General features: G+C 58.8%; 48 protein-coding genes and 1 pseudogene. 36 read left to right on the plus strand and 13 right to left on the minus strand.

Translation table 11 applies throughout. The annotated features are described in order from the left end of the window. From rplX to Q7T64_RS09290, 22 genes and pseudogenes are all read left to right on the plus strand, one after another. A pseudogene (gene rplX, locus Q7T64_RS09185) lies at window positions 1-187 on the plus strand (50S ribosomal protein L24); the annotation flags it as partial. A gap of 6 nt (window positions 188-193) precedes the next feature. Continuing rightward, window positions 194-733 (plus strand): 50S ribosomal protein L5, encoded by a 540-nt coding sequence (rplE, locus tag Q7T64_RS09190; protein WP_151449232.1) that lies wholly within the window; start codon window positions 194-196, stop codon window positions 731-733. 7 nt (window positions 734-740) lie between these two features. Beyond that, window positions 741-1046 (plus strand): 30S ribosomal protein S14, encoded by a 306-nt coding sequence (gene rpsN / locus Q7T64_RS09195; protein WP_151449231.1) that lies wholly within the window; start codon window positions 741-743, stop codon window positions 1044-1046. A gap of 13 nt (window positions 1047-1059) precedes the next feature. Beyond that, window positions 1060-1455 carry a 30S ribosomal protein S8 gene (gene rpsH, locus Q7T64_RS09200; RefSeq protein WP_304794743.1) on the plus strand — a complete coding sequence of 132 codons (396 nt, stop codon included), beginning with the start codon at window positions 1060-1062 and terminating at the stop codon, window positions 1453-1455. Between the two features lie 10 nt (window positions 1456-1465). After that, window positions 1466-1999, plus strand: a complete 534-nt coding sequence (gene rplF / locus Q7T64_RS09205; protein WP_304794746.1) for a 50S ribosomal protein L6 — start codon at window positions 1466-1468, stop codon at window positions 1997-1999. A 12-nt stretch (window positions 2000-2011) separates the two neighbouring features. Continuing rightward, window positions 2012-2374, plus strand: a complete 363-nt coding sequence (rplR, locus tag Q7T64_RS09210; RefSeq protein WP_304794749.1) for a 50S ribosomal protein L18 — start codon at window positions 2012-2014, stop codon at window positions 2372-2374. A 12-nt stretch (window positions 2375-2386) separates the two neighbouring features. Beyond that, the gene (gene rpsE, locus Q7T64_RS09215) at window positions 2387-2905 is read left to right on the plus strand and encodes a 30S ribosomal protein S5 (RefSeq protein WP_304794752.1); all 519 of its coding nucleotides are present in this window, start codon (window positions 2387-2389) and stop codon (window positions 2903-2905) included. 11 nt (window positions 2906-2916) lie between these two features. Further along, window positions 2917-3093 (plus strand): 50S ribosomal protein L30, encoded by a 177-nt coding sequence (gene rpmD, locus Q7T64_RS09220; protein WP_304794755.1) that lies wholly within the window; start codon window positions 2917-2919, stop codon window positions 3091-3093. A gap of 26 nt (window positions 3094-3119) precedes the next feature. After that, window positions 3120-3551, plus strand: coding sequence for a 50S ribosomal protein L15 (gene rplO, locus Q7T64_RS09225; RefSeq protein WP_304794758.1), 432 nt, complete (start codon window positions 3120-3122; stop codon window positions 3549-3551). A gap of 24 nt (window positions 3552-3575) precedes the next feature. Beyond that, window positions 3576-4904 carry a preprotein translocase subunit SecY gene (gene secY, locus Q7T64_RS09230; RefSeq protein ID WP_304794761.1) on the plus strand — a complete coding sequence of 443 codons (1329 nt, stop codon included), beginning with the start codon at window positions 3576-3578 and terminating at the stop codon, window positions 4902-4904. 26 nt (window positions 4905-4930) lie between these two features. Further along, window positions 4931-5149 carry a translation initiation factor IF-1 gene (gene infA, locus Q7T64_RS09235; RefSeq protein ID WP_304794765.1) on the plus strand — a complete coding sequence of 73 codons (219 nt, stop codon included), beginning with the start codon at window positions 4931-4933 and terminating at the stop codon, window positions 5147-5149. A gap of 44 nt (window positions 5150-5193) precedes the next feature. Continuing rightward, window positions 5194-5307, plus strand: a complete 114-nt coding sequence (rpmJ, locus tag Q7T64_RS09240) for a 50S ribosomal protein L36 (protein ID WP_014004415.1) — start codon at window positions 5194-5196, stop codon at window positions 5305-5307. Between the two features lie 29 nt (window positions 5308-5336). Further along, window positions 5337-5702, plus strand: a complete 366-nt coding sequence (rpsM, locus tag Q7T64_RS09245) for a 30S ribosomal protein S13 (protein ID WP_304794769.1) — start codon at window positions 5337-5339, stop codon at window positions 5700-5702. 33 nt (window positions 5703-5735) lie between these two features. Next, window positions 5736-6140: a 30S ribosomal protein S11 gene (rpsK, locus tag Q7T64_RS09250; protein WP_304794772.1), complete on the plus strand. Its 405-nt coding sequence runs from the start codon at window positions 5736-5738 to the stop codon at window positions 6138-6140. 137 nt (window positions 6141-6277) lie between these two features. After that, entirely contained in the window at window positions 6278-6901 is a 624-nt protein-coding gene (rpsD, locus tag Q7T64_RS09255; protein ID WP_304794775.1) for a 30S ribosomal protein S4, read from the plus strand. A gap of 96 nt (window positions 6902-6997) precedes the next feature. After that, window positions 6998-7975: a DNA-directed RNA polymerase subunit alpha gene (rpoA, locus tag Q7T64_RS09260; protein WP_304794778.1), complete on the plus strand. Its 978-nt coding sequence runs from the start codon at window positions 6998-7000 to the stop codon at window positions 7973-7975. Window positions 7976-8090: 115 nt separating this feature from the next. Beyond that, window positions 8091-8486 (plus strand): 50S ribosomal protein L17, encoded by a 396-nt coding sequence (gene rplQ / locus Q7T64_RS09265; RefSeq protein WP_304794782.1) that lies wholly within the window; start codon window positions 8091-8093, stop codon window positions 8484-8486. 120 nt (window positions 8487-8606) lie between these two features. Then, window positions 8607-9539, plus strand: coding sequence for an ATP-binding cassette domain-containing protein (locus Q7T64_RS09270; protein ID WP_304794785.1), 933 nt, complete (start codon window positions 8607-8609; stop codon window positions 9537-9539). Window positions 9540-9553: 14 nt separating this feature from the next. Beyond that, window positions 9554-10336 carry an ABC transporter permease gene (locus Q7T64_RS09275; protein ID WP_304794789.1) on the plus strand — a complete coding sequence of 261 codons (783 nt, stop codon included), beginning with the start codon at window positions 9554-9556 and terminating at the stop codon, window positions 10334-10336. 24 nt (window positions 10337-10360) lie between these two features. After that, on the plus strand, window positions 10361-10693 hold the full coding sequence (gene cutA / locus Q7T64_RS09280) for a divalent-cation tolerance protein CutA (protein WP_304794793.1): 333 nt from the start codon (window positions 10361-10363) through the stop codon (window positions 10691-10693). Further along, the gene (gene dsbD, locus Q7T64_RS09285; RefSeq protein WP_304794796.1) at window positions 10686-12491 is read left to right on the plus strand and encodes a protein-disulfide reductase DsbD; all 1806 of its coding nucleotides are present in this window, start codon (window positions 10686-10688) and stop codon (window positions 12489-12491) included. The genes cutA and dsbD overlap by 8 nt, the downstream gene beginning before the upstream one ends. A gap of 104 nt (window positions 12492-12595) precedes the next feature. Beyond that, window positions 12596-13234, plus strand: coding sequence for a peroxiredoxin (locus Q7T64_RS09290; RefSeq protein WP_304794845.1), 639 nt, complete (start codon window positions 12596-12598; stop codon window positions 13232-13234). A gap of 76 nt (window positions 13235-13310) precedes the next feature. Here the strand turns inward: Q7T64_RS09290 and hemB are convergent, their stop codons facing one another. Both hemB and yihA read right to left on the minus strand, forming a co-directional pair. Beyond that, the gene (hemB, locus tag Q7T64_RS09295) at window positions 13311-14327 is read right to left on the minus strand and encodes a porphobilinogen synthase (protein ID WP_304794799.1); all 1017 of its coding nucleotides are present in this window, start codon (window positions 14325-14327) and stop codon (window positions 13311-13313) included. 138 nt (window positions 14328-14465) lie between these two features. After that, a complete protein-coding gene (gene yihA, locus Q7T64_RS09300) occupies window positions 14466-15236 on the minus strand; it encodes a ribosome biogenesis GTP-binding protein YihA/YsxC (RefSeq protein WP_304794847.1) in 771 nt (256 codons plus the stop codon). Between the two features lie 189 nt (window positions 15237-15425). Here yihA and Q7T64_RS09305 point away from each other — a divergent pair, with 189 nt between their 5' ends. The 5 genes from Q7T64_RS09305 (at window position 15426) to Q7T64_RS09325 (ending at window position 21326) form a co-directional block, all read left to right on the plus strand. After that, window positions 15426-16088, plus strand: a complete 663-nt coding sequence (locus Q7T64_RS09305; RefSeq protein WP_304794801.1) for a cytochrome c — start codon at window positions 15426-15428, stop codon at window positions 16086-16088. A gap of 139 nt (window positions 16089-16227) precedes the next feature. Beyond that, window positions 16228-18345 (plus strand): cytochrome c biogenesis protein ResB, encoded by a 2118-nt coding sequence (locus Q7T64_RS09310; protein WP_304794803.1) that lies wholly within the window; start codon window positions 16228-16230, stop codon window positions 18343-18345. Window positions 18346-18456: 111 nt separating this feature from the next. Beyond that, complete coding sequence (ccsB, locus tag Q7T64_RS09315; RefSeq protein ID WP_304794805.1) at window positions 18457-19614, plus strand: c-type cytochrome biogenesis protein CcsB; 1158 nt, start codon at window positions 18457-18459, stop codon at window positions 19612-19614. Between the two features lie 91 nt (window positions 19615-19705). Further along, window positions 19706-20677, plus strand: coding sequence for a protein-methionine-sulfoxide reductase catalytic subunit MsrP (gene msrP, locus Q7T64_RS09320; protein ID WP_304794807.1), 972 nt, complete (start codon window positions 19706-19708; stop codon window positions 20675-20677). A 10-nt stretch (window positions 20678-20687) separates the two neighbouring features. Then, complete coding sequence (locus tag Q7T64_RS09325; protein WP_304794809.1) at window positions 20688-21326, plus strand: sulfite oxidase heme-binding subunit YedZ; 639 nt, start codon at window positions 20688-20690, stop codon at window positions 21324-21326. Between the two features lie 47 nt (window positions 21327-21373). Here Q7T64_RS09325 and lysA read toward each other — a convergent pair whose 3' ends face one another. Further along, a complete protein-coding gene (gene lysA / locus Q7T64_RS09330) occupies window positions 21374-22642 on the minus strand; it encodes a diaminopimelate decarboxylase (protein WP_304794811.1) in 1269 nt (422 codons plus the stop codon). Window positions 22643-22653: 11 nt separating this feature from the next. Next, window positions 22654-22899 (minus strand): lipoprotein, encoded by a 246-nt coding sequence (locus tag Q7T64_RS18115; RefSeq protein ID WP_370653292.1) that lies wholly within the window; start codon window positions 22897-22899, stop codon window positions 22654-22656. Between the two features lie 48 nt (window positions 22900-22947). On the opposite strand from Q7T64_RS18115, the gene cyaY reads away from it, so the two are divergent. Beyond that, entirely contained in the window at window positions 22948-23283 is a 336-nt protein-coding gene (gene cyaY / locus Q7T64_RS09335; protein WP_304794813.1) for an iron donor protein CyaY, read from the plus strand. A 4-nt stretch (window positions 23284-23287) separates the two neighbouring features. On the opposite strand, the gene Q7T64_RS09340 is transcribed toward cyaY, so the two are convergent. Further along, complete coding sequence (locus Q7T64_RS09340; RefSeq protein ID WP_370653293.1) at window positions 23288-25639, minus strand: penicillin-binding protein 1A; 2352 nt, start codon at window positions 25637-25639, stop codon at window positions 23288-23290. A gap of 321 nt (window positions 25640-25960) precedes the next feature. On the opposite strand from Q7T64_RS09340, the gene Q7T64_RS09345 reads away from it, so the two are divergent. The 7 genes from Q7T64_RS09345 to Q7T64_RS09375 are packed head-to-tail and all read left to right on the plus strand — an operon-like array spanning window position 25961 to window position 33906. Next, window positions 25961-27043, plus strand: a complete 1083-nt coding sequence (locus Q7T64_RS09345; RefSeq protein ID WP_304794815.1) for a pilus assembly protein PilM — start codon at window positions 25961-25963, stop codon at window positions 27041-27043. Beyond that, complete coding sequence (locus tag Q7T64_RS09350) at window positions 27040-27711, plus strand: PilN domain-containing protein (RefSeq protein WP_304794817.1); 672 nt, start codon at window positions 27040-27042, stop codon at window positions 27709-27711. The genes Q7T64_RS09345 and Q7T64_RS09350 overlap by 4 nt, the downstream gene beginning before the upstream one ends. A 15-nt stretch (window positions 27712-27726) precedes the next feature. Then, window positions 27727-28380: a type 4a pilus biogenesis protein PilO gene (locus Q7T64_RS09355; RefSeq protein ID WP_304794819.1), complete on the plus strand. Its 654-nt coding sequence runs from the start codon at window positions 27727-27729 to the stop codon at window positions 28378-28380. Further along, window positions 28377-28919 carry a pilus assembly protein PilP gene (locus Q7T64_RS09360; protein WP_304794821.1) on the plus strand — a complete coding sequence of 181 codons (543 nt, stop codon included), beginning with the start codon at window positions 28377-28379 and terminating at the stop codon, window positions 28917-28919. Before Q7T64_RS09355 ends, Q7T64_RS09360 begins: the two co-directional genes overlap by 4 nt. Continuing rightward, window positions 28916-31027 (plus strand): type IV pilus secretin PilQ, encoded by a 2112-nt coding sequence (pilQ, locus tag Q7T64_RS09365; protein WP_370653294.1) that lies wholly within the window; start codon window positions 28916-28918, stop codon window positions 31025-31027. The genes Q7T64_RS09360 and pilQ overlap by 4 nt, the downstream gene beginning before the upstream one ends. Before the next feature lie 51 nt (window positions 31028-31078). Beyond that, window positions 31079-32764 (plus strand): bifunctional shikimate kinase/3-dehydroquinate synthase AroKB, encoded by a 1686-nt coding sequence (gene aroKB, locus Q7T64_RS09370; RefSeq protein ID WP_304794823.1) that lies wholly within the window; start codon window positions 31079-31081, stop codon window positions 32762-32764. A 5-nt stretch (window positions 32765-32769) separates the two neighbouring features. Beyond that, the gene (locus tag Q7T64_RS09375; RefSeq protein WP_304794825.1) at window positions 32770-33906 is read left to right on the plus strand and encodes a deoxyguanosinetriphosphate triphosphohydrolase; all 1137 of its coding nucleotides are present in this window, start codon (window positions 32770-32772) and stop codon (window positions 33904-33906) included. A gap of 30 nt (window positions 33907-33936) precedes the next feature. On the opposite strand, the gene Q7T64_RS09380 is transcribed toward Q7T64_RS09375, so the two are convergent. The 8 genes from Q7T64_RS09380 to Q7T64_RS09415 form a co-directional block, all read right to left on the minus strand. After that, window positions 33937-35025 (minus strand): enoyl-CoA hydratase/isomerase family protein, encoded by a 1089-nt coding sequence (locus Q7T64_RS09380; protein WP_304794827.1) that lies wholly within the window; start codon window positions 35023-35025, stop codon window positions 33937-33939. A gap of 140 nt (window positions 35026-35165) precedes the next feature. Continuing rightward, window positions 35166-35528, minus strand: coding sequence for a ribosome hibernation-promoting factor, HPF/YfiA family (hpf, locus tag Q7T64_RS09385; RefSeq protein WP_304794829.1), 363 nt, complete (start codon window positions 35526-35528; stop codon window positions 35166-35168). A 102-nt stretch (window positions 35529-35630) separates the two neighbouring features. After that, window positions 35631-37103, minus strand: coding sequence for an RNA polymerase factor sigma-54 (locus Q7T64_RS09390; RefSeq protein ID WP_304794831.1), 1473 nt, complete (start codon window positions 37101-37103; stop codon window positions 35631-35633). A 13-nt stretch (window positions 37104-37116) separates the two neighbouring features. Then, window positions 37117-37857 (minus strand): LPS export ABC transporter ATP-binding protein, encoded by a 741-nt coding sequence (gene lptB, locus Q7T64_RS09395; RefSeq protein ID WP_304794833.1) that lies wholly within the window; start codon window positions 37855-37857, stop codon window positions 37117-37119. Between the two features lies 1 nt (window position 37858). After that, a complete protein-coding gene (gene lptA / locus Q7T64_RS09400; protein ID WP_304794835.1) occupies window positions 37859-38410 on the minus strand; it encodes a lipopolysaccharide transport periplasmic protein LptA in 552 nt (183 codons plus the stop codon). A 26-nt stretch (window positions 38411-38436) separates the two neighbouring features. After that, a complete protein-coding gene (gene lptC, locus Q7T64_RS09405; protein WP_304794837.1) occupies window positions 38437-39036 on the minus strand; it encodes an LPS export ABC transporter periplasmic protein LptC in 600 nt (199 codons plus the stop codon). Next, window positions 39033-39578: an HAD family hydrolase gene (locus tag Q7T64_RS09410; RefSeq protein WP_304794839.1), complete on the minus strand. Its 546-nt coding sequence runs from the start codon at window positions 39576-39578 to the stop codon at window positions 39033-39035. The genes lptC and Q7T64_RS09410 overlap by 4 nt, the downstream gene beginning before the upstream one ends. Beyond that, the gene (locus Q7T64_RS09415; protein ID WP_304794841.1) at window positions 39578-40606 is read right to left on the minus strand and encodes an SIS domain-containing protein; all 1029 of its coding nucleotides are present in this window, start codon (window positions 40604-40606) and stop codon (window positions 39578-39580) included. The genes Q7T64_RS09410 and Q7T64_RS09415 overlap by 1 nt, the downstream gene beginning before the upstream one ends. Window positions 40607-40717: 111 nt before the next feature. On the opposite strand from Q7T64_RS09415, the gene Q7T64_RS09420 reads away from it, so the two are divergent. Continuing rightward, the coding region (locus Q7T64_RS09420) for a cation:proton antiporter (protein ID WP_304794843.1) at window positions 40718-41424 on the plus strand (707 nt) is incomplete at its 3' end.

Raw genomic sequence — 41424 nt, forward strand, 5'->3', positions numbered from 1 at the left:
GGCGGTCCGCCCGAACCCGATGACGGGTACGACTGGTGGCATCGTCGACAAGCTGATGCCCATACATGTATCGAACGTAGCGCTGTTCAATGGCGCGACCGGCAAGGCAGATCGGGTTGGATTCAAGACCGTTGACGGCAAGAAAGTCCGCGTCTACAAATCCAACGGCGAAGCCGTGAAGGGGTAAGGAAAAATGACCCGTTTCCAGGATTTCTACGAAAAAGACGTCGTTGCCAATTTGACGACGAAGTTCGGCTACAAGTCGCGCATGCAAGTGCCGCGGCTTACCAAGATCACACTCAACATGGGTGTGGGCGAGGCGATTGCTGACAAGAAGGTCATCGAGCACGCTGTAGGCGACATGACGAAGATCGCAGGCCAGAAGCCTGTCGTGACCAAGGCTCGGAAGGCAATCGCGGGATTCAAGATTCGCGAAGGCTACCCGATCGGTTGCATGGTGACGTTGCGCGGCAAGGCGATGTACGAGTTTCTCGATCGCCTGGTTACCGTTGCGTTGCCCCGCGTTCGCGATTTCCGTGGCGTGTCCGGTCGTGCATTTGACGGTCGTGGCAACTACAACATCGGTGTGAAAGAGCAGATCATTTTCCCCGAGATCGAGTACGACAAGATTGATGCGCTGCGTGGGCTGAACATCAGCATCACGACTACCGCAAAAACTGACGAAGAGGCCAAGGCTCTCCTCGCCGAATTTAAATTCCCGTTCAGAAACTGAGGATGCCATGGCAAAACTGGCACTGATTAACCGTGAACAAAAGCGCGCCGACCTGGTAAAGAAGTATGCCGGCAAGCGCGCCGAGTTGAAGGCAATCATCGACGACCAATCGAAGTCCGAGGAAGAGCGTTACGAGGCGCGGCTGAAGTTGCAGGCGCTGCCCCGTAATTCGAGTCCGACGCGTCAGCGCAATCGTTGCGCCTTGACTGGTCGTCCCCGTGGCACTTTCCGCAAGTTCGGTCTGGCCCGTACCAAGATCCGTGAAATCGCCATGCGCGGCGAGATCCCGGGTATGACTAAAGCCAGCTGGTAATAGGAGAACAAGCATGAGTATGAGCGATCCTATCGCCGATATGCTGACCCGCATACGCAACGCCCAAGGCGTGGAGAAAGCATCGGTATCGATGCCCTCGTCCAAGGTAAAAGTTGCGATTGCCGCAGTGTTGAAGGATGAAGGTTATATCGACAGCTACGTCGTCACCGAAGAGGGTGGCAAGGCGCAGTTGGCGATCACGTTGAAGTATTACGCCGGTCGCCCGGTCATCGAGCATCTGAAGCGCATATCGCGTCCTGGCCTGCGGATCTACCGCGGCAAGGACCAGATCCCGACCGTCCTGAATGGATTGGGTGTTGCCATCATGTCGACGCCCAAGGGCGTGATGACCGACCGCAAAGCACGCGCAGCCGGTCTCGGCGGCGAGTTGATTTGCACCGTCGCTTAAGGAGTGCAAGATGTCTCGTGTAGGTAAAAGCCCCATTGCACTGCCGGCCGGCGTGGAAGTCACGCTAGCTGCAGAGCAGATCAAGGTCAAGGGCCCATTGGGCGCCCTGACTCTGCCTTTGACCGGTCAGGTCAAGGTAGTAAATGAGAACAACACGCTCACGTTCGAGCCAGTTGGCGACAGTCGTGAAGCGAATGCGATGTTTGGCACCGTTCGCGCACTCGTCAACAACATGGTGACTGGTGTCTCCAAGGGGTTCGAGAAGAAGCTGAACCTGGTTGGCGTTGGTTTTCGTGCGGCAGTACAGGGCGACAAGCTGAATCTGTCCCTCGGCTATTCGCATCCGGTGGTCTACCAGCTTCCGGCTGGTACGAAGGCCGTGACCCCGACGCCCACCGAAATCCTGATTTCGGGTGTTGATCGTCAGGTGGTCGGCCAGGTGGCGGCTGAAGTTCGTGCTTATCGTCCTCCCGAGCCTTACAAGGGCAAGGGTGTCCGGTACTCCGACGAAGTCGTCGTGATCAAAGAAACCAAGAAGAAGTAATAGGGGCTGCGCATGGACAAGAAACAATCACGCCTGCGTCGCGGACGGCAAACCCGCGCGAAGATTGCGGAGCTCAAGGTCAATCGACTTTCAGTTCACCGCACCAATTTGCATATCTACGCAACGATCTTCGGACCGGATGCGAAGGTTTTGGCCTCCGCGTCGACAGCAGAGGCTGAAGTGCGCCTGGAGCTGGCAGGCCAATCGGGCAAAGGCGGCAACGTTGCAGCTGCGACGCTTGTTGGCAAACGGGTCGCTGAGAAAGCGTTGAAAGCCGGGATATCTGAGGTGGCTTTTGACCGCTCCGGTTTCCGTTACCACGGACGTGTCAAGGCCGTCGCCGAGGCCGCTCGCGAAGCTGGTCTGAAAATCTAAGGAATAGTCATCATGGCAAAGATGCAGTCGAAGATGCAAAGCGAGAAGCCGGATGACGGCATGCGCGAGAAGATGATCGCCGTGAACCGCGTGACCAAAGTGGTCAAAGGCGGCCGGATCATGGGTTTCGCAGCGCTGGCAGTGGTTGGTGATGGCGATGGTCGTATCGGCATGGGCAAGGGCAAGTCGAAAGAAGTGCCGGTTGCTGTCCAGAAGGCAATGGAAGAAGCCCGCCGCAAGATGATCAAGGTGACGTTGAAGAATGGCACCCTGCAGCACACGGTGACGGGCAAGCATGGCGCCTCTTCTGTGTTGATGGCGCCGGCAAAAGACGGTACCGGTGTTATCGCTGGTGGTCCGATGCGCGCAATTTTCGAAGTGATGGGCGTGACCAATGTGGTTGCCAAGTCGCTCGGCTCGACCAATCCTTACAACATGGTTCGCGCCACGTTGAACGGCCTGGCGAAGATGAATACTCCTTCCGAAATCGCTGCCAAACGTGGCAAGTCGGTTGAAGAAATCCTCGGCTAAGGGTGGTGCAGATGGAAAAAATCAAAGTCAAGCTGGTTAAGGGACTGATCGGTACGCGCGAAGATCACCGCGCGACGGTCCGCGGACTCGGTCTGCGACGCATCAACTCAGTTTCCGAACTGGAAGATACCCCATCGGTACGCGGCATGATCAATAAGGTCGCTTACCTCGTGAAAGTGGTTTCGTAAGCCTCGGGCTTGCGAACGGAGCAAACATGGAATTGAATAACATACAGCCCGCCGATGGCGCCAAGCATGCAAAACGCCGAGTAGGGCGAGGCATCGGGTCAGGCCTTGGCAAGACCGCTGGTCGTGGTCACAAAGGTCAGAAATCGCGTTCCGGCGGCTTTCATAAAGTCGGCTTCGAGGGCGGTCAGATGCCTTTGCAGCGTCGCCTTCCGAAGCGCGGCTTCAAGTCGCTTGCGACGCCGTACAAGGCTGAAGTGCGTCTTTCCGACCTGGAGAAGTTGCCAGTCACGGAAGTCGACATCCTGGCGCTAAAACAAGCTGGCGTTGTATCTGAGCTGGCGCGCGTCATTCGCGTGATCGATTCGGGTACGCTGACCAAAAAGGTCACGCTCAAGGGCTTGATCGCAACTAAAGGCGCAAAAGCCGCAATCGAAGCCGCTGGCGGCTCGGTAGCGTAAGCCGCGACCGACTTGGAGTAATGTTTGGCGACTAGTCCGCAATTGGCGAAAAGTGCAGCAAGCGGTTTCCCATGGAACCGAGTGTGGTTCTTGTTGGGCGCGCTTGTCGTGTACCGGATCGGCGCACACATCCCGGTGCCGGGCATCGACCCGGCGCAACTGGCTCAGCTTTTCAAGCAGAACCAGGGCGGGATATTGGGCATGTTTAACATGTTCTCTGGTGGCGCGCTTTCACGGTTCACGATTTTTGCGCTCGGGATCATGCCGTATATTTCGGCGTCGATCATCATGCAGCTTCTGACGGTCGTGTCGCCGCAACTGGAAGCGATCAAGAAAGAGGGCGAGTCTGGCCGGCGCAAGATTACGCAGTACACCCGATATGGCACTTTGGTGCTGGCGACGTTTCAGGCGCTCGGGATTGCGGTTGCACTAGAGTCGCAAGCGGGATTGGTCATTGATCCAGGCATGGCATTCCGTTTTACCAGTGTCGTGACCTTGGTTACAGGCACGATGTTCCTGATGTGGCTTGGCGAGCAGATCACTGAACGCGGATTGGGTAACGGGATTTCGATCATTATTTTTGCCGGTATTGCAGCCGGTCTGCCGAGTGCAATTGGCGGGTTGTTTGAGTTGGTGCGAACGGGATCGATGAGTGCGCTTGCCGCGATCGTGATTTGCATCATCGTAGCGGTGGTGACTTTCCTGGTCGTGTTCATTGAGCGTGGGCAGCGGAAAATCCTGGTGAACTACGCCAAGCGACAGGTTGGAAACAAGATTTATGGTGGGCAAAGCAGTCATTTGCCGTTGAAGTTGAATATGGCAGGTGTGATCCCGCCGATCTTCGCGTCGTCGATCATCTTGTTCCCGGCGACGATTACGAGTTGGTTCACGACGGGTGATTCGACTAATGTCGTGACACGGTTCCTGAAGGATTTGGCAGCTTCGTTGGCGCCGGGAGAACCGATTCATGCATTGCTTTACGCTGCCGCGATTATATTTTTCTGCTTTTTCTATACCGCGTTGGTATTCAACAGCAGGGAGACGGCGGACAACCTGAAGAAGAGTGGCGCGTTCGTTCCTGGCATTCGTCCTGGTGATCAGACTGCCCGTTATATAGACAAGATATTGATGCGCCTGACCCTGGCCGGCGCACTCTATATAACGTTGGTCTGCTTGTTGCCCGAGTTTCTGATTGCCCGATGGAAGGTGCCGTTCTACTTCGGTGGAACATCATTGTTGATCATTGTGGTTGTCACGATGGACTTCATGTCGCAAGTGCAGAATTATGTAATGTCGCAGCAGTATGAGTCGTTGTTGCGCAAGGCGAACTTCAAGGGCGGCATGTCGCGATAGGCAGGCCCCCGGAACGAGCGTAGCGAATGGCAAAAGATGATGTCATCCAGATGCAGGGAGAGATTCTCGAAAATCTTCCAAACGCGACATTCAGGGTGAAGTTGGAAAATGGACACGTTGTCCTGGGCCATATCTCCGGCAAGATGCGTATGCATTACATTCGCATCCTTCCGGGAGACAAGGTGACAGTTGAGTTGACGCCGTATGACCTAAGTCGGGCGCGGATTGTTTTCCGTACCAAGTAAATCAGAGTAACTGAATAACCAGAACTGGAAGAAAGAGGGCCACCATGAAAGTGCTCGCATCAGTCAAGCGGATCTGCCGCAACTGCAAAATTATCAAGCGCAAAGGCGTTGTCCGTGTGATATGCACGGAGCCTCGTCACAAGCAGCGCCAAGGTTAACTTTAACGTTATTGATCAAGGAATAACGAATGGCACGTATTGCAGGGGTCAACATCCCCAACCACCAGCACGCCGTAATCGGCTTGACTGCCATCTTTGGTATTGGCCGCCCGCGCGCAGAAAAGATTTGCGAAGTCACCGGCGTTCCGACCACCAAAAAGGTCAAGGATCTCGATGATAACGAGCTCGAAAAACTGCGTGACGCCATCGCAAAATTCATCGTAGAAGGCGACTTGCGTCGCGAAGTCTCGATGAACATCAAGCGGCTCATGGATCTCGGTTCGTATCGTGGTTTGCGGCATCGCAAAGGGCTGCCTTGCCGCGGTCAGCGTACCCGCACCAACGCCCGTACCCGCAAGGGTCCTCGCAAGGCCGCGCAAGCGCTGAAGAAATAATTCCGAGCCTCGTCCGGATTCAAGGAAAAGATCATGGCAAAAGCACCAAATAACGCCGCAGCAGCACGCGTGCGCAAGAAAGTTAAAAAGAACGTTTCGGACGGGGTTGCTCATATACACGCCTCGTTCAACAACACCATCATTACGATCACCGATCGTCAGGGCAATGCGTTGTCCTGGGCAACGTCGGGTGGTGCTGGCTTCAAGGGTTCGCGCAAGTCGACTCCATTTGCTGCCCAAGTCGCTGCAGAAGCTGCAGGCCGGGTCGCAATCGAATACGGCCTCAAGAATCTGGAGGTTCGGATCAAGGGACCAGGTCCAGGACGCGAATCCGCAGTGCGGGCGCTCAATGGTTTGGGCTTGAAGATCACCCTGATCCAGGACGTGACGCCGGTTCCGCATAACGGCTGCCGCCCACCGAAGCGTCGTCGTATTTAAATTTTCGGCAGTACCTGCAAGCTGCCCGCCAATGTCCTTGGCGGGCTTTGTTCTTAAGACCACCGTCCACCCGAATCAAGGGAAGGACTAGCGCCTGATGGACTTTCCATCGGGGCGTCATCGTAAAAGGAAAAACCGTGGCTCGTTACATTGGACCCAAAGCAAAACTGTCGCGCCGTGAAGGCACCGACCTGTTCCTGAAAAGTGCACGCCGTTCGCTCGATTCGAAGTGCAAACTTGATTCGAAGCCTGGCCAGCATGGCCGCACATCCGGCCAGCGTACCTCCGACTATGGCAACCAACTGCGCGAAAAGCAGAAGGTCAAGCGCATGTACGGATTGCTGGAACGTCAGTTCCGTCGCTACTTTGCTGAAGCGGATCGTCGCAAGGGCAACACTGGCGAGACGCTGCTGAAGTTGCTGGAGTCACGTCTGGACAACGTCATTTATCGCATGGGCTTTGGTTCGACCCGTGCTGAAGCGCGGCAACTGGTGTCGCACAAGGCATTCACGGTCAACGGCAATGTGGTGAACATTGCGTCGTTCCAGGTCAAGCCGGGCGACGTCGTGACGGTCCGTGACAAGGCAAAGAAGCAAGTCCGCATCATGGAAGCGCTGTCGCTGGCAGAGCAGAGTGGCATGCCGTCCTGGGTTGCCGTTGATGCCAAGAAGATGGAAGGTACATTCAAGTCCGTACCGGACCGCAGCGAGATCGCTGCCGACGTCAACGAGTCGTTGATCGTCGAATTGTATTCGCGTTAATCGCCACGTATACCGCCGCCTCGTCAGAGGGGGTTTTTTTGTAATGCCATCAGCCTTATCGGTGTAACGAGCCGAGGGTATTGACGAGGACATTTCATGCAAAACAGTTTGTTGAAGCCGCGAATCATCGAAGTCGAGACACTTGGCGCCAGCCATGCGAAGGTCGTCATGGAGCCGTTCGAGCGTGGCTATGGCCATACGCTTGGCAACGCATTGCGTCGCGTCCTGCTGTCATCAATGGTCGGCTATGCGCCTACCGAAGTGACGATCGCCGGTGTTGTACACGAGTACTCTTCGCTGGATGGCGTTCAGGAAGACGTGGTCGACCTGCTACTGAACCTGAAGGGTGTCGTGTTCAAGCTGCACAATCGCGACGATGTCACGCTGACCCTGAAGAAGGAAGGCGAGGGCGCAGTACTTGCTTCCGATATCGACCTTCCTCATGACGTCGAGCTGATCAATCCGGAACACGTGATCGCCCACCTGACCGCGGGTGGCAAGCTGGACATGCAGATCAAGGTCGAAAAGGGCCGTGGTTATGTTCCAGGTAACGTGCGCCGCCTGTCTGAAGACACGAACAAGACGATCGGCCGGATCATCCTGGACGCCTCGTTTTCGCCGGTTCGCCGCGTTTCTTATTTCGTCGAGTCCGCTCGCGTGGAACAGCGCACCGATCTCGACAAGCTCGTCATCAATATCGAGACCAATGGTGTGATTTCGCCGGAAGAGGCGATTCGCCAGTCGGCACGGGTGTTGGTGGACCAGCTCAATGTGTTCGCTGCGCTTGAAGGTACTGAAGCGGCTGCCGAAGCGCCATCGCGCGCGCCGTCGGTCGATCCGATCCTGTTGCGTCCGGTCGACGACCTGGAATTGACGGTTCGTTCGGCAAACTGCCTGAAGGCGGAAAACATCTACTACATCGGCGACCTGATCCAGCGCAGCGAAAACGAGCTGCTGAAGACGCCGAACCTGGGCCGCAAATCGCTCAACGAGATCAAGGAAGTACTTGCATCCCGTGGTTTGACCCTGGGCATGAAGCTCGAGAATTGGCCACCTGCCGGTCTCGAGAAATAATTTGGTCGGGGCGGATAAAACCGTCCTGGCTGATTGCAACATTACATTACCGGCCCGCGCTTGCTTTGTCTTGCGATAGAAGAGCTGGATGCAAACTTACTATTAAGGAATCATCATGCGTCACCGTCACGGCCTTCGTAAGCTCAATCGCACATCGTCCCATCGTCTGGCGATGCTGCGCAACATGACAGTATCCCTGCTTCGTCACGAAGCAATCAAAACCACGCTGCCAAAGGCGAAAGAGTTGCGCCGCGTCATCGAGCCGATCATCACGATCGGCAAGACCAATTCGCTCGCGAACAAGCGCCTGGCTTTCAACCGCCTGCGTGACCGCGAAATGGTATTGAAGCTTTTCGCTGAAATCGGCCCGCGCTATGCAAGTCGCAACGGTGGCTACACCCGCATCCTGAAAATGGGTTTCCGTCAGGGCGACAACGCACCGATGGCCTTCGTCGAACTGGTTGACCGGCCAGAGACCACAGAGGCAGTCGAGGACACGAGCGGCGAATAAGCGCGCACGCTCCAGCAAAAAGCCAGGCTCGCCTGGCTTTTGTTTTTTGGGATAATGCTGCTGTTCACATCGGGCTGCACCCACGCCCGGCTTCCAATTGTCGTCCTACCGGTTAGCACGATGTCCGATCCGATCATCCTTTCTGCTTCTGATTTGCACAAGTCCTATGGCAAGGGCGCTGATCGTGTCGCTGTCATCAACGGGCTTTCCTTCTCGCTGCGCAAGGGCGAATGTTATGGGCTGCTGGGCCCTAACGGCGCAGGAAAGACCACGACACTGCGCCTATGCCTTGGCCTGACCATCGCTGACAAAGGCACGATTCGTCTGGCAGGCTACGACGTCCCTCAGCACGCCCGGGAGGCGCGCGTACGGATCGGCGTGGTTCCGCAGGGGGATAATCTTGACCCCGACTTTACCGTTTTCGAAAATTTGCTGGTGTTTGGTCGCTACTTCGGCCTGCCTGACGCCCTTATCCTGGAGCGGATTCCCCTACTGCTGGAATTCTCGAACCTCACTGCCAAGAAGCATGCGCGTATTGGCGAGCTGTCCGGCGGAATGAAGCGTCGTCTGACGCTGGCACGTTCACTGGTCAACGATCCCGACCTGATTTTCATGGATGAGCCGACTACGGGACTCGATCCCCAGGCGCGGCACATGATCTGGGAGCGGCTAAAGCGTCTCCTCGCCGACGGGAAAACGATCTTCCTCACGACGCACTTCATGGATGAGGCGGAACGCTTGTGCGATCGTCTGGCGGTAATCGATCACGGTAGCATGATTGCAGAGGGGGAGCCACGCGCCCTGATCGCAAGCCACATCGAGGCGGACGTGGTGGAGGTCTATGGCGAGAACGCCTTGCAATGGGGCGAGTCGACCGGGCGCCATATGTCCGGCCGGTTCGAGGTCAGTGGAGAAACCATTTTTTGCTATACCAACGATGCCAAGCCCTTGCTTGACAGCCTGGCTGGTGTCTCCGGCGTGCGTTACATCCATCGGCCGGCCAACCTTGAAGACCTGTTCCTGAAACTCACCGGTCGCGAAATGCGCGATTGAAAGCGGAAGACTGCATGCTATCGATTTATGCCCTCCCGTCATTTTCCCTGCGCTTTGTTCCGATCTGGCGGCGCAATTTCCTGGTATGGCGCAAGCTGGCCGGGTCGAGCATATTGGGCAACGTCGCAGAGCCCTTGATCACGCTGATTGCATTCGGCTATGGCCTGGGTAGCCTGCTCCAAAATATCGACGGTGTGCCCTACATCGCCTTCCTTGCGTCCGGTGCGATTTGCATGTCCATCATGATGGCCTCTTCATTCGAGGCTTTGTATTCGGCATTTTCGAGGATGCATGTACAGAAGACCTGGGATGCGCTGCTCAATGCACCGATCGACCTGGACGATGTGGTGCTGGCTGAAATGTTATGGGCCGCCACCAAGGCGATGATTTCCGGTTTGGCGATATTGCTGGTGATGTTCATGCTGGGCATCGGCCTCCATCCGCACACGCTGTTGGTATTGCCCCTGCTGTTCCTGACCGGCATGACCTTTGCGTCGCTTGGCCTGGTGGTGAACGCAGTCGCAAAAGGCTACGATTTTTTTACCTACTATTTCACCTTGTTCAACACGCCGATGATCTTCCTGTCCGGGATTTATTACCCGACTACCAAGATGCCGGAGTGGCTGCAAACATTCGCCAGTATCTTGCCGCTGAGCGCGGCTGTGAATTTAGTGCGACCATTACTGCTGGGGCGCTGGCCTGATTCGTGGATATTCAATCTGGCGGTATTGCTCGTCTACTGTGTCGCCGGTTTTTATGCTGCCACGGTGTTGACGCGTCGCCGGCTTCTTCGGTAGCGAGCCCAGGCATGGAGACGCAGCATGGAATCCGTCAGTGTGGTCTTATGTAACGTGCCCGACCAGGAGACTGGCCGGTCGCTGGCGCGCTTGCTGCTGGAAAAACGTCTCGCCGCCTGTGTCAACCTGCTACCCGGTGTGCGGTCGATGTACCGCTGGCAGGGGGCGATTGAAGAGGCGCAGGAAGTGACCATGCTGATAAAAACGGTGTCGTCCCGTTATCACGAGGTGGAGCAGGCGATCCGCTCAGTCCACCCTTACGACCTACCGGAAATCATTTGCCTGCCGATCCATGCAGGGCTGCCGGGATTCATCGATTGGATAAACGTGGAAACGAGGAAAGACCAGGATGTTTAGGGAAAGTCTGTTGGCGTTGATCAAGGCGCTTCTGCTGGCAGTATTACTGCCGCTGATGGCTGTTGCAGCGGAGGATTATCTCGATCCGGAAACGGCGTTCAAATTTTCTGCCCGCATGGTGGATGAGCGGACCATCGAAGTGCGCTACGTGATTGCCGACGGCTATTACATGTACCGTGAGCGCTTCGCTTTCAAAGCGGACGGCGCGCAGCTGGGTGCGCCCTCCATCCCACCTGGGAAAATCAAGTTTGACGAGACCTTCGGCAAGGATGTCGAAACGCACCGGAACTCGGTGACGATCCAGATACCGGTTACGGCCGATGGGCCATTCAATTTCACGGTATCCAGTCAAGGTTGTGCGGACAAGGGGCTTTGCTACACACCGATGGATTCAACAGCGCGTCTGTCACCCACAGCCGGCAGCGGCCTGTTGTCAGCGCTGCGCGGTGGCGCGCAGTCCAGCGCAAGCAGCCCGGCACAATCCGGACCGGTCTTGTCTCCGGTGCAGGGCGGTGCGGCCAGCGGTCGCGAGATGGGGCGGATAGAAGCATCCCTGCAAAGCGGCCAGTTGGCGTTGATCGTGCCGCTTTTCATCCTGCTCGGACTCGGATTGGCATTTACGCCTTGTGTGCTCCCAATGGTACCCATCCTGTCTTCTATCATTGTCGGCGAGGGAAAGCATGTGAAGCGCGCCCGCGGTTTTGCGCTTGCCCTGTCGTATTCGCTTGGCATGGCCGTGGTCTATACGGCATTAGGTGTGGCTGCAGGACTGATTGGCGAGGGCCTGTCGGCCAGCCTTCAGAATCCATGGGTGCTGGCGTCGTTTGCGCTGCTGATGGTGTTGCTGTCACTTTCCATGTTCGGCTTTTATCAGCTCCAGGTTCCCGCCGCGCTCCAGACCCGCCTGATGCAAGTATCCGGCAAGCAGGGCGGCGGCAAGCTGCTCGGTGTCGGGCTGATGGGAGGCATCTCAGCGCTGATCGTTGGCCCCTGTGTGGCGGCGCCCTTGGCCGGCGCGCTGGTGTACATCAGCCAGACCCGTGATGTGGTCACCGGTGGCAGCGCCTTGTTCGCCATGGCGATTGGCATGAGCATCCCCTTGTTGCTGGTTGGTCTTTCCGCTGGTGCCCTGCTGCCGCGCGCCGGACCCTGGATGGACGTCGTCAAGCGTTTCTTCGGTGTGCTGATGCTGGCTACTGCCGTCTGGATGGTTACCCCGGTCATCCCAGGCTGGGTGGCGATGCTGGCCTGGAGCGTCTTGGGCACTGTTGCCGGGGTCTGGTTCCTGCGCCGCAATGCCTGGGCATTCAAGATTGCTGGCTTGCTTGTTTTCATCGGCGGTCTCGTGCAATTCGTGGGGCTGGCCACTGGCGGGCGCGACCCGCTGGCGCCGGTTGCACATCTGACAGGACAGGCACACCATTTGAATTTCCAGACCGTGCGCAACAGCGCCGAACTGGACAAGGCCCTGAAGCAGGCCGGCGGCAAAATAACGATGCTCGATTTCTACGCCGACTGGTGCATCTCCTGCAAAGAAATGGAAAAGCTGACATTCACGGACGAGAGGGTGAGTGCCGAACTCGGCAAGATGCAATTGCTGCGCATCGATGTGACCGCCAATAACGCCGACGACAAGGCGATGTTGAAACGCTTTGGCCTGTTCGGGCCGCCCGGCATGCTGTTTTTCGATGCTCGCGGACAAGAGATGCGGCAGGCGCGCGTGGTCGGTTACGAGTCGCCCAAGGACTTCTTGCGGTCACTGTCCTTGACGGCAGGGCCGCCGCGCGGCGCCTTATAGCCACTGGTCAGTAACAAACTATTTTTCGGTCTTTTGCCGGGGTGGCCACGGCCGCTATATTCAAGGATTCTTCATTCTTGATTATCGATCGACAGGAGGACGCAATGACTTTGCAACTAGGTGATACGGCGCCGGACTTCGAGCAGGACTCTTCGACCGGGCGCCTTAAGTTTCATGAATGGGCGGGTGATTCGTGGGTTGTGCTATTTTCACACCCCGCTGATTTCACGCCGGTTTGCACGACAGAATTGGGCCTGACTGCCAAGCTCAAGGATGAATTTGAGAAGCGCAATGTGAAGGCGCTAGCACTCTCCGTCGATCCGGTCGACAAGCACAAATCATGGATCCGGGATATTGAGGAGACGCAGAATACGGTGGTCGGATTCCCGATCGTGGCCGATGCCGACAAAACAGTCGCCGGGCTGTACGACATGATCCATCCGAACCAGTCCGAAACTACCACCGTCAGGTCCCTGTTCGTCATCGACCCCAAGAAAAAGGTTCGGCTGATGATTACCTATCCAATGAGCACCGGCCGCAATTTTGATGAAGTCCTGCGGGTAATCGATGCATTGCAGCTGACTGACAAATACACTGTCGCAACGCCGGGCAACTGGCGCCGCGGCGACGATGTGATCATCCCTTTGAGCTTGCAGGACGAGGCGGTGATCAAGCAGAAATTCCCGAAGGGATACAAGGCGCCGAAGCCATATCTTCGGATCACGCCGCACCCCGGCAAATAGGATCGTTTCACCGGCCGAAAAAAAGCACTCCTTGAGAGTGCTTTTTTTGTTGCCGATTTGACGCGACGGCGAGCGATCAGGCCGTGTGCTTCAGCAATCGGGCAATGTCACGGGCGAAATAAGTCAGCACGCCATCAGCGCCGGCGCGCTTGAAAGCCAGCATGGCTTCCATCATGGTCTTGTCATGATCGAGCCAGCCATTTTCTGCGGCCGCCTTGATCATCGCGTATTCGCCACTGACTTGATAGGCGAAGGTCGGCATGCCGAATTCATCCTTCACGCGGCGCACGATATCGAGGTAGGGCAGGCCGGGCTTCACCATCACCATATCTGCGCCCTCGGCGATATCGAGCGCCACTTCGCGCAAGGCCTCATTGCTGTTGGCGGGATCCATCTGGTAGGTCGCCTTGCTGCCCTTGCCAAGATTGGCTGCGGAGCCGACCGCATCGCGGAACGGTCCGTAAAATGCGGATGCATATTTTGCCGAGTACGCCATGATCCGTGTGTGGATATGCCCATGCGCCTCCAATGCCGTGCGCACTGCGCCGATGCGGCCGTCCATCATGTCGGACGGGGCGACGATGTCAACGCCGGCCTGGGCCTGCACCAGCGCCTGCCGCACCAGAACTCGGGTGGTCTCATCGTTCAACACATATCCGGCGTCGTCCAGCAGGCCGTCCTGGCCGTGGCTCGTGTACGGATCCAGCGCAACGTCAGTCAGGATGCCAAGTTCGGGGAAGCGCTTTTTCAGCTCGCGTACCGCGCGGGGAACCAGGCCCTCCGGATTGACCGCCTCAATGCCATCCGGTGTTTTCAGCGCCGGATCGATGACGGGAAACAGGGCGATCACCGGGATGCCGAGCGCGACACATTCTTCTGCAATCGCAAGCAGCAAGTCTACCGATACCCGCTCCACGCCAGGCATCGAGGACACCTTTTCACTTTGATTGCTACCCTCAAGAATGAACACCGGGTAGATGAGATCGGCCGGACTGAGCGTGTTTTCGCGCATCATTGCGCGGGAGAATGCGTCGTGGCGCATGCGACGCATCCGGATTTGCGGAAAAGCTGGCTGTGGGTCGGTTCGCTTCATGGCAGTTTGGGTAAAGAGTTGGGGCAAATTGGAAATCGGCGAAACTTTTGCGCCGCCAGGGTCTCTATCTGGGCAGGTGAGCGATCACCTCCCGCTTCTCCTCCCTGAGCGGGGCCACGCCATTCTTACGGCGGGGCGTTACTGCCCTGGAGATACTCCCCTTTCTCCAGGGCTTTTTTCTGCATCTTGTTTCACATCTGCTTCGGCCTCGCTCTGTTCGCGAGGCTTTTCTTCATCCTCATCGTCATCGTGCAATCCAAGCCAATCCTCCAGCCGCTGCGTCGCCTCGTCAAGTCCAGTGCGTTTCAATGCAGAGAACAACTGCGCGGTGAACGGGAATGGCTGACCATTTTCGTCGACGTAGCTGGCAAGGATAGTCTGCGCTTGCCGCAGCGCGTTGACGCTGTCATTGCGGTTGAGTTTGTCGGCCTTGCTCAGCAGGCAGTGAACTGGTCGCCCGGTCGGCGCAAACCACTCAAGCATCTGGATGTCGAGGTCGGTAAACGGTCGCCGGCTGTCGATGATCAGCACCAGTCCCGCCAATTGAGGCCGGGTCTGCACATAGGCTCCCAGCAAATTTTGCCAGTGTTCCTTGGCCGACCCGGACACTTCGGCGTAGCCGTAACCGGGCAGGTCTACCAGGAAGCCCTTGATCTCGTCGACCCGGGTTACGTCCTTGCGGTGCTGGCCGACATGTGCGCCGCCGATCGAAAAATAATTGATGTGCTGGGTGCGGCCCGGGGTCTTGGAAGCAAACGCCAGTCGCTTCTGGTTGCACAACACGTTGATGGCGGTAGACTTACCAGCATTCGAGCGGCCGGCAAAGGCGATCTCGGGCACTTGCGTATTTGGCAATTCGCGCAGGTGGTTGGCAGTGGTGAAAAAGCGCGCTTGCCAGATTTGGGACATGGGGATGAGATAGAAATGAATGCAGGAGAATGCAGGACGGCGGAAAAAATGCCGGGAAGCTATTGTACAATAATGGGTTGCGTGCGCCGATAAGTCCGCTGATCTTCCGCTGGTTTTCGTGATCAGCCTCATGAAGTCAAGGGTTCGGCGATGTCAGGGCAGAATGTTAAATCCTCTCAGGGTGTTTGAATGAATCGTGCATTGATTCCGTTTTTGAAGTCGGCGTTGCTCATCGTGATGGCCGCCAGCTCCATTTCAGTCCAGGCTGCCGAAGGAAAGCCGGCCCCCAAGGCCGATCCTGCCAAAGGTGAAGCGATCTATACCAATGGCGATAGCGCGCGGAACATAACCGCTTGCGCCTCCTGCCACGGTGCCGCCGGCAATTCGACCATTGCGCAGAATCCCAGGCTGTCTGCCCAGCATGAAGCGTATCTGGTCAAGCAACTTACGGAATTCAAGGGGCCAGCGCGCAACAATGCGGTCATGACTGCGATTTCCAAGCCCTTGACCGATGACGACATGAAAAACATCGGCGCCTACCTGTCCAAACAGCAGCCCAAGCCGGGCGCTGCCAAGAACAAGGCGACCGTGGAACTGGGCAAGAAAATCTATCGTGGCGGGATCGTTGAAAAGAGCGTGCCTGCCTGCGCAAGTTGCCATTCTGCCAATGGGGCTGGCATTCCGGCCCAGTTCCCGCGGCTAGCCGGCCAGCATCAGGATTACACGGCCGCGCAGCTCACTAATTTCCGTTCCGGCGCGCGCAAGAACAGCGAGCAAATGACCACCATTGCCAAGCGCATGTCGGATGAAGAAATCCAGGCGGTTTCTGATTATGTTGCTGGTCTGAAGTAAGCGGCCGGCAAGTCAACGGCCAGGCGAACCTTAACCAGGACTCACCAGGAAACAAGAAACCTGCGGTCCCGGAAAAAGTCTGAGGGGTGGCCAAGGCCACCCCTTTTGTTTTGGCATGCAGTACCAAAATTCAGAGCACATGGAAACCACAACCACCGGCATTGAATTGCAGACAGAACGGCGGTGGCTGCGCGACTTCGTCGAACTGCTGTCGTCAATGCGGTTCGCCATCAGCCTGCTGACCCTGATTGCAATTGCTTCCATCATCGGCACCGTTCTGAAGCAGAACGAGCCAATGACCAACTACGTCAACCAGTTCGGACCGTTCTGGTTTGAAGTGTTTGGCAAGCTCGGTGTGTACGCCCTGTATTCAACCTGGTGGTTCCTGCTGATAATGGGCTTCCTGGTCGCGTCGACCTCCCTATGCATCTTGCGCAATGCGCCGCGCATGCTCAGCGACATGCGCAGCTGGCGCGAGAACGTGCGGGAGCAATCCTTGCGCAATTTCCATCACCGTGCCGAGTGGAGTGAGTCCAACGGCGAGCAAGCCTTGTTGCAACGTGCCCTGGCCGTGGTCACTTCCCGCGGCTACAAGGTAAAGGTTGTCGCCAAGGATGGTGCAAGCCTGCTCACGGCCAAGCGCGGTGCGGCGAACAAATGGGGCTATATTTTTGCCCATTCGGCGATCGTGATCATTTGCATCGGCGGCCTGATGGACTCCGACCTGCCGATCCGCTTCCAGCAACTGGCCTTTGGCAAGACGCCATTCGCGGGCAGCGGGATCATTGCCGACATACCAGCAAAACATCGCCTCGGATTGGGCAATCCCAGCTTTCGCGGCAACACGCTGATACCCGAGGGCGGGCGCAGCAACACGGCCATCCTGCCCCAGGCCAGCGGTGTGCTGATACAGGAACTGCCATTCACGATCGAGTTGAAGAAATTTATCGTCGACTTTTATACGACCGGCATGCCGAAGTTGTTCGCCAGTGAAGTGATCGTCACCGACCATGAGACCGGCAAGCAGTTTCCCGCGACCATCAAGGTAAATGAGCCGCTGATTTACAAAGGCATGGCGGTCTACCAATCGAGCTTCGAGGATGGTGGTACAAAGTTGAAGCTGACCGGCTACCCGATGTCCGGTGCGCGCAGCTACGCGTTCAAGACCACCGGCGAAGTGGGTGCCAATACGCCGTTATCGAGCGACCTGGGCAATGAATACACCGTCGAGTGGAGCGGATTCAGGGCATTCAACGTCGAGAACATGACCGACAGCGGCGATGTGCGCGCCGTGATGCGCAATAAATCCCTCGCCGAGAGTCTTGATGCGCGACTGGGTTCCGCCGCCAAGGCGGGCGGCAACAAGGACCTGAAAAACGTGGGGCCGAGCGTTCAGTACAAATTGCGCGACAAGACCGGCCAGGCACGCGAGTTCCATAATTACATGCAGCCGGTACTGGTCGACGGCGCTTATGTCTTCCTGGCCGGCATGCGGGAGTCGCCAGCCGAGCCATTCAAGTACTTGCGCATTCCCGCCGACGAAAACGACTCTGTCGAAGAGTGGATGCGTTTGCGTGCTGCGGTCCAGAATCCGGCATTGCGCGAGCAGTCTGCGCGCCGCTATGCCAACAAGGCAATGTCGGCAACGGGTGACGCCGCCATGCAGGATCGCTTGCGCCAGTCGGCCTTGCGTGGCCTGGAAATATTCGCTGGTGACGACCAGCAGTCAGGCTTTCTTGCCGTGTCGCGTTTCCTTGAAAAAATCCCGGCCGCCGAGCAGGAAAAGGCAGCCGATATTTTCATGAAAATACTCAACGGCAGCATGTGGGAGTTATGGCAGGTCGCGCGCGAAGCAGACGGCTTGAAAGCCGTCGCCCCTGACCAGAAAAACGGTCAGTTCCTGCAGATCGCGACAGGCGCACTTGCCGATTCATTCTTTTACAGGGCGCCGGTTTTCCTGCAGCTCAACGAGTTCGACGAAGTCAAGGCCTCAGTGCTACAGGTGACGCGCTCGCCGGGTAAAAATGTAGTGTATGTTGGATGCTTGTTGCTGGTGCTGGGCGTGTTCGCGATGCTTTACATTCGCGAACGCCGCTTGTGGATCTGGGTTCGCAGCGCGGGACACGACGGTGGGGCACATGCGCTGATGGCCATGAGCACACAGCGCAAGACCCTGGACTTCGAGAGCGAGTTCGAATCCATGAAACGCGACCTGACCGGGGCCGCCTCACCGGCCAGTCCGCTTCCCCCCGGCTGAACCGGGGTAACACGACTGATGCCGCTTCCCGCAATGGAAGCGGCAATAATGACGCAACAACGACGCAACACGACGCAATGGCGACATGCGCCTGGAGTCTGGAGAATGACAATGGATACGATAGAAGCATCGACACATGATTTTTCGCCGGCGCCCGGTTTTTTCAAACGGCTGAGCGTCCTCGATTGGCTGTATGCGGCAGCATTGCTCGGCGGCGTCCTGTTCGCGCTGAACCGGTATGCCGGCTACATGGACATTTACGAAAAAGCGATCCTGCTTCTTTCCGCGCCTGTCTTTGCATGGCTGGGCTGGAACTGGCGAGCGGTACAGCCGCTGATGGCCGTGCTGGCCGTGCTGTCACTCGGATCGATCGCGCTCTATGGCGGCACTCTGGAAGCGGCAAACAGCAGGTTCTTGCTGAAATACCTGTTGTCGAGCCAGTCGGCCATCCTCTGGATGAGCACATTGTTTTTCCTGTCCACCTTGTTCTACGCAGGCGGGTTTGCACTGCGCTCGGATACGGGCTCGTCGATCGGGAACAAATTGTGCTGGGCGGCGGTAGTCAGCGGCTTTACCGGCATGCTGGTGCGCTGGTACGAGTCCTACCTTGTCGGTGCGGACGTTGGGCACATTCCGGTGTCCAACCTGTATGAAGTATTCGTGCTGTTTTGCCTGATTACCGCGTTGTTTTACCTGTATTACGAACTGCATTACCGCACCCGGGCGCTGGGCGCCTTCGTCATGCTGATCATTTCGGCGGCAGTGGCTTTCCTGCTCTGGTACACCGTCACCCGCAACGCGCATGAGATCCAGCCGCTGGTCCCTGCATTGCAAAGCTGGTGGATGAAGATCCACGTCCCTGCCAACTTCATCGGCTATGGCACGTTTGCCCTGGCCGCCATGGTCGCCGTCGCTTACCTGCTCAAGTCGCATGGCCATCTGGCGGACCGCTTGCCCACGCTGGAGTTGCTCGATGACGTGATGTACAAGTCAATCGCAGTTGGCTTTGCTTTCTTTACCATTGCCACCATCCTCGGTGCGCTGTGGGCGGCCGATGCCTGGGGCGGTTACTGGTCCTGGGATCCGAAAGAAACCTGGGCCCTGATCGTCTGGCTCAACTATGCCGCCTGGCTGCACATGCGGCTGATCAAGGGCCTGCGTGGGCGGGTCGCTGCCTGGTGGGCGCTGATGGGGCTGCTGGTCACGACGTTTGCATTCCTGGGCGTGAACATGTTCCTTTCCGGCCTGCACTCTTACGGGGCGTTGTGACCCTGCCGGCGACGCGATGTAAATTGGTGTAAGGTTGTCCGGGTCGGGCCCGACCAAGGCAGACAGAAGCGCAACCTGCCAAGGAGTCGACATGCTGATCAAACGCAGTGCCAACGGTACCGAACCGTTTCCTTCAGAAATTACGCCGCGCGAGGTATTCGAGTCCAGGCGCCTGTTTATCAAGCAGATGGCGCTGGGCTCCATCGGCAGCGCCGCATTCCTCGAGATGGCCAGTCGCGAAGCCTTCGCGCAGGGCGGGCAAAAACTTGCCGCCCGTCCAAATCCGTCTTTCGTTGTGATGGACAAGCATACCGATTACAAGGATGCCACCACCTACAACAACTTCTACGAATTCGGCACCGACAAGGAGGATCCGGCCAAGACCGCGGCGTCCATGTCGACCCGGCCGTGGACGGTATCGATCGAAGGCGAGGTCGCCAAGCCGATCACGCTCGATATCGACAGCCTGGTCAAGCTCGCTCCCCTCGAAGAGCGGGTATACCGGCTGCGCTGTGTCGAGGGCTGGTCCATGGTGATCCCCTGGGTGGGCTACTCGTTCTCGGCCCTGATGAAAAAAGTTCAACCCAACAGCAATGCCAAGTTCGTCGAATTCACCACGCTGGCCGATTCAAAGCAGATGCCGGGCTTGAACAGTCGGGTCCTGAAATGGCCTTATGTGGAAGGCTTGCGCATCGATGAAGCCGCGCACCCGTTGACCTTGCTGACGCTGGGAATGTACGGCGAAGTACTGCCCAACCAGAATGGCGCGCCGGTACGTCTTGTCTTGCCGTGGAAATACGGATTCAAGTCGGCCAAATCGATCGTCAAGATCCGTTTCGTGCGCGAGCAACCGGCGACTGCATGGAACCGTGCTGCGCCCCGTGAGTATGGTTTCTATTCGAACGTCAATCCCGAAGTCGCTCATCCGCGCTGGTCACAGGCGTCCGAGCGGCGTATCGGTGACGACGGCCTGTTCGCCAAGAAACGCAAGACCCTGATGTTCAATGGCTATGACGAGGTTGCCCCGCTCTATGCGGGAATGGACCTGAGGAAGTTTTTCTGACGTCGTGCTGATGTTCAACCCCACGAACAGGCAGTTCAAGGCGATCAAGGGCGTCCTGTTCGGGTTGGCGCTCCTGCCCTTCCTGCGTCTGGTCACCTTTACCTTGACCGAAAGGCTGGGCGCCAATCCGATTGAATTCATTACGCGCAATACCGGCGACTGGACGCTGTATTTCCTTTGCATCACGCTGGCCGTCACGCCCCTGCGACGCCTCACGAAATGGATCTGGCTGACCCGGCTGCGCCGCATGCTGGGCCTGTATGCATTCTTCTATGCCAGCCTGCACTTCCTGACCTTCCTGTGGTTTGATCACTTCTTCGATCTCGCAGCAATGTGGGAGGACGTTCTGGAGCGGCCATTCATCACGGTCGGCTTCACCGCCTTCGTGCTGCTGATACCGTTGGCCGTGACCAGCAACAATGCGATGATCCGGCGCCTGGGTGCCAGACAATGGCAGCGGCTGCACAGGCTGGTGTATTTGATTGCCGGGCTGGGAATCCTGCACTTCTGGTGGATGAAGGAAGGCAAGAACGATTTCGTCGAGCCGATCCTGTACGGCGGCATCGTACTGGTCTTGCTGTTGCTGCGAGTATGGTGGGCGGTGTCGCAGCGGCGGGCGCAGGCCGCCGGGCAGCTCGCGCGCCGCTAACGCGGCACAAGAGCCTGGCGAGGGAGCCCGGTGCAGTCCGGCCAGGACTAGTCCGGCAAATGCTCCAGCGCGAACAGGCTTTCCGGTGTTTCGCGCTCTCGTACCAGCATGCAATGCTCGCCATCGACCAGCACCTCGGCAGCGCGCCCGCGCGTGTTGTAGTTGGACGCCATGGTCATGCCGTAAGCCCCTGCGCTATTGATCACCAGCAGGTCGCCTTCGGCCGCGACCAATGCCCGATCGCGTGCAAGCCAGTCGCCTGACTCGCAGACCGGGCCCACGATGTCGTACTGTACCGGCGGACCTTCGCGTTGCGTCACCGTCTGCACACCCATCCAAGCCTCGTACATGGCGGGACGCATCATGTCGTTCATCGCGGCGTCGACGATGCAAAAGTTCTTTTCTTCGCCGGGCTTCAGGTATTCAATCCGCGTCAGCAAAACGCCGGCGTTGCCGACAATCGAGCGTCCCGGCTCAAAACAGACCTTGATCGGGCGCCCACCATAGGCTTTCTCGCGCCATGCGTCGATGCGCCTGAAGACCCGGGCCAGGTAGTCGCCCACGGCAACCGGCTGCTCGTCATCGTAGGTAATGCCGATGCCGCCGCCAATGTCGAGATGATGGATCACGATTCCCTCGGTACCCAGGGTATCGACCAGGTCAATCAGCTTGTCGAGTGCTTCCAGCAGGGGAGCATCGTCCAGCAGCTGGGAGCCGATGTGGCAATCAATGCCGACGACATCGATATTCGGCAGACTCGCTGCCAGCCGGTAGGTATCCAGCGCATCGCTGAATGCCACGCCAAATTTGTTGGCTTTGAGTCCGGTTGCGATATAGGGGTGGGTCTTTGCATCGACGTTTGGATTCACGCGCAAACTGACGGGCGCGCGCTTTCCGGCCTCGCCCGCGATGTCGTTTAAACGGCGCAGCTCGGGGATCGACTCCACGTTAAAGCACAGGATGTCGTGCGACAGCGCCAGTCGCATTTCCTCGCGCGTTTTTCCGACGCCGGAGAACAGGCATTTGCGCGGATCGCCGCCGGCGGCGAGCACGCGCAACAATTCCCCGCCGGAGACCAGGTCAAACCCGGCCCCCCGGGACGCCAGCAAGCGCAGGATCGCCAGGTTGGAGTTCGCCTTCATCGCATAACAGATGAGAGCGTCACGACCCTGGCAGGCAGTTGCGTAGGAGGCGAAGTTTTCGAGCAGGGATTGCTGTGAATAAACGTAGGTCGGCGTACCGTAGCGCGACGCGATATCGGCCAGCGCTACAGATTCAGCGTGCAATGCGCCGTTGCGGTAAGAAAAATGGGGCATGGACAAAAGGCCTATCGGGTTCCCGGTCGGGGGATCGTTGTGGTCGGCGTTGGCTGCGGTAATTGCGCATCGCCCTGTGGGCTCACCAAGCTGGATGCCGGAGATGTCGTCGGGCCGGTCGGCGCTGACAGCGTGCCAGCTGGCGCGCCTTGCTCGGGTTTTGGCAAATAAAGCGGACCAGTCTGCCCGCATCCACTGATCAGGAAGAAAAATACGCCGGCCAACGCGGCATGCAAAGGCAGGACGAGGTGCTTCACGTTTAGAATCGGGGGAATGAGCAATCGAATAAGTGATCGGAGTGTAGCATGACAGAATCGGAATTCCTGGCACTGGCGGAGTCCACGCTTGACGCAATCGAGGCCGCCGCAGAGCGCGTGGTGGACGAGGACGATCTCGATCTCGAATGCAGCCGCCGTGGCAATGTGCTCGAAATCGAACTGGCCGGCAACGGCGGCAAGGTCATCATCAACAGCCAGGCGCCGATGCAGGAAATGTGGGTCGCCGCACGTTCTGGCGGCTTTCATTACCGGCGGCAGGATGCGCAGTGGATCGACACGCGCAACGGGTCGGAGCTATACCAGTCGCTGTCAACGATACTCAGCCTGCAAGCCGGGCAGCCGGTGCTGCTGAGCCCCGACTGAGCGGCTAGAACAACTCGTTCTTGACCTCGTCACGGGTCCGGCTTCCCTCGGCTGCGCTACCTTGCGGGGCATCGTTACCCAGGCTGCGCACGCTGTTGGACGGCGGGTACTCCGAATAGTAATAGTCGCCGCCCGACATGATCAGTCCCTCAGGTGCCGGGATCGTTGCGTTCGGCACGGACTTCAGGGCCTTCTCCATATAGCTGATCCAGATCGGCAGTGCCACGCCGCCACCGGTTTCGCGGTTGCCCAGGTTGCGCGGCTGGTCGTAGCCGATCCATGCCACGCCGACCAGGCTGGGCTGGTAGCCAGCAAACCAGGCATCGATCGAATCGTTGGTAGTGCCGGTTTTGCCGGCCAGGTCCGTGCGCTTGAGCGCCAATGCCTTGGTCGCGGTGCCTTGCTTGACCACGTCCTTGAGCATGCTGTCCATCAGGAATGCATTGCGTGCATCGATGACCCGGTTGGCTTCGTCGCCGGCCTTCTCGGGAGCGGCCTGGCTCAGTACCCGTCCCGTGCTATCGGTGATCTTCGTGATCAGGTAAGGGCTGACTTTGTATCCGCCATTGGCAAACACCGTATAGGCGCTTGCCATTTGCATCGGCGTGACAGCGCCGGCGCCGAGTGCCAGGGTCAGGTAAGGGGGATTTTTCTCCGCATCGAAGCCGAAACGTGTTGCGTATTCCTGGCCGTACTTGGCGCCAATCTTGTGCAATATCCGGATCGAAACCATGTTTTTCGACTTCGTCAAGCCACGACGCATGCTCATCGGGCCTTCGTATTTGCCATCGTAGTTTTTCGGCTCCCATGCCTGGCCGCCGGTCTGTCCGGCATCGAAGGTGATGGGAGCATCATTGATGACCGTGGCCGGAGACAGCCCCTTCTCGAGCGAAGCAGAATAGATGAATGGCTTGAACGACGAACCCGGTTGCCGCCACGCTTGCGTGACGTGGTTGAATTTATTCCGGTTAAAGTCAAAGCCCCCGACCAGCGCGCGAATCGCCCCGTCTGTGGTACTGGCCGACACGAAGGCCGCCTCGACTTGAGGCAGCTGCACGACAGCCCAGTTTTTTCCTTCCTGCGTCACGCGAATGATTGCACCGCGCCGGACCCGGCGGTTGGGTGGCGCCTTGTCGCTGAGCAGGTTGGTGGCGATCGCCAGTCCCGGACCCGTAATGGTAATTTCCTCACCGGAAACCAGCATCGCCCTGATCTGTTTGGGCGAAGCCTCCAGCACCGCAGCCGCCACGATATCGTCGCTGTCAGGATGATCAGACAATTCGGACTCGATGGCGTCTTCAGCCTGTTCCTTGTCGGCCGGTATCTCCATATAGCCTTCGGGGCCGCGGTAGCCGTGCCGCTTGTCGTAATCCATCACACCCTGGCGCAAGGCCAGGTAGGCGGCGTCCTGGTCGGCTTTGGTGATCGTGGTAAACACGTTCAGGCCGCGCGTGTAGGTCTCTTCCTTGAACTGCTCGTAGGCCATCTGGCGGGCCATCTCGGCCACGTACTCCGCATGGACGCCGAAATCATTGCTGTCGGTCTTCACCTTCAGATCCTGCTCGCGCGCCTCCTTGTACTGGGCTTGCGTGATGTATCCAAGGCCGACCATGCGCTCCAGGATGTATAACTGACGCGCGCGCGCCCGCTTTGGGTTGACTACAGGATTGTTGGCAGATGGCGCCTTGGGCAGTCCGGCCAGCATGGCGGCTTCGGCGACGGTGATATTGCCGAGCTTCTTGCCAAAGTAAATCTGCGCTGCAGAAGCGAAGCCGTAAGCGCGTTGTCCCAGATAGATCTGGTTCATGTATACCTCGAGGATCTGGTCCTTGCTCAGGTTCTCCTCGATTTTCCATGCCAGAAGGACTTCATACAGCTTGCGCTTGAGCGTCTGTTCGCTCGACAGGAAGAAATTGCGCGCAACTTGCTGGGTAATGGTTGAAGCACCCTGCCTGGCGCCGCCGGACAAATTATGGACTGCGGCACGGACGATGCCCCAGTAATCCACGCCGCCATGCTGGTAAAAGCGATCGTCCTCGATCGCGAGCACGGCCTTCTTGACGACATCCGGGATGTCCTGGAACCGGACGATACTGCGCCGCTCTTCGCCGAATTCGCCGATCAGCACGTTGTCTGCCGAAAATACGCGCAGGGGGATTTTGGGACGATAGTCCGTCAGCGAGTCCAGGGCCGGCAGGTTCGGATATGCCATGGCCAGCATGAAGCTGATCAGCAGCAGTCCGCCCAGCGCCAATCCGCCCAGCACACCTGCGGCGGTCAGTGCCAGCTTCAGCGCCATGCTGCGCTGTCCGGAACGAGCGGCGTGTTGCGGTTCGCGTGGGGAGGAGGATGCCATTCGGATAGTGGGAATAAGGGAGGGATGCCGCGCATTATAGCGGCGGCGACCCCGGACTGCGATGGCGGCACGGTAACAGGAAGTGAATAGACAACCCGATCGGCTTGGGCGCCCCGCGTGGGGTTTTGGCAACGGCCCGGTACTTACTGGTCAGAAAATCTTTACACAGGGGAATGGCGTTGCTACGATTTAATGTAATGATTGATAAATATTTGCTAACTATAAGTATTTAAACACTTTTTGGCCGAGATTCCTGATGGTTTCGGCCGACACGATTAAGAAAAGGGCCGGCTTGCCGGCCGGCCCCCTGGAGATAAGCCCTTGGCATTCGATATTGCGTCTTTGTGGGCCAAGCGAAACGCGCCACTGATTGGTCTGGACATTAGCGCGTCGGGCGTCAAGCTGGTCGAGATTTCCATGCCCACGCCGGACGAGTATCGTCTGGAGCGTTGTGCCATCGAGGCGCTGCCGCGTGGCGCCGTCGTTGACGGCAACATTGAAAACATAGAGCAAGTCGCCGAGGCAATCCGGCGCGCCTGCAAGAAAAGCGGCACGCGCGCAAAGCTTGTTGCGCTCGGACTTCCGCCGGCCTCGGTCATCACCAAGAAGATCATCCTGCCTGCCGGCCTGTCCGAGGAAGAGCTGGAAATGCAGGTCGAGACCGAAGCCAACCAGTACATCCCCTTTGCCCTTGATGAGGTCAGCCTCGACTTCGATGTGATCGGCCCGGTGGCGAACTCGCCGGACGACGTCGAAGTGCTGCTTGCCGCCTCGCGCAAGGAGAAAGTCGAAGACCGGGTTGCGGTGGCAGAAGCCGCTGGCCTGAAAGCCACCGTGATGGACATTGACTCCTATGCTGCGCGGGCGGCGATCGAGCGCGTCAATGACTTGTCCCCGCAGGGCGGCCAGAACCGCATCACGGCCCTGTTCCAGATCGGCGCCCAGGTGACCCATGTCTCCGTGCTGCTCAATGGGCAGGTGCTGTACGAGCGCGAACAACCGTTTGGCGGCAACCAGCTGACGCAGGATATCGTCCGCGCCTACGGATTGTCGCAGGACGAAGCCGAAGCCAAAAAGAAATCTGGCGACCTGCCCGACGACTACCAGGCCGAGTTGCTGGATCCCTTCCTGGAAAATGCCGCGCTCGAAGTGACCCGTGCGATCCAGTTTTTCTTCACCTCCACGCCATATAGCCGCATCGACCAGATTTACCTGGCCGGTGGCTGCGCCGCAATGCCGGGACTGGTGGACATCATCGCCGGCCGCACTGAGGTCAACACATCGGTAGTGAGTCCGTTCAAGGGCATGCAACTGAGCGCCAACGTGCGCGAGAAGCAATTGCGGCTGGATGCGCCGGGTTACCTGGTCGCCTGCGGCCTGGCTTTGCGGAGGTTCGGCAAATGATCCGGATCAACCTGCTTCCTCACCGTGAAGCCAGGCGCCGCGAGCGCAAGAAAAACTTCCAGATATTGCTGGTTGCGTCAGCCTTCTTCGGGGCGCTGGTCGTACTGGGCGTGGGAAGCTACTTTGGCACCCAGATATCAAACCAGGAAAGCCGCAACGCCTATATCAAGGCAGAGAATGCCCGGCTCGACCTGCAAATCAAGGAAATCGCGGCGCTCAAGCAGGAAATCGATGCCCTGAAAGCACGTCAGCAGGCAGTGGAAGACTTGCAAAGCGACCGAAACCAGCCGGTTTACCTGCTGGTTGAACTGGTCAAGCAGGTGCCCGAGGGAATCTACCTGCGTACTTTGAAGCAGACCGGCCAGCGCGTGGTCCTCAACGGTACCGCCCATTCCAACGAGCGGGTGTCGGAGTTGCTGCGCAATATTGGCAACAGCTCTTCCTGGCTGGAGCGGCCGGAACTGGTTGAAATTCGCGCCACCTCGGTCGGCAGCAAGGACGCCCGCAAGGCATTCGAGTTCACGATCAATGTAGGTATCCGGCGTGCGCGTGACAAGGAAGCGGCGCCCCCGTCGCCGGTACCGGTCGCCATCAATGTCGTCGCACCGGGTGCTCCGACGTCCGGGACACCGCAGCCGGCAGCCAAGCCGGCAGCCCCCAAATCGTAGGATGAGAAACGCATCATGGCAGACGTGAAAAATTTGGGTGAGCGACTCAGTGCGCAGTTTCGCGGACTGAACGGCCGGAATCCGGGCCAGTGGCCGCTGGCGCCACGCGCCCTCTGTGCGCTGGGGGTGTTGCTGGTCGTGGTCGCGTTGGGCTGGTTCCTGTACTGGAATGGCCAACTGGAGCAACTCGAACTGGGTGAAATGCAGGAGCAAAAGCTCAAGGACGAATACAAGATCAAGATACAGCAGGCGGTCAACCTGCCCGGACTGCGCAAGCAGAAGGAACAGGTCGGCGAATATGTCGCGACGCTGGAAAAGCAATTGCCGAGCAAGGCGGAGATGGATGCACTGTTGCAGGACATCAGTCAGGCCGGACAGGGACGCGGGCTGCAGTTCGAACTGTTCAAGCCAGGGCAGGTGCTGGTCAAGGAATATTATGCGGAGCTGCCGATCGACATCCGGATTACCGGCAATTTCCACGACATTGGCGCTTTCAGCAGCGACATTGCAAACCTACCGCGCATCGTGACGATCAATAATGTCTCGCTCGTGGCCGGCAAGGACCGCTTGTTGTCCATGGATGCGGTGGCAAAGACCTTCCGCTACCTCGACAAGGATGAGGTCTCCGCGCAGCGCCAGGCGGCCGCGCCGAAAAAAGGCAAGAAATGAAACGCTCAATCATGCTGCAATGGCTGTCCCTCTTGTTGCCGGTCGGGCTGCTGGCAGGTTGCGGCGACAGCGGCGAGCAGGAAGTCCGGCAGTGGATGAACGAGACCCGCAGCCAGGCACGGATATCGGTGCCCAAGATTACCGAGCCGAAGAAATTCACGCCCTTCCTCTACAGCCAGAAGGGCGAGATCGATCCGTTCGACCCGATCAAGCTGCAAGTGGCGCTGGCCCGGCAACAGAAAACATCATCCAGCAAGTTGCGCCCGAACCTGGAGCGGCGGCGCGAGGCGCTCGAGGCCTATCCGCTGGACGGCCTGAAAATGGTCGGCACCTTGCAATCCAGGGAAATGCGCCTGGCCTTGATCGAAGTGGACAAGCTGGTCTACCAGGTAAAGATCGGCAACTACATGGGACAGAATTTCGGCATGGTCACGCGCATTACAGATAACGACGTCGAAATCAAGGAAGTCATCCAGGACGCAGGTGGCGAGTGGATTGAACGCAAGGCGAAACTGGAGCTTCAGGAGACCAAGAAATGAAAATAATCGACACCGGAATTGCTGCATGGCGCTTTGGCCTGCAGCTCGCCTGCATGGCCGTGCTGGCAAGCGCTGCGGGTGGCGCGAACGCTGCGCAGGAAAATGCCATTGAGTCGATCACGGCAAATCGCCAGGGTGCGGATGTCGTTGTCCGGATCAACATGAAAAACCCGGTCAGCAAACAGCCGATTGGTTTCTCGATCAGCAATCCGGCCCGGATTGCGCTGGATTTTGCTGACACCGCAAACGCGACCGGCACCGCCAACAAGGAAATCGCGCTTGGCGATGTCCGCAATGTCAACGTGGTCCAGGCCGGCGACCGGTCGCGACTGGTATTCAACCTGAAGCGGCCGCTGAACTACACGACGACCACTGACGGGAAGACAATCGTCCTCAAAATCGACGGTTCGGCCAATGCGACGGCAGAAGCCGCCCGGCCGGAGGCAAAAGCGGCAGCCGGAGCAGGAACAACAGCGGGCGCGACTGCCCCCATCCAGTCGATCCGGGATGTCGACTTCCGTCGCGGTACGGCAGGCGAAGGGCGTGTCGTGATTGAGTTGCCGGGCAACCAGACTGGCGTGGATGTGCGCCAGCAAGGGCAGACGGTGGTAGTCGATTTCCTGCAGGCAGCGCTTCCCGACGTGCTTCGCCGGCGCATGGACGTGGCCGATTTCGGTACGCCCGTGAAGGCGATCACGACGGTTGCGCAAGGGAACAATGTCCGCATGACGATCGAGCCCAAGGGCACCTGGGAGTACAGCGCCTATCAGAGCGATGCCCAGCTTGTGATCGAAGTGCGGGCGGTCAAGGACGATCCGACCAAACTTGGCCAAGGCACCCAGACCTATCGCGGCGAGAAGCTTTCGCTGAATTTCCAGAATGTCGAAGTTCGCGCGGTGTTGCAAGTCATCGCCGACTTTACCGGCCTCAATATCGTGACCAGCCCATCGGTGGGCGGAAACCTGTCGCTGCGCCTGAAAGATGTGCCGTGGGACCAGGCGCTGGACCTGGTGATGCAGGCAACCGGACTGGACATGCGGCGCAACGGCACCGTGCTGCGGATTGCCCCCAAAGAAGAATTGCTGACCAAGGAGAAACTGGAACTTGAACAGCGCTCACAGATTGCGGAGCTTGAGCCGCTGCGCACCGAGACATTCGAATTGAATTACCAGAAGGCCGATGCTTTCAAGGCCCTGCTCGACAACGCCGGCGGACGGGGCATGTCGATCATGTCCAAGCGCGGCAGTGCCATGATCGACTTGCGTACCAACCAGGTTTTCGTCACCGACATCCCGTCCAAGCTGGAGGCGGTGCGCAACCTGGTGCAAAAGGTGGACGTCGCCAGTCGCCAGGTCCTGATCGAAGCGCGCATCGTGGAAGCCAATGACACCTTCAGCCGCAACCTGGGCGCCAAGCTGGGGTTCGGTGTTCAGGCGTCGGGCAGTGGAACTGTCGCGGCCTTGGGTGGCCAACAGTTGACGCCCAGCGCCAGTGTGGGATCGGTCGGTGGAAATTCGGTCAATCTGCCGGCGCAAGGCATCAGCGGTGCTGGCGTGGGCTCGGTAGCGCTGACCCTGTTCAATGCTGCCGCAACCCGGTTCATCAGCCTTGAGTTGTCAGCGCTGGAGTCCGACGGCAAGGGCAAGATACTGTCGAGTCCGCGCGTGATTACTGCCGACAAGTTGAAAGCGACGATCGAACAGGGTACCGAGTTGCCATACCAGACGGCCACCAGCAGTGGCGCGACCTCGCTGGCTTTCCGCAAGGCCAACCTGAAACTTGAAGTGATCCCGCAGATCACCCCGGATGGCAACGTGATCCTCGATGTCGACATCAACAAGGACAGCGTGGGGCAGGCCACCTTGCAAGGATTCGCCATCGACACCAAACATGTGAAGACCCAGGTACTGATCGATAACGGCGGAACGGTTGTCATCGGCGGTATTTATATCCAGCAGGACCGCGACACGATCATCAAGGTGCCCTTGCTAGGTGACATCCCGGTCGTTGGCAACCTCTTCAAGCAGACCGCGCGCACCAATGACAAAACCGAGCTGCTGATCTTCCTGACGCCCAAGATCCTCAACGATAAAGTGGCCGTGCGATAATCCGTTTTTTCAACCGGCAATCCTCCGGCGGCTGCCGGGGGCGCTTACAACGTGTCCCGCAATATCTTCCTGATAGGGCTGATGGGGTCTGGCAAGACCACCGTCGGCCGCGCACTCGCGCGTAAGCTCAACCTCAGGTTCGTCGACTCCGATCACGAGATCGAGTCGCGCACCGGTGCGACCATCCCGCTGATTTTCGAGATCGAGGGCGAGCAAAGCTTTCGCCAGCGCGAGGCCGATGTCATCCGCGACCTGACCCGGCAGGATGGCGTCGTGCTCGCCACTGGCGGCGGCGCCGTCCTCAACGAGGCCAGCCGCGAATACCTGAAGACGCGCGGCACCGTCATCTGGTTGCGGGCCAGCGTCCACAATCTGTTGCAGCGCACCAGCCTGGACCGGAATCGTCCCCTGTTGCGAACGGCCGATCCCCGCAAGCGACTCGAAGAACTGGCCGTGCAGCGCGAACCTTTCTACCGGGAGATCGCCGACCTGATCGTGGATACCGGACGCCCGAATGTGCAATCGCTGGTACAGTCGATCATGCAACAGCTTGAGCTGCGGCACGGTACGGACCGCGCCGATCCAGCTACTTCCTCCGCCACAATGCCAGCAATGAACCAGAACGCCGCAACCGACCGCCCGACAAGCTTCTCCGGCAACACCACGACCCTGAAGGTGGATTTGGGTGAGCGCAGCTATCCGATCACGATTGGCCAATCCCTGCTGGGCGATGTGGACGGCATTGCCGCCGCCGTGAAAGGCAATCGGGTTGCGATCGTGACCAATACGGTCGTCGGTCCCTTATATCTGGCGCAGTTGAAGGCGAGCCTGAAGGCCGCCGGCAAGAGCGTCACCGAAGTGATCCTGCCCGACGGTGAGGAAGAGAAATGCTGGCCCAACCTGATGCGGATTTACGACGTCCTGCTGGCCGAGAAGTGCGACCGTAAAACCACCTTGATTGCGCTCGGCGGCGGTGTGATCGGCGACATGGCGGGCTTTGCTGCGGCCACCTACATGCGCGGCATACCCTTCGTGCAGGTGCCCACCACCCTGCTCTCGCAGGTCGACTCCTCGGTGGGCGGCAAGACCGCCATCAATCATGCGCTGGGCAAGAACATGATCGGTGCGTTTTACCAGCCGCAGGCAGTGATTGCCGACATCGCCACACTCAATACCCTGCTCGCGCGCGAGCTATCGGCCGGGCTGGCCGAAGTCATCAAGCACGGCGCCATCATCGACTTGCCGTTTTTCGACTGGATAGAGGCCAATATCGGGCAACTGATCGAGCGCGCCCCGGTCGCACTGGCCTACGCGATCAGGCGTTCCTGCGAGATCAAGGCCGAGGTGGTGCGCCAGGACGAGCGCGAGGGCGGACTGCGCGCAGTACTTAATTTCGGCCATACGTTTGGTCACGCGATCGAGTCTGGCCTGGGTTATGGCAACTGGTTGCACGGCGAAGCGGTGGGCTGTGGGATGGTGATGGCGGCGAACCTGTCGCACCGGCTCGGCCACATCGATGCCGCCAGCCTGGCACGCCTGACGAGCCTGGTGCAGGCAGCTGGCTTGCCGGTTCGCGCGCCGGCACTCGGAGAGCAGCGCTGGCTGGATTTGATGGAAGTCGACAAGAAAAATGAAGGTGGCGCGATTCGCTTCATCCTGCTCAACCCGCTGGGGACGCCGCTGATCACGACAGTGCCCAAGGACGCCTTGCTGGCAACGCTCAAGGACTGTACCTAACGACGATGAACCCGGAAGCGCAACTCGCCAGTTACGCAGTCAAGTCCGACGCCTCTCCCGGTCGGCACCATCCGGAACCGCCCGCTGCTTCGCGCCCGGAATTCCAGCGCGACCGCGACCGGATCGTCCACTCATCCGCATTTCGCCGGCTCGAGTACAAGACACAGGTCTTCGTGAACCATGAAGGGGACCTGTTCCGCACCCGCCTGACCCACAGCATTGAAGTGGCGCAGATCGCCCGCTCCATCGCGCGCAACCTGAACCTCAACGAAGACCTGGTGGAAGCCATCTCGCTGGCCCACGACCTTGGGCATACGCCCTTCGGCCATGCCGGCCAGGAAGCGCTCAACGAGCGCATGCGCGAGTATGGCGGCTTCGAGCATAACCTGCAGAGCCTGCGGGTGGTGGATGCGCTGGAAGAGCGTTATGGCGGCTTTGACGGGCTGAACCTGATGTTTGAAACCCGTGAAGGCGTGCTCAAGCATTGTTCGGCGGCCAATGCGCGCAAGCTCGGCGCAGTCGGCCAGCGCTTCCTGCTCAACAGGCGCCCCTCACTGGAGGCGCAGCTGGCCAATCTGGCCGATGAAATTGCCTACAACAATCATGACATCGACGACGGCTTGCGATCCGGTTTGCTGCAACTGGGCCAGCTCGACGAAATTGACTTCTTTGCGCGGCACCGGGTGGAGGTCGAAAAGGCATTTCCTGGCATCGCCGGCAGGCGGCTGATCAATGAAGTGGTGCGCCGGATGATCAACGCGCTGATCGTCGACCTGATCGATGCCTCCAGCGCCAGGATTGCATCAATCGGCCCGCGTACGGTCGATGATGTGCGCAACGCACCGGCGCTGATCACGTTTTCGCAGGGGATGGAGTCGGAAGCGCTCGAGCTCAAGCGTTTTTTGCGCAGTAATCTTTACCAGCATTTCCAGGTCAATCGGATGACCAGCAAGGCACGCCGGATCGTCAGCGAACTGTTTGATGCCTACCTTGCAGAGCCTGACCTGTTGCCGCCTGATTACCAGCTAAGCACCGGGACAGTCGAACAACAGGCACGCAAGATCGCCGACTACATTGCTGGAATGACCGATCGTTACGCCATACGCGAATACCGTCGGCTGTTCACCGTCGAAGAGGCATAGCGCCACGACCGGGTGCCGGTGGTCCGGACTTCAGTCCAGGTCGCGCAGCGGGTGTGCGTACGCAGGCCAGGCTGGCGCGAAATAGCACTCGACTTCCTCGGCCTGCACTTGCTCCACGCCCGGATGCTGCCAGCGCGGCGCATTGTCCTTGTCGATCACACGGGACCTGATGCCCTCCAGGATTTCCGTCCCCTCGAAGCAGCGGCGCATGATGGTGCGTTCCATGCGCAGGCATTCTGCGATGGTCTGTGTTTGCGCACGCCGTAGCTGTTCCAGCGTTACACACAGCATCACCGGCGAACGCTGGCTCATCAACTTCAGTGCTTCGACTGCGTACTCGCTGGAGTCTGCGTGCAATGAAGCCAGTGTCGCCATCACGTCGGCATGCGAGAAATGCCGATCAACTGCCTCATGGTTTTTCTTCAGCGCGCCATCTTCGGCCTCCAGCGACAGCGCCTGCCCACGCAAATAATCGGTGAGCGCCGCCACCTGCGTGCCAGGCGCCGCGCCCTCAAGGACGGCGTCGATGCCGGCCAGCGCGCCGGAAGGCACAGCAACATCAGCCAGTCCTGCAAACAGCGCATCAGCAGCATGGATGATGCGGCCTGTCAGCGCCAGGTCGAATCCGGAGCGGCCCCTGGCGCGCGACAGGAAATATCCGCCGCCGACGTCAGGAAACAGTCCGATGCTTACTTCGGGCATTCCCATGCGGGTTCGCTCGGTGGCCACGCGCATTGTCGCGCCCTGGCTGATGCCCATGCCACCGCCCATCACGATGCCATCCATTAACGCGAAGCTGGGTTTAGGATAGGTATGGATCAGATGATTGAGCTGATATTCCTCGGTGAAGAAATCTTCCAGCAATGCGCTGCCGGCGGCTGGCCCGCCAGTGGCTGTGGCTACGCGATGGAAAAACCGAATGTCGCCACCGGCGCAAAAGGCGCGCTCGCTGCTGCTGCGAAAGAGGACTGCCACGATGCTGTCGTCATGCCGCCAGGCGCGCAATGCCTCGTTCATGATGCGGATCATTTCCAGCGAGAGCGCATTGAGCGCCTCCGGGCGGTTTAGCGTGAGGATGCCGAAGCCGGCGACGGTAGAGCAAAGTACGGGGGATTCCATGGCGTGTGGCAAGGGCAATGTTGGACAAGGCGACAGTGTACCCGCCCGGCCAACCGCGTTCAAACTGCTGTCGCTTTGATTGCCGCGCCCAAAAAAGCAAAAGGGCGCCTGGGCGCCCCTGATCATGGAGGATTGGTGCTTCAGCCTGGAGCGGCTTCCTCGCTGTCCGATGGGAGTGCGCGGTGTTTGAGCGCCTCATGCTGGTGGTCTTGCAGCTTGGTCTTGTATTTGATGACCTGGCGATCGAGCTTGTCGATCAGGGCATCAATTGCCGCATAGAGATCCTGGGCAAAACTTTCTACATGCAGGTCCTTGCCCCTGACATGGAGATTGATTTCAGCCTTCTGTCGCTTCTCTTTCTCAGTAATTTTCTCGACTGTGAGGATGACGACCACGTCGATCACGTGGTCGAAGTGACGTTTGATGCGTTCCAGCTTGGATTGCACGTAATTGCGCAGTGCTGGTGTCAGTTCGAGATGGTGTCCACTGATAGTGAGATTCATAGAACGCTCCTGGTTATGCGTTGCCGGAGGTGATGCGCCGGAAGGATCCGGACAGCACACAGCAACTGGTGTGACAAGATTGTGCGACTACGTACTTCAGGACTATAGCGATTTGCGCAGGTTGACCGGCGGGATCTTCAGTGCTTCGCGATACTTTGCGACCGTGCGGCGGGCAACGACCATGCCCTGTTCCGCCAGCATCTCCGCGATTTTGCTGTCCGAAAACGGGTTTTTGGTATCCTCCGCGCCGATGAGTTGTTTAATAAGCGCCCTGATCGCAGTCGAAGATGCTTCGCCGCCCGCTTCGGTTGCAACATGGCTGCCGAAAAAATATTTCAGCTCGACCATGCCATGCGGTGTCAGCATGTACTTCTGCGTCGTGACCCGTGAGATTGTGCTTTCGTGCAAACCCAGTGTATCAGCTATCTCACGCAAAACAAGAGGGCGCATGGCGACCGCGCCATGGGAGAAAAAGTTGCGCTGGCGATCGACAATCGCTTGCGCGACCCGCAAGATCGTGTCGAAGCGCTGCCGCATGTTTTTGATCAGCCATTTCGCCTCCTGCAATTGTGAACTCAGTGATCCATCGCCTTTACTTTGCTTGAGAATGTTGGCATACAGCGCATTCACGCGAAGCTTGGGCATCACGTCATGGTTGAGGGTCACCAGCCAGCCATTGCGGCTGCGTTTCACGATCACGTCAGGCACGACGAAATCGGACGCATCCGTCGCAAATGCGCTGCCCGGATGGGGGTTGCAGCGCCGGATCACGACCTGCGCTTCACGTAGGTCTTCGTCATCGCAATCCAGCGCCTTTTTGAGCTTGTTGAAATCGCGCTGGGCGAACAGCGTCAAATGGTTTTCAACAATGCACAGCGCCATTCGCCGCGTCACCATGGGCACCTTCGGAAATCGCCGGATCTGGATTGCCAGGCACTCGGATGCATTGCGTGCGCCCACGCCAGCCGGATCGAAGCTTTGCACCATTTTCAGCGCCATTGACAGCTCTTCGATCTCGATTTCCAGCTCGGGCGGCATTCGTTCAAGGATATCCTCCAGCGGCTCTTCCAGATAGCCGTTGTCATTCAACGCATCGATTATCAGTTCGATCAGTGCGCGGTCGCGCTGGTTATTCACTGAGACGCGCATCTGTTCGAGCAAATGTTCGCGCAGCGTTGTTTCATGCCCTTCCAGTTGTGGTCGGGCGTCATCGTCCTCGGGCGCTTTCGATGTGCGGGCGACGTCGTCGAAGCTCCACTCGGATTCGGACGGCGCAGCTGCTTCGGGGGCCTCGGCGCCATCATAGGCGGCCTCTGGCTCGGGACTGGCGTTGCTGTCCGCTGCGCTGTCTGGCGCAGTCGCCGGCAGTGACGTGGCGATTGCACCATCAGCCAACAAGCGTACTGAATTATCGAGCGGATCGTCGAGTCGTTCGAGCAGCGGATTGTCGGCCAGGATCTGTTCCAGTTCCTGATGCAGTTCCAGTGTGGAAAGTTGCAGCAGACGAATCGATTGCTGCAGTTGCGGCGTGAGCGCGAGGTGTTGCGAAGTGCGTAGTTGAAGCGTTTGTTTCATCGGGTCTGACTCTTTACATCCGGAAATGCTCGCCCAGGTAGACGCGTCGTACCGACTCGTTGGCGATGATGTCGTCCGGACTGCCGCTGGCTAGCACAGCCCCTTGGTTGATGATGTATGCCCGATCGCAAATCCCCAGCGTCTCCCGCACATTGTGATCCGTAATCAGTACGCCAATACTGCGTTCCTTCAAGAAGCGGACAATGCGCTGGATTTCGATGACGGCAATCGGGTCGACGCCGGCGAAGGGCTCGTCGAGCAGGATGAAGCGCGGATCGGTGGCAAGCGCCCGTGCGATTTCAACCCGGCGCCGTTCGCCGCCCGACAGCGACAGCGCTGCGTTCTCGCGCAGCTTTTCGATTTGCAGTTCGGCCAGCAGCTCATCGAGCCGCTCGTTGATGCGCGATTTGCTCAATGGCTTTCCGTTCTCGTGCTGCAGCTCCAGCACGGCGCGAATATTATCCTCCACGCTCAGCTTGCGGAACACGGAGGCTTCCTGCGGGAGATAGGACAGTCCGAGCATGGCGCGCCGATGGATCGGCATGTGCGAGATCACCACGCCATCCAGGTCTATTTCGCCGGCGTCGCAGGGAACCAGGCCAACGATCATGTAAAACGAGGTGGTCTTGCCCGCGCCGTTCGGACCAAGCAGCCCGACGACCTCGCCGCTATTGACCTCCAGCGCGACATCGCGCACTACCTGGCGTGCGCCGTAACTTTTCTGCAGTCCGCGAATTGACAACCTGCTTGCCATGCTACTTGCTCCGGCTTTCAAGGCGCGGCTGTATCGTTGCGCGAATGCGCCCGGCCCCTGGCTTGCTTTCGCCGGATGTCGTGTTGTTGACCGTGTAGAACTCGGTCTTGCTGTCGTACGAAATGAAATCGCCCTCGACTTCGTCGGTCACTTTCTGGCCTTCCAGCAGGCGGATACGGGCGCGTGAGTACAGTTTGGCGACTTCGCTTTTGCCGTCGTACTCAATCCGATCGGCCGCTTGCGCTTCGATCCACAGGTCGGCGCCGCCGTCGCGCTTCTGGCGAAAAGTCGTGAAGCCGCCGCGTGGTGCATGCAGGGTCGCGTACTGGTAACCGGCAGGATCCTGCACGACGACCATTTTCTCGGCGTGCATCACGAGCGAACCGCGGGTGAGGACGACATTGCCGGTAAAGGTATTGATCTGCTTGATATCGTCATAGGCCATCTGGTTGGCCTCGACGTTGGTCGGCTTTTGCTGGTCGGCCTTTTCAGCCTGGGCCGGCATCGCCAGCGCCAGCATGGCCAGCAGTGGCAGGAAATTTCGTATTTTCATCGTCTGTCCTAGCTAGGGCGCCCGTTTCAGCGGGCGCGGTCAGGTGGCGCGAAGGTGGCATGCACTGCGCTGCCAAGTTGCAGCTGCCGCGTAGCGTTATTGGCCACCATGCCGGTTCCTCGGAGTACCGATTTGCCGAGCGTGATTTCAACCGGCTTGTCAGTGCGGACAATGTCTTCATCCGTCAATACCAGCAGATAATCCGAGCGCATCTTGAAAAGCTGCGCCGATCCGGATGCCGGCCGGTCGATGCGCACATCTTCGTACAAGTGGACCTTTGTATTGTCGGGGGAGACAATGCCGCGCTGCGCGGTGGCCTTGACCGGCGGGCGCTCGTCGCTGTAGCTGTTGACCTCGGGCAGCCGGATATGGTGCGTGTCATCCACCGGGTTGTGTTCCAGCAGCTTGCCCGAGATGTTGTAACGGGCGCCGCGTGCTTGCGACAGCCGGATGTAGGTGAAGTTTTCGACAAAGTAATCCGGTTCAATCCGAACGGCCCGGGGGGCAGCTTCGTCTGCCGACCGACGCATCACTTCCATCACCCAGAAACTGATCAGCACCAGCACTGCGCTGCCGACAAGCAAGCTCAGCATGCCGATCCGGTTGATGAAAGGGGGCGCCGTCATGTCAGGTAGGCCGCCAGGATGTCCTCGTGGCGCCCCTGTGCGCGCAGGATCAGGTCGCATACCTCGCGCGCCGCGCCATTTCCTGCGGCGGCGGTCGTCACGTAGTGAACCCGGTTGCGGACCTCGATGTGGCCGTTTGGCACGCTGGCGGCAAAGCCGACGCGGCGCAGGATGGGCAAATCGATAATGTCGTCGCCGATGAATCCGGCCAGGTCCGCACCCAGGCCGAGTTGCTGCAGCAATTCGCCGAAGGCCGCCGCCTTGTCGTGCACGCCCTGGAAGAGATGGGAAATACCCAGGTCCGCCGCCCTGCGTGCAACGTTTTGCGAACTGCGCGCGCTGATGATCGCCGTTGCAATGCCAGCACGCTGCAACAGCTTGATGCCCAGGCCGTCCAGCACATTGAAGGTCTTGATCGCCTCGCCATCTGGACCATAGTGCAGGCTGCCGTCGGTCAGCACGCCCTCGACGTCGAATATCATCAGGCGCACAGCCTGTGCCCGGGCCAGCACCGCTGCTGAAGCAATCGGATACGAATCCATCAGATCACCTTTGCCCGCGTCAGGTCGTGGATATGGAGCGCGCCAACCAGCACGCCGGCGTCGTCGACAACCAATAGCTGGTTGATGCGGAACTGTTCCATCAGTTCAACCGCCTCCACCGCCAGTTGTCCAGGGCGCACCGAGCGCGGTCCGGGGTGCATCAGGTCGGCGACCGTGATGCCCGTCAGGTCCTGCTTTTTTTCCAGCATGCGACGCAGGTCACCGTCAGTGAAAATCCCGACCGGATGGAAGCTTTCGTCCACCACTGCCGTCATTGCCATGCCTTTGCGGGTCACTTCGAGCAAGGCGGAAGACAGGGACGACTCCCTGGCCACGGCCGGAATTTGCGCTCCGGTGCGCATGACGTCGCGTACATGGGTCAGCAACTTGCGGCCGAGGGCGCCACCGGGATGCGATCGCGCGAAATCTTCTTCACGAAAGCCGCGGGCGTCGAGCAAGGCAACCGCCAGCGCGTCGCCCAGCGCCAGCGTCACGGTGGTGCTTGCAGTTGGCGCCAGGTTCAATGGACAGGCTTCCTTTTCGACACCGATATCGATGTGCACATCAGCGAGCTCGGCCAAGGTCGAGCTGCTGTTGCCGGTCATTGCGATCAGGCTTGCCCCCATGCGTTTGAGGACCGGGACGATGGCCAGCAATTCCGCGCTTTCGCCAGAATAGGAAATGGCGATGAAGACGTCCGTTTGCGTGACCATCCCGAGGTCGCCATGCGCGGCTTCGGCAGGATGGACGAACATTGCCGGTGTCCCGGTCGACGACAGGGTCGCGGCTATCTTGCGGGCAATGTGACCGGATTTGCCGATGCCGGATACGACCACCCGGCCGCTGCAAGCGAAAAGAAGCGACAGGGCGCGGATAAATTCAGGACCGGCTGTGGAAAGCAGACGCTGATCGGCCGCAGTGATCGCCGCCGACTCGATTTGCAGCGTTTCTCGCGCTAATTGCAGGGCTCGTTCGGCTTTCTCGGCATCAAAAGCGACGGGGGGCGTGCTGGCATGGTTTACACTCATGTTCGAAGTATAAACGATTAACATAAGCAAAAAACCTGCCATGCTCCATTTTGCTGTTTGAGTGGTCGCAAGACTGAAGCTGCGGCGTTTTCACCACGACTGGATTTTCCCTTGTACTCCACGCTAGAACTCACACTGATATTGCTGGCAGCTGCGGTACTGGGCGTGGTGGTGTTCCGGATGCTGCACCTGCCGCCGATGCTGGGCTATTTATCGGTCGGCATCCTGATTGGCCCGCATGCCTTTGGCCTGGCCCAGGACACGCAGTCTACGCACCGCCTGGCCGAGTTCGGCGTTGTTTTCCTGATGTTCTCGATCGGCCTGGAATTTTCCCTGCCCAAGCTGATCTCGATGCGGCGGGCCGTGTTCGGCCTCGGGCTGGCGCAGGTACTGCTGACCATTGCTGCGGCGATCGGCATGGGTTGGCTGGCTTCGCTGGTTCTCCCCCAGTATTTCAACATTGACTGGCGCGCCGGCTTTGCGCTGGGTGGCGCACTCGCCATGTCGTCAACCGCGATTGTTTCCAAGCTGCTGACCGAGCGCCTGGAGCTGGAAAGCGAGCACGGCCGGCAAATCATCAGCGTACTGCTGTTCCAGGACCTGGCGCTGGTGCCACTGCTGATCCTGATACCGGCGCTGGGCGCGCCGGCCGACATTGGATCTACCTTGTTGTGGGCGGCGGCCAAGGCGACTTTTGTGCTGATCCTGCTGCTGTTTATCGGTCAGCGCCTGCTGCGCGGCTGGTTCCGGATCGTCGTGCAGCGGCGTTCCCAGGAGCTGTTCATGCTCAACCTGCTGCTCATCACGCTGGGCGCGGC

The organism is Lacisediminimonas sp. (genome assembly GCF_030645335.1).
In the GTDB taxonomy this organism is placed as follows: Bacteria; Pseudomonadota; Gammaproteobacteria; order Burkholderiales; family Burkholderiaceae_D; genus Lacisediminimonas.

Bases quoted from the DNA above. Each gene is read 5' to 3' on its own strand.
- infA (WP_304794765.1), top strand. From the start codon at position 4,931: ATGGCAAAAGATGATGTCATCCAGATGCAGGGAGAGATTCTCGAAAAT.
- rpsK (WP_304794772.1), top strand. From the start codon at position 5,736: ATGGCAAAAGCACCAAATAACGCCGCAGCAGCACGCGTGCGCAAGAAA.
- hpf (WP_304794829.1), bottom strand. From the start codon at position 35,528: ATGAATCTCACTATCAGTGGACACCATCTCGAACTGACACCAGCACTG.
- cutA (WP_304794793.1), top strand. From the start codon at position 10,361: ATGGAATCCGTCAGTGTGGTCTTATGTAACGTGCCCGACCAGGAGACT.
- pilQ (WP_370653294.1), top strand. From the start codon at position 28,916: ATGAAAATAATCGACACCGGAATTGCTGCATGGCGCTTTGGCCTGCAG.
- rpsE (WP_304794752.1), top strand. From the start codon at position 2,387: ATGGCAAAGATGCAGTCGAAGATGCAAAGCGAGAAGCCGGATGACGGC.
- rpmD (WP_304794755.1), top strand. From the start codon at position 2,917: ATGGAAAAAATCAAAGTCAAGCTGGTTAAGGGACTGATCGGTACGCGC.
- rpsH (WP_304794743.1), top strand. From the start codon at position 1,060: ATGAGTATGAGCGATCCTATCGCCGATATGCTGACCCGCATACGCAAC.
- Q7T64_RS09340 (WP_370653293.1), bottom strand. From the start codon at position 25,639: ATGGCATCCTCCTCCCCACGCGAACCGCAACACGCCGCTCGTTCCGGA.
- Q7T64_RS09375 (WP_304794825.1), top strand. From the start codon at position 32,770: ATGAACCCGGAAGCGCAACTCGCCAGTTACGCAGTCAAGTCCGACGCC.
- cyaY (WP_304794813.1), top strand. From the start codon at position 22,948: ATGACAGAATCGGAATTCCTGGCACTGGCGGAGTCCACGCTTGACGCA.
- rpsM (WP_304794769.1), top strand. From the start codon at position 5,337: ATGGCACGTATTGCAGGGGTCAACATCCCCAACCACCAGCACGCCGTA.
- msrP (WP_304794807.1), top strand. From the start codon at position 19,706: ATGCTGATCAAACGCAGTGCCAACGGTACCGAACCGTTTCCTTCAGAA.
- Q7T64_RS09325 (WP_304794809.1), top strand. From the start codon at position 20,688: ATGTTCAACCCCACGAACAGGCAGTTCAAGGCGATCAAGGGCGTCCTG.
- lptA (WP_304794835.1), bottom strand. From the start codon at position 38,410: ATGAAAATACGAAATTTCCTGCCACTGCTGGCCATGCTGGCGCTGGCG.
- dsbD (WP_304794796.1), top strand. From the start codon at position 10,686: ATGTTTAGGGAAAGTCTGTTGGCGTTGATCAAGGCGCTTCTGCTGGCA.
- Q7T64_RS09270 (WP_304794785.1), top strand. From the start codon at position 8,607: ATGTCCGATCCGATCATCCTTTCTGCTTCTGATTTGCACAAGTCCTAT.
- lysA (WP_304794811.1), bottom strand. From the start codon at position 22,642: ATGCCCCATTTTTCTTACCGCAACGGCGCATTGCACGCTGAATCTGTA.
- lptC (WP_304794837.1), bottom strand. From the start codon at position 39,036: ATGACGGCGCCCCCTTTCATCAACCGGATCGGCATGCTGAGCTTGCTT.
- Q7T64_RS09410 (WP_304794839.1), bottom strand. From the start codon at position 39,578: ATGGATTCGTATCCGATTGCTTCAGCAGCGGTGCTGGCCCGGGCACAG.
- Q7T64_RS09360 (WP_304794821.1), top strand. From the start codon at position 28,377: ATGAAACGCTCAATCATGCTGCAATGGCTGTCCCTCTTGTTGCCGGTC.
- Q7T64_RS09305 (WP_304794801.1), top strand. From the start codon at position 15,426: ATGAATCGTGCATTGATTCCGTTTTTGAAGTCGGCGTTGCTCATCGTG.
- rplQ (WP_304794782.1), top strand. From the start codon at position 8,091: ATGCGTCACCGTCACGGCCTTCGTAAGCTCAATCGCACATCGTCCCAT.
- rpsN (WP_151449231.1), top strand. From the start codon at position 741: ATGGCAAAACTGGCACTGATTAACCGTGAACAAAAGCGCGCCGACCTG.
- rplR (WP_304794749.1), top strand. From the start codon at position 2,012: ATGGACAAGAAACAATCACGCCTGCGTCGCGGACGGCAAACCCGCGCG.
- Q7T64_RS09380 (WP_304794827.1), bottom strand. From the start codon at position 35,025: ATGGAATCCCCCGTACTTTGCTCTACCGTCGCCGGCTTCGGCATCCTC.
- Q7T64_RS09390 (WP_304794831.1), bottom strand. From the start codon at position 37,103: ATGAAACAAACGCTTCAACTACGCACTTCGCAACACCTCGCGCTCACG.
- Q7T64_RS09310 (WP_304794803.1), top strand. From the start codon at position 16,228: ATGGAAACCACAACCACCGGCATTGAATTGCAGACAGAACGGCGGTGG.
- lptB (WP_304794833.1), bottom strand. From the start codon at position 37,857: ATGGCAAGCAGGTTGTCAATTCGCGGACTGCAGAAAAGTTACGGCGCA.
- rpmJ (WP_014004415.1), top strand. From the start codon at position 5,194: ATGAAAGTGCTCGCATCAGTCAAGCGGATCTGCCGCAACTGCAAAATT.
- ccsB (WP_304794805.1), top strand. From the start codon at position 18,457: ATGGATACGATAGAAGCATCGACACATGATTTTTCGCCGGCGCCCGGT.
- Q7T64_RS09415 (WP_304794841.1), bottom strand. From the start codon at position 40,606: ATGAGTGTAAACCATGCCAGCACGCCCCCCGTCGCTTTTGATGCCGAG.
- hemB (WP_304794799.1), bottom strand. From the start codon at position 14,327: ATGAAGCGAACCGACCCACAGCCAGCTTTTCCGCAAATCCGGATGCGT.
- yihA (WP_304794847.1), bottom strand. From the start codon at position 15,236: ATGTCCCAAATCTGGCAAGCGCGCTTTTTCACCACTGCCAACCACCTG.
- rplF (WP_304794746.1), top strand. From the start codon at position 1,466: ATGTCTCGTGTAGGTAAAAGCCCCATTGCACTGCCGGCCGGCGTGGAA.
- Q7T64_RS09290 (WP_304794845.1), top strand. From the start codon at position 12,596: ATGACTTTGCAACTAGGTGATACGGCGCCGGACTTCGAGCAGGACTCT.
- rpoA (WP_304794778.1), top strand. From the start codon at position 6,998: ATGCAAAACAGTTTGTTGAAGCCGCGAATCATCGAAGTCGAGACACTT.
- rplE (WP_151449232.1), top strand. From the start codon at position 194: ATGACCCGTTTCCAGGATTTCTACGAAAAAGACGTCGTTGCCAATTTG.
- Q7T64_RS09355 (WP_304794819.1), top strand. From the start codon at position 27,727: ATGGCAGACGTGAAAAATTTGGGTGAGCGACTCAGTGCGCAGTTTCGC.
- Q7T64_RS09275 (WP_304794789.1), top strand. From the start codon at position 9,554: ATGCTATCGATTTATGCCCTCCCGTCATTTTCCCTGCGCTTTGTTCCG.
- Q7T64_RS09350 (WP_304794817.1), top strand. From the start codon at position 27,040: ATGATCCGGATCAACCTGCTTCCTCACCGTGAAGCCAGGCGCCGCGAG.
- rplO (WP_304794758.1), top strand. From the start codon at position 3,120: ATGGAATTGAATAACATACAGCCCGCCGATGGCGCCAAGCATGCAAAA.